This is a genomic window from Sphingopyxis sp. Q841 (assembly GCF_052384365.1).
GTDB lineage: Bacteria > Pseudomonadota > Alphaproteobacteria > Sphingomonadales > Sphingomonadaceae > Sphingopyxis > Sphingopyxis terrae_A.
On the sequence record NZ_JBQSUM010000001.1, the window covers coordinates 729,296 to 784,343 of the forward strand.

Annotated in this window: 58 protein-coding genes (2 of these 58 cut by a window edge); 41 read left to right on the top strand and 17 right to left on the bottom strand. The window is 66.2% G+C overall.

Annotated elements, in window-relative coordinates; all coding sequences use genetic code 11:
• On the bottom strand, positions 1-173 hold the 5' end (the start) of the coding sequence (locus tag ACT17R_RS03605; RefSeq protein ID WP_186402650.1) for an NUDIX hydrolase. 619 nt of this gene lie to the left of the window's left edge; 173 of the gene's 792 nt are visible here — the first part of the coding sequence; it begins with the start codon at positions 171-173; its stop codon lies beyond the left edge, outside the window.
• Positions 174-265: 92 nt separating this feature from the next.
• On the opposite strand from ACT17R_RS03605, the gene ACT17R_RS03610 reads away from it, so the two are divergent.
• Positions 266-928 carry a DUF4126 domain-containing protein gene (locus ACT17R_RS03610; protein WP_260834078.1) on the top strand — a complete coding sequence of 221 codons (663 nt, stop codon included), beginning with the start codon at positions 266-268 and terminating at the stop codon, positions 926-928.
• A gap of 3 nt (positions 929-931) precedes the next feature.
• On the opposite strand, the gene ACT17R_RS03615 is transcribed toward ACT17R_RS03610, so the two are convergent.
• Entirely contained in the window at positions 932-2,155 is a 1,224-nt protein-coding gene (locus ACT17R_RS03615; RefSeq protein ID WP_444809003.1) for an NAD(P)/FAD-dependent oxidoreductase, read from the bottom strand.
• 133 nt (positions 2,156-2,288) lie between these two features.
• On the opposite strand from ACT17R_RS03615, the gene ACT17R_RS03620 reads away from it, so the two are divergent.
• Entirely contained in the window at positions 2,289-4,100 is a 1,812-nt protein-coding gene (locus ACT17R_RS03620; RefSeq protein ID WP_186402648.1) for a diguanylate cyclase, read from the top strand.
• A 39-nt stretch (positions 4,101-4,139) separates the two neighbouring features.
• On the opposite strand, the gene ACT17R_RS03625 is transcribed toward ACT17R_RS03620, so the two are convergent.
• The 5 genes from ACT17R_RS03625 to ACT17R_RS03645 all read right to left on the bottom strand — a co-directional run bounded on the left by ACT17R_RS03625 (position 4,140) and on the right by ACT17R_RS03645 (position 7,808).
• Positions 4,140-4,766: an SCO family protein gene (locus ACT17R_RS03625; protein WP_444809004.1), complete on the bottom strand. Its 627-nt coding sequence runs from the start codon at positions 4,764-4,766 to the stop codon at positions 4,140-4,142.
• Positions 4,753-5,238 carry a copper chaperone PCu(A)C gene (locus tag ACT17R_RS03630; RefSeq protein ID WP_186402646.1) on the bottom strand — a complete coding sequence of 162 codons (486 nt, stop codon included), beginning with the start codon at positions 5,236-5,238 and terminating at the stop codon, positions 4,753-4,755. The genes ACT17R_RS03625 and ACT17R_RS03630 overlap by 14 nt, the downstream gene beginning before the upstream one ends.
• Before the next feature lie 170 nt (positions 5,239-5,408).
• Complete coding sequence (locus ACT17R_RS03635) at positions 5,409-5,924, bottom strand: DUF2244 domain-containing protein (RefSeq protein WP_444809005.1); 516 nt, start codon at positions 5,922-5,924, stop codon at positions 5,409-5,411.
• A 65-nt stretch (positions 5,925-5,989) separates the two neighbouring features.
• A complete protein-coding gene (locus tag ACT17R_RS03640) occupies positions 5,990-6,400 on the bottom strand; it encodes a DUF2946 family protein (RefSeq protein WP_082819792.1) in 411 nt (136 codons plus the stop codon).
• A gap of 79 nt (positions 6,401-6,479) precedes the next feature.
• On the bottom strand, positions 6,480-7,808 hold the full coding sequence (locus ACT17R_RS03645; RefSeq protein ID WP_003040213.1) for an MFS transporter: 1,329 nt from the start codon (positions 7,806-7,808) through the stop codon (positions 6,480-6,482).
• 188 nt (positions 7,809-7,996) lie between these two features.
• Between ACT17R_RS03645 and cyoA the strand changes: the two genes are divergently transcribed.
• The 13 genes from cyoA (at position 7,997) to ACT17R_RS03710 (ending at position 20,028) form a co-directional block, all read left to right on the top strand.
• Entirely contained in the window at positions 7,997-9,181 is a 1,185-nt protein-coding gene (gene cyoA, locus ACT17R_RS03650; RefSeq protein WP_444809006.1) for a ubiquinol oxidase subunit II, read from the top strand.
• A gap of 20 nt (positions 9,182-9,201) precedes the next feature.
• Positions 9,202-11,211, top strand: a complete 2,010-nt coding sequence (cyoB, locus tag ACT17R_RS03655) for a cytochrome o ubiquinol oxidase subunit I (protein WP_062900601.1) — start codon at positions 9,202-9,204, stop codon at positions 11,209-11,211.
• 3 nt (positions 11,212-11,214) lie between these two features.
• Positions 11,215-11,844, top strand: coding sequence for a cytochrome o ubiquinol oxidase subunit III (gene cyoC, locus ACT17R_RS03660; RefSeq protein ID WP_444809007.1), 630 nt, complete (start codon positions 11,215-11,217; stop codon positions 11,842-11,844).
• Positions 11,841-12,221 carry a cytochrome o ubiquinol oxidase subunit IV gene (cyoD, locus tag ACT17R_RS03665; RefSeq protein ID WP_062900603.1) on the top strand — a complete coding sequence of 127 codons (381 nt, stop codon included), beginning with the start codon at positions 11,841-11,843 and terminating at the stop codon, positions 12,219-12,221. The genes cyoC and cyoD overlap by 4 nt, the downstream gene beginning before the upstream one ends.
• A complete protein-coding gene (locus ACT17R_RS03670; RefSeq protein ID WP_444809008.1) occupies positions 12,218-12,943 on the top strand; it encodes an SURF1 family protein in 726 nt (241 codons plus the stop codon). The genes cyoD and ACT17R_RS03670 overlap by 4 nt, the downstream gene beginning before the upstream one ends.
• Positions 12,940-14,247, top strand: a complete 1,308-nt coding sequence (locus ACT17R_RS03675) for an ATP-binding protein (protein ID WP_444809009.1) — start codon at positions 12,940-12,942, stop codon at positions 14,245-14,247. Before ACT17R_RS03670 ends, ACT17R_RS03675 begins: the two co-directional genes overlap by 4 nt.
• Positions 14,244-14,774 carry a response regulator transcription factor gene (locus ACT17R_RS03680; RefSeq protein WP_186402639.1) on the top strand — a complete coding sequence of 177 codons (531 nt, stop codon included), beginning with the start codon at positions 14,244-14,246 and terminating at the stop codon, positions 14,772-14,774. Before ACT17R_RS03675 ends, ACT17R_RS03680 begins: the two co-directional genes overlap by 4 nt.
• A 116-nt stretch (positions 14,775-14,890) precedes the next feature.
• The gene (locus tag ACT17R_RS03685) at positions 14,891-15,442 is read left to right on the top strand and encodes a thermostable hemolysin (RefSeq protein WP_186402638.1); all 552 of its coding nucleotides are present in this window, start codon (positions 14,891-14,893) and stop codon (positions 15,440-15,442) included.
• 1 nt (position 15,443) lies between these two features.
• Positions 15,444-17,498, top strand: a complete 2,055-nt coding sequence (locus ACT17R_RS03690; protein ID WP_186402637.1) for an AMP-binding protein — start codon at positions 15,444-15,446, stop codon at positions 17,496-17,498.
• Entirely contained in the window at positions 17,485-18,240 is a 756-nt protein-coding gene (locus ACT17R_RS03695; protein WP_062900608.1) for an SDR family NAD(P)-dependent oxidoreductase, read from the top strand. Before ACT17R_RS03690 ends, ACT17R_RS03695 begins: the two co-directional genes overlap by 14 nt.
• A 22-nt stretch (positions 18,241-18,262) precedes the next feature.
• Complete coding sequence (locus tag ACT17R_RS03700; protein ID WP_186402636.1) at positions 18,263-18,907, top strand: tetratricopeptide repeat protein; 645 nt, start codon at positions 18,263-18,265, stop codon at positions 18,905-18,907.
• Position 18,908: 1 nt separating this feature from the next.
• Entirely contained in the window at positions 18,909-19,529 is a 621-nt protein-coding gene (locus tag ACT17R_RS03705; protein ID WP_444809010.1) for a class I SAM-dependent methyltransferase, read from the top strand.
• Between the two features lie 46 nt (positions 19,530-19,575).
• Entirely contained in the window at positions 19,576-20,028 is a 453-nt protein-coding gene (locus ACT17R_RS03710) for an ion channel (protein WP_186402635.1), read from the top strand.
• 4 nt (positions 20,029-20,032) lie between these two features.
• Here ACT17R_RS03710 and ACT17R_RS03715 read toward each other — a convergent pair whose 3' ends face one another.
• A complete protein-coding gene (locus ACT17R_RS03715; RefSeq protein ID WP_186402634.1) occupies positions 20,033-20,941 on the bottom strand; it encodes a hydroxymethylglutaryl-CoA lyase in 909 nt (302 codons plus the stop codon).
• 137 nt (positions 20,942-21,078) lie between these two features.
• On the opposite strand from ACT17R_RS03715, the gene ACT17R_RS03720 reads away from it, so the two are divergent.
• The 7 genes from ACT17R_RS03720 to ACT17R_RS03750 all read left to right on the top strand — a co-directional run bounded on the left by ACT17R_RS03720 (position 21,079) and on the right by ACT17R_RS03750 (position 28,313).
• Positions 21,079-22,245: a CaiB/BaiF CoA transferase family protein gene (locus ACT17R_RS03720; protein WP_444809011.1), complete on the top strand. Its 1,167-nt coding sequence runs from the start codon at positions 21,079-21,081 to the stop codon at positions 22,243-22,245.
• Positions 22,246-22,407: 162 nt separating this feature from the next.
• On the top strand, positions 22,408-24,561 hold the full coding sequence (locus tag ACT17R_RS03725) for a prolyl oligopeptidase family serine peptidase (protein ID WP_260834066.1): 2,154 nt from the start codon (positions 22,408-22,410) through the stop codon (positions 24,559-24,561).
• The gene (locus tag ACT17R_RS03730; protein ID WP_260834065.1) at positions 24,558-25,109 is read left to right on the top strand and encodes a GAF domain-containing protein; all 552 of its coding nucleotides are present in this window, start codon (positions 24,558-24,560) and stop codon (positions 25,107-25,109) included. The genes ACT17R_RS03725 and ACT17R_RS03730 overlap by 4 nt, the downstream gene beginning before the upstream one ends.
• Before the next feature lie 126 nt (positions 25,110-25,235).
• Positions 25,236-26,078, top strand: coding sequence for a glycine zipper domain-containing protein (locus ACT17R_RS03735; RefSeq protein ID WP_062900612.1), 843 nt, complete (start codon positions 25,236-25,238; stop codon positions 26,076-26,078).
• A 178-nt stretch (positions 26,079-26,256) separates the two neighbouring features.
• Entirely contained in the window at positions 26,257-26,808 is a 552-nt protein-coding gene (locus ACT17R_RS03740; protein ID WP_062900613.1) for a hypothetical protein, read from the top strand.
• A 200-nt stretch (positions 26,809-27,008) separates the two neighbouring features.
• A complete protein-coding gene (locus ACT17R_RS03745; protein WP_062900614.1) occupies positions 27,009-27,548 on the top strand; it encodes a hypothetical protein in 540 nt (179 codons plus the stop codon).
• Between the two features lie 327 nt (positions 27,549-27,875).
• Entirely contained in the window at positions 27,876-28,313 is a 438-nt protein-coding gene (locus tag ACT17R_RS03750) for a PilZ domain-containing protein (RefSeq protein ID WP_062900615.1), read from the top strand.
• Between the two features lie 88 nt (positions 28,314-28,401).
• Here ACT17R_RS03750 and ctrA read toward each other — a convergent pair whose 3' ends face one another.
• Both ctrA and ACT17R_RS03760 read right to left on the bottom strand, forming a co-directional pair.
• Positions 28,402-29,109 (bottom strand): response regulator transcription factor CtrA, encoded by a 708-nt coding sequence (gene ctrA / locus ACT17R_RS03755; protein ID WP_003040277.1) that lies wholly within the window; start codon positions 29,107-29,109, stop codon positions 28,402-28,404.
• A gap of 136 nt (positions 29,110-29,245) precedes the next feature.
• Complete coding sequence (locus ACT17R_RS03760; RefSeq protein ID WP_003040280.1) at positions 29,246-30,172, bottom strand: LysR family transcriptional regulator; 927 nt, start codon at positions 30,170-30,172, stop codon at positions 29,246-29,248.
• A gap of 124 nt (positions 30,173-30,296) precedes the next feature.
• Here ACT17R_RS03760 and ACT17R_RS03765 point away from each other — a divergent pair, with 124 nt between their 5' ends.
• From ACT17R_RS03765 to ACT17R_RS03795, 7 genes are all read left to right on the top strand, one after another.
• Positions 30,297-30,995 carry a pirin family protein gene (locus ACT17R_RS03765; protein ID WP_062900616.1) on the top strand — a complete coding sequence of 233 codons (699 nt, stop codon included), beginning with the start codon at positions 30,297-30,299 and terminating at the stop codon, positions 30,993-30,995.
• An 87-nt stretch (positions 30,996-31,082) separates the two neighbouring features.
• The gene (gene wrbA / locus ACT17R_RS03770; protein WP_058812593.1) at positions 31,083-31,685 is read left to right on the top strand and encodes an NAD(P)H:quinone oxidoreductase; all 603 of its coding nucleotides are present in this window, start codon (positions 31,083-31,085) and stop codon (positions 31,683-31,685) included.
• 5 nt (positions 31,686-31,690) lie between these two features.
• A complete protein-coding gene (locus tag ACT17R_RS03775; protein ID WP_062900618.1) occupies positions 31,691-32,515 on the top strand; it encodes a DODA-type extradiol aromatic ring-opening family dioxygenase in 825 nt (274 codons plus the stop codon).
• Between the two features lie 7 nt (positions 32,516-32,522).
• Positions 32,523-33,206, top strand: coding sequence for an RluA family pseudouridine synthase (locus ACT17R_RS03780; RefSeq protein WP_062900619.1), 684 nt, complete (start codon positions 32,523-32,525; stop codon positions 33,204-33,206).
• Positions 33,199-33,600: an alternative ribosome rescue aminoacyl-tRNA hydrolase ArfB gene (gene arfB / locus ACT17R_RS03785; RefSeq protein WP_003040293.1), complete on the top strand. Its 402-nt coding sequence runs from the start codon at positions 33,199-33,201 to the stop codon at positions 33,598-33,600. Before ACT17R_RS03780 ends, arfB begins: the two co-directional genes overlap by 8 nt.
• A 12-nt stretch (positions 33,601-33,612) precedes the next feature.
• A complete protein-coding gene (locus tag ACT17R_RS03790) occupies positions 33,613-34,200 on the top strand; it encodes an SOS response-associated peptidase family protein (RefSeq protein WP_062900620.1) in 588 nt (195 codons plus the stop codon).
• Between the two features lie 88 nt (positions 34,201-34,288).
• Complete coding sequence (locus ACT17R_RS03795; protein ID WP_062900621.1) at positions 34,289-34,612, top strand: PilZ domain-containing protein; 324 nt, start codon at positions 34,289-34,291, stop codon at positions 34,610-34,612.
• Here the strand turns inward: ACT17R_RS03795 and ACT17R_RS03800 are convergent.
• Entirely contained in the window at positions 34,609-35,034 is a 426-nt protein-coding gene (locus tag ACT17R_RS03800) for an EVE domain-containing protein (protein ID WP_003040303.1), read from the bottom strand. The two genes, ACT17R_RS03795 and ACT17R_RS03800, sit on opposite strands and share 4 nt — an antisense overlap.
• A 153-nt stretch (positions 35,035-35,187) precedes the next feature.
• Between ACT17R_RS03800 and ACT17R_RS03805 the strand changes: the two genes are divergently transcribed.
• On the top strand, positions 35,188-36,117 hold the full coding sequence (locus ACT17R_RS03805; protein WP_186402629.1) for an isopenicillin N synthase family dioxygenase: 930 nt from the start codon (positions 35,188-35,190) through the stop codon (positions 36,115-36,117).
• Between the two features lie 42 nt (positions 36,118-36,159).
• Here the strand turns inward: ACT17R_RS03805 and ACT17R_RS03810 are convergent, their stop codons facing one another.
• Both ACT17R_RS03810 and ACT17R_RS03815 read right to left on the bottom strand, forming a co-directional pair.
• Positions 36,160-39,057, bottom strand: coding sequence for a M16 family metallopeptidase (locus tag ACT17R_RS03810; RefSeq protein ID WP_444809012.1), 2,898 nt, complete (start codon positions 39,055-39,057; stop codon positions 36,160-36,162).
• A gap of 43 nt (positions 39,058-39,100) precedes the next feature.
• The gene (locus ACT17R_RS03815; RefSeq protein ID WP_234178556.1) at positions 39,101-40,246 is read right to left on the bottom strand and encodes a GGDEF domain-containing protein; all 1,146 of its coding nucleotides are present in this window, start codon (positions 40,244-40,246) and stop codon (positions 39,101-39,103) included.
• Positions 40,247-40,401: 155 nt separating this feature from the next.
• Here ACT17R_RS03815 and ACT17R_RS03820 point away from each other — a divergent pair, with 155 nt between their 5' ends.
• Positions 40,402-42,396: a lipoxygenase family protein gene (locus ACT17R_RS03820; RefSeq protein WP_217372637.1), complete on the top strand. Its 1,995-nt coding sequence runs from the start codon at positions 40,402-40,404 to the stop codon at positions 42,394-42,396.
• Positions 42,397-42,553: 157 nt separating this feature from the next.
• Here ACT17R_RS03820 and purC read toward each other — a convergent pair whose 3' ends face one another.
• Positions 42,554-43,333, bottom strand: a complete 780-nt coding sequence (gene purC, locus ACT17R_RS03825) for a phosphoribosylaminoimidazolesuccinocarboxamide synthase (RefSeq protein ID WP_003040316.1) — start codon at positions 43,331-43,333, stop codon at positions 42,554-42,556.
• Positions 43,334-43,672: 339 nt separating this feature from the next.
• Here purC and ACT17R_RS03830 point away from each other — a divergent pair, with 339 nt between their 5' ends.
• From ACT17R_RS03830 to ACT17R_RS03840, 3 genes are all read left to right on the top strand, one after another.
• The gene (locus tag ACT17R_RS03830) at positions 43,673-44,596 is read left to right on the top strand and encodes a crotonase/enoyl-CoA hydratase family protein (RefSeq protein ID WP_444809013.1); all 924 of its coding nucleotides are present in this window, start codon (positions 43,673-43,675) and stop codon (positions 44,594-44,596) included.
• A 285-nt stretch (positions 44,597-44,881) separates the two neighbouring features.
• On the top strand, positions 44,882-45,280 hold the full coding sequence (locus ACT17R_RS03835; protein ID WP_444809014.1) for a DUF3597 domain-containing protein: 399 nt from the start codon (positions 44,882-44,884) through the stop codon (positions 45,278-45,280).
• Positions 45,281-45,409: 129 nt separating this feature from the next.
• The gene (locus tag ACT17R_RS03840; RefSeq protein ID WP_444809015.1) at positions 45,410-47,266 is read left to right on the top strand and encodes a DUF885 domain-containing protein; all 1,857 of its coding nucleotides are present in this window, start codon (positions 45,410-45,412) and stop codon (positions 47,264-47,266) included.
• Positions 47,267-47,336: 70 nt separating this feature from the next.
• Here ACT17R_RS03840 and ACT17R_RS03845 read toward each other — a convergent pair whose 3' ends face one another.
• From ACT17R_RS03845 to ACT17R_RS03855, 3 genes are read right to left on the bottom strand one after another with little or no spacing between them, the layout of a single operon-like run.
• Entirely contained in the window at positions 47,337-47,693 is a 357-nt protein-coding gene (locus ACT17R_RS03845; protein WP_444809016.1) for a hypothetical protein, read from the bottom strand.
• A gap of 37 nt (positions 47,694-47,730) precedes the next feature.
• A complete protein-coding gene (locus ACT17R_RS03850) occupies positions 47,731-48,183 on the bottom strand; it encodes a hypothetical protein (RefSeq protein ID WP_444809017.1) in 453 nt (150 codons plus the stop codon).
• A gap of 48 nt (positions 48,184-48,231) precedes the next feature.
• Positions 48,232-49,833 carry a phosphoenolpyruvate carboxykinase gene (locus ACT17R_RS03855; protein WP_062900630.1) on the bottom strand — a complete coding sequence of 534 codons (1,602 nt, stop codon included), beginning with the start codon at positions 49,831-49,833 and terminating at the stop codon, positions 48,232-48,234.
• Between the two features lie 246 nt (positions 49,834-50,079).
• Between ACT17R_RS03855 and ACT17R_RS03860 the strand changes: the two genes are divergently transcribed.
• The 7 genes in view from ACT17R_RS03860 to ACT17R_RS03890 are tightly spaced (at most 59 nt apart) and all read left to right on the top strand, a layout consistent with a single transcriptional unit that may run on beyond the window.
• Complete coding sequence (locus ACT17R_RS03860; protein ID WP_062900631.1) at positions 50,080-50,790, top strand: response regulator transcription factor; 711 nt, start codon at positions 50,080-50,082, stop codon at positions 50,788-50,790.
• Positions 50,780-52,372 (top strand): sensor histidine kinase, encoded by a 1,593-nt coding sequence (locus ACT17R_RS03865; RefSeq protein ID WP_409372276.1) that lies wholly within the window; start codon positions 50,780-50,782, stop codon positions 52,370-52,372. Before ACT17R_RS03860 ends, ACT17R_RS03865 begins: the two co-directional genes overlap by 11 nt.
• 59 nt (positions 52,373-52,431) lie before the next feature.
• The gene (locus ACT17R_RS03870) at positions 52,432-52,878 is read left to right on the top strand and encodes an HPr kinase/phosphorylase (RefSeq protein WP_444809018.1); all 447 of its coding nucleotides are present in this window, start codon (positions 52,432-52,434) and stop codon (positions 52,876-52,878) included.
• Complete coding sequence (gene rapZ / locus ACT17R_RS03875; RefSeq protein ID WP_186402622.1) at positions 52,875-53,813, top strand: RNase adapter RapZ; 939 nt, start codon at positions 52,875-52,877, stop codon at positions 53,811-53,813. Before ACT17R_RS03870 ends, rapZ begins: the two co-directional genes overlap by 4 nt.
• Before the next feature lie 38 nt (positions 53,814-53,851).
• Entirely contained in the window at positions 53,852-54,256 is a 405-nt protein-coding gene (locus ACT17R_RS03880; RefSeq protein ID WP_062902970.1) for a PTS sugar transporter subunit IIA, read from the top strand.
• Positions 54,253-54,531: an HPr family phosphocarrier protein gene (locus ACT17R_RS03885; RefSeq protein ID WP_003040349.1), complete on the top strand. Its 279-nt coding sequence runs from the start codon at positions 54,253-54,255 to the stop codon at positions 54,529-54,531. The genes ACT17R_RS03880 and ACT17R_RS03885 overlap by 4 nt, the downstream gene beginning before the upstream one ends.
• A gap of 4 nt (positions 54,532-54,535) precedes the next feature.
• Positions 54,536-55,048, top strand: the 5' portion of a protein-coding gene (locus ACT17R_RS03890; RefSeq protein WP_062900634.1) for a TrmH family RNA methyltransferase. It continues 318 nt past the right edge of the window; 513 of the gene's 831 nt are visible here — the first part of the coding sequence; its start codon is at positions 54,536-54,538; the stop codon falls past the right edge of the window.

Sequence of the window (55,048 nt, forward strand, 5' to 3'; positions counted from 1 at the left end):
CGACCGCCGGGAAAGACCACCGCCCCCGCCGCGAACGCCATGTTGCTCGCGCGTTTGACCATCAATATCTCGTCGGGATCATCGTTGCCGGAGGGCCGCATGATGACGAGCGTGGCGGCCGGGATGGCCCCGTCGGGTAGCTTGGGCGATTGCGGTGGCGCGGGATCGGTCATGAAAATTCGATAACTAGGCTTTGCGCGCTTGTCATCTGCCATTGCCGCCAGCGACGACGGCCCCATTGCCGCGGCATTCAAGAGGGTGCAAGATGCCGCATCTTGGCGCGGCCGGAGGCAAGGCAATGGGATTGGCCGAAATATTGGGGGTCGCGGGCAGCATCAGCCTGTTGTCGGGCTGGCGCCTCTACCTCACGATCCTGGCGACCGGCGTCGCGATGCATTTCGGCTGGCTGCCGCTGCCCGAACATTTGCAGGCGCTGCAGATATTGGCGAACCCCTGGGTTATGGGCGTCGCCGCAGTCGGTACGCTCGCCGAGTTTCTGGCCGACAAGATCGCGTGGGTCGACAGCATCTGGGACAGCGTACACGGTATTGTCCGCCCGCTCGGCGGCGCGTTGCTGACGCTCGCGCTCGTCGACAGCGCCGATCCGGCGTGGCAGGTGATCGCTTTCATCCTCGGCGGCGGCGGCGCGCTCATCAGTCACAGCGCCAAGGCAACGACCCGCGCGGTGGTCAACATCAGCCCCGAACCCTATAGCAATGCCGCGGTATCAACCGGCGAAGACGTCGCGACGACGGGACTTCTCGCGCTGGTAATCGCCTTTCCCGCGGTCGCCATCGTCATTACCCTATTGCTGCTGATCGCCGCTGTCCTCGTCATCATTGCGCTGCGAAAATTGCTCCGCAGCGTCAGAGGCGGGCTCAAACGCGCGCTCGGCGACCCCGCAGACGCCCCACCGCCCATCGTCTGAGCGTCAGGCGGTGAGCAATTCCTTGAGGGGCGTTTCGCCATCGGCGAGCTGCTCGGGGGTTGCGGTGGTGCCGGCGGTGACGAGCATGCGGCCCTGGACATAGTCTTTGGTGGCATTGACGCAGTCGAGCGCGATGACCTTGCCGGCCTTCAGGTAGACGACCGAGAAGCTGCGGCTGGCGGGATCGCCGCGCAGCACCGCCTGGTCGTGGTCCGTCGAGAGGCCGACAGTCTGGAGCTTGAGGTCATATTGGTTCGACCAGAACCAGGGGATCGCATGATAGGGCGCTTCGGCGCCGCAGATGCCCTTTGCCACGACATTCGCCTGATCATTGGCATTCTGAACCGATTCGAGCCGGATCACCGCGCCTTCGGCAAAGTCGTTCGCATGCGCCGCGCAGTCGCCGATCGCATAGATGTCGGGCAGGCTCGTCCGGCACAGCGGATCGACCAGCACGCCGTTGCCGCCCTCGGCCCCCGCCGCGAGCAGCGGTTCGACCGCCGGCACGATGCCGATGCCGACGATGACGAGATCGGCAGGAATGACCGCACCGTCCGCCAGCCGCACGCCGGTGACATGCGTGTCGCCCTCGATCGCCGCGACCTGGGCGCCGAGCCGCAGGTCGACGCCATGATCGCGGTGCTCCTTCTCGAAGAAGCGCGACAGATCCTCGCCCGCGACCCGCGCAAGCACGCGGTCCAAGGCCTCCAGCAGCACGACCTTCTTGCCCGCCTTGGTCAGCACCGCCGCCGCCTCGAGCCCGATATAGCCGCCGCCGATCACCACGATCTGCTGCGCGGTCTCCGCCGCCGCCTTCATCGCGTCGGCATCGGCGCGCGTGCGCACCCCCTGCACCCCCGGCAGGTCGCCGCCGGGGATCGGCAGCATCCGCGGATGGCCGCCGGTTGCCCAGACGAGCTTGCCATAGCCGATGGTCTCGCCGCCGTCGGTGGTGACGCGGTGCGCGGCCGGATCGACCGCCACGACGCGCTTGCCGAGCAGCATCGTCACGTCGCGCTCGTCCCAATATTTGGCGGGGCGCAGCTGGATGCGCTCGAACTCTTTCTCGCCCGCGAAATATTCCTTCGACAAGGGCGGCCGCTCATAGGGAAGCTCCGCCTCTTCCCCCACGATCGCAATGCTCCCGGCAAACTTCTGCGTCCGCAGCATGATTGCCGCCTGCGCGCCCCCGTGGCCCCCGCCAACTATCAACACGTCGAAGTTCATGGTCCGCCCATCTCCCGGATCGCTGCTCGCGCTGCGCGCCCCGTGACACGCACGGCGCGCCTGTGCAAGCGCGGGCTCACCCGATCATCGCATTAACATTTCACAATGGAAGCGATCCTATTAGGGGGGCAGCATGCGTTTGGCGACAATCACCAACTGGGCCTATGCCGCGACGGTCGTGCTGACGATCGCGTCGAGCGCGACGATGCTGCTGGCCTCGAACGCGACCGACCGCGAACGGGCGGCGGTCGAGCAGCGATACCGGCTCGATCAGGCGACCGCGACGCTGGAGGAAGATGCCTTCCTGCTGAGCGACCGGGCGCGACAATATGTGAACACCGGCGATCCGACCTATCTTGTCGGCTATCGTTCCGAAGAGGCGGCGCTCAAATCTGTCGAGGAGCGCATTTCGCATATCGGCGACGCCGGGGCATCGACCGGCGAGATCGAAGCGCTGGCCGATGCGGTGCGGCTGGCCGATCTGCTTCACGACGAACAGCGCGCGGCGGTCGCCGCGCACGAAGGCGGCGACGAAGCGAAAGCACGGCAACTGCTGTTCGGCGCCGAATATGAACGCCAGCTCGACCGCGCCGAACTCGAACTCAAGCGCTTTCGCGACCGGCTAGATGCGCGGGTCCAGTCGCAGGTCAATTCCGCGACCGAGGTGGCGCGGCTGTGGAAGGGCATTTCGGAGATCACGCTGGCGCTGACCGCGTTGCTGGTGCTGTGCGTGCTCTATTTCGTCTTCAAGCAAAGGGTATTGCGCCCGGTCGTCAAGCTGAGCGACGTGGTCAACCGGCTGGCGGCGCAGGACTTCGCCGCCGAGCCGCCCGCCTTCGACCAGGTCGACGAGATCGGCGACATGGCGCAGGCGATCCGCATTTTCCGCGAAAACGGGTTGGAACGGCAAAGGCTGGAAAGCGAACGCGACGCCGACCGCGCGATGCGCGACCTGTTGTCGCGGATGACGCAGCGGTTGCAGGGTTGCGACACGATGGACGACCTGAAAGACGTCGTGCAGCGCTTCGTCCCCGAAATCACGCCGGGGCTTGCCGGGCGCCTCTATCTGCTCGACCGCCAGCGCAACATGGTAGTCGAGGCGTGCGGCTGGCAAAACCCCGGCCATTCGCGCGCCGAATTTTCGGCGCTCGCCTGCTGGGCGCTGCGCCGCGGGCTGCCGCACCGTCCCGCGGGCGACAATGTCGATGTGCCATGCGACCATGTCGACCGCAGCGATGCCGCGGCGCCCGTCGACACGCTGTGCCTGCCGCTTACCGCGCAGCGCGAGACGCTGGGCCTCCTTTATTTCGAAGCGCCGGCGGGCAACCCCGGCGCGCTGTCCGGCCCCGAAATCTATCTCGATATGCTGGCGGAGAATATCGGGCTGGCGATCGCCAATCTGCAATTGCGCGAAACGCTGCGCGAAATGGCGCTCGCCGACCCGCTGACCGGCCTGTCGAACCGCCGTCAGCTCGACCAGCTGCTCGGCATCCAGATCGCGCAAGCCGAACGGCTGGGACAGGATCTGGGCTGCCTGATGATCGACGTCGATCATTTCAAGCGCTTCAACGACGTCCACGGCCACGACGCGGGCGACATGGTGCTGCGCGAAGTCGGCAAGGTGCTGGCGGGCGTGACGCGCGATGCCGGTCTGGCGTTCCGTTATGGCGGCGAGGAGTTCATGCTGCTGCTCCCCGGCCTGTCGGTCGAAGCGGCGGCCGAGCGCGCCGAGGAAATCCGTACCCGCGTCGCCGCGCTGGCGCTGGGATCGGAGGCCGGGAATATGGGGCCGGTTACGGTTTCGATCGGCGTTGCGATCACCCCGCTGCACTGCCCGCCCGACCGGCTGGTCCGCACCGCCGACGCCGCCTTGCTGCGCGCGAAGGCGATGGGCCGCGACCGGGTCGAGGTGGCGCAGCAGCGCGATTCCTTCGCCGCGGTCTGACGGGCCGCGCCGCAAGGACGCGGCCCGCCGAACCCAGGATCAGGCAATGATGCGCTTCAGCTTTTCGAGCGCCGTCTTGTCATTCTCGTGATAGTCGATGGTGGTGACGAAGCGGCCGTCCTTGTCCATCAGATAGATGGCGGCGGTGTGATCGACCGTATAGTCGCCGCCCTCGATCGGTACCTTGCGGACATAGACGCCATATTCCTTCTGGATTTGGGCAAGCTGGGCATCGGTTCCGGTCGCCCCGATGATCGGCGTCTTGAACAGCGCGACATAGCTGCCGATGTCGGCGGGTCGATCGTGCTGCGGATCGACCGATACGAAGACGATATCGAACTTCATCCCGTCGGGATCGAGCTGCTCGCGAAGCTGCGCCATGCGCGCGAGGCTGGTCGGGCAGACGTCGGGGCAGCGGGTGAAACCGAAGAAGATCGCGAAGGGCCGGCCCTTCAGCGTCCGGTCGGTGAGCGTCGAGCCATTGGCCGCGGTGAGCGTGAACGGGCCGCCGATCGCGGCGCCGGCGGAGGCGGCCGACGTGCTCTTGCTGCCGTCCCCGCCGCCAACCGCCAATATGACGCCGAAGACCGCGGCGACCGCGACGAGCACCCACAGGATGCGGCGAACGACGACCATCGGCGGGGTGCCGCCCTCAATGTCCGCCATGACCGCCCTCCATCGGTGCGGTCGATGCGATCGGTTGCACCTTGAAGCGCACCGCGACCTTCCCCTGCCGCGCGAAGACCAGCGTCGCGGGGATCATGTCGCCCTGCTTGAACGGCTTTTTGAGCCCCATGAACATGATGTGATAGCCGCCGGGCTTGAGTTCGAGCGTGCCACCCGCCGGGATGGCGAGGCCGCCGGTGACCTGGCGCATCCGCATCACCCCGTCCTCGACCTTCATCATGTGGATCTGGACGTCGGCGGCGGCGGGCGAAGTCACCGAGAGGAGCCGGTCCTCCGATTTACCCTTGTTCGTTATGGTCAGAAAGCCGCCGCCGGCCTTTTGCCCCGGCGCGGTTTCGCGCGACCAGGGGTGGCCGATGGCGAGCGCGCCGGCGGTGACGCCGTGCGCGAGCAGCGGCGGCGCGGCGACCAGCGCCGTTGCCGCGAACATGATGCGGATTGAAGATTTCATCGAACGATCTCCTGTTGGAAAAATAATGTCGGCGCGGGATGCGCGGCGGCCCAGTTTTGAGCGGCCGCCGATCCGACCTGCATCAGCAGGCACAGACCGACGGCCGCCCAGCAGCGGCGGCGAAACCGGCGCAATGCGGCAATGCGGCGAGGCGGAGATGGGGCCATGTCCTACCTCATGTGGTTGCTTGCCGCGAGCGCACGGGTGAGGATCGGGGCGATCTCGCGCCGCTCGTCGAGGTTCAGGCAATGCCCGACCTCGAAGCGCTGCATTCGGTGGTGGAAGACGAGTCGGCAGTCGGTCGGCCCGCGCCGCTCCAGCTCGAAGCGAAGCCAATAGGACGGCAGGTCGATGGCCGCCCTGCTGCGCCCGCGCCAGACGAACCGGCCATCCGACAGTTCGAGCCATTCCTCGGGCGGCGGATTGCGCTGGTGCCATTCGAGCGCCAGCACCAGCGCCGCCATCGTCGACAACGCGAACAGCGGCACGAGCCAGCGCCCCTGCAGCGCTGGCAGGATCGCCATCGCCATGAACAGCAGGATCAGAACGGTAAAGGTCTCGCGCCCGTGCTCCGTCAGGCGCGACCGGTTCTCGCGCATGCGCAGGCGGATGCCATCGGGCGCATCGAACGCGGACGCTTCATCGTCCGCATGCCGCCCCTCGGGACAGCGCATTATTTCGTACATGGACAATCTCCGGCAGGACCGCGCGATCAAGGCGCGCGGCTGTCCGACACAGCGGGTTCAGCGTGTCAGGCGTGCGCCGGAGGGCCGCGCAGCGGCGGGCGGAGACGGGAAAGACGACGCAGCGGCGGCACCGGAAGCGGCGCGAAACCGAGCGCGAACAGAAACGCGATCGCCGCAAGCAAAAACGCCGGATCGGCGGCGGCGACGGCGCCATGTGCGAGCGCGGTAAAGGCGCATTCGCCCTTGCCGCCATGCTTGGCGGGCACATCTTCGCTGCCCTTTTCGAAGGGAATCACGATCTGCTGCGCGAGCGCCTGACCGCCGGGGTCGGAACACAGGACGACGTCGATCGTCCGCGATGCATCATGGCCGGGCATATAGCCCGCGGGAACCAGCGCTTTCGAAAGCAACGCCAGCGCGACCAGCCACATGGCCAGCCCGCGATGACGTGCAATCCAGGCGCGTACCCCCGTCATTGGTCCCCTTTACGCTGGCGCGCGACGCTTGTCACCGGCCGCGCGTACCGCGGCGGCCGGACAAATTGTCTCAGGCCGATCAGCCGATGGTGCGCGCCAGTTCGCGGTTGAGCCACAGGGCGACGAGCGTGCCGACCGCGCCCGACAACAGATAGCCGCCGGCGGCGATCAGGCCGAAGCTGCTCGACAGCCAGAGCGCGACCATCGGCGCGAAGCCCGCGCCGAACAGCCAGGCAAGGTCCGAGGTGAAGGCCGATCCGGTGTAGCGGTGCCGCGGCAGAAATTCGGACGAGAGCGCACCCGACGACTGGCCGAACGACAGCCCGAGCAGCGCGAAGCCCAGGATCATGAACACCGCCTCGCCCGCTTCGCCCGCGTCGAGGAGTTGCGGCGCGAAGCCGCTGAACGCGGCGATGGCAGCGGCGGTCGCGCCCAGCACGGTGCGGCGGCCGAAGCTGTCGGCGAGCCGGCCCGACGCGATGATCGCGAGCACGCCGACGAACGCGGCCACCGCCTCGATCATCAGGAAGCGCGCCGGTGTTTCCTCGGTGAACAGGAACACCCACGACAGCGGGAAAACCGTAACCATATGGAAGAGCGCAAAGCTGGCGAGCGGCGCGAAGGCGCCGGTCAGGATGACCTTCCATTCCGACCGTACCGTTTCGGTGAGCGGCGCGGGTTCGAGCGACTTGTCCTCGAACAGTGCGGCATATTCGGGCGTGACGACGATGCGTAGCCGAGCGAAAAGCGCGACGACGTTGATCGCGAAGGCGACGAAGAAGGGATAGCGCCAGCCCCAGTCGAGGAAATCCTGCGCGGGCAGCGCCGAGATCAGGAACATGAAGAGCAGGCTTGCGACGATCAGGCCGAGCGGGGCGCCGAGCTGCGGAATCATCGCATACCAGCCGCGCTTGCCCGCCGGCGCGTTGATCGCGAGGAGCGAGGCAAGCCCGTCCCACGACCCGCCGAGCGCCACGCCCTGGCCCATGCGGAACAGCGCGAGGAGCAGCGCGGCGCCGATACCGATGGATTCATAGCCGGGCAGGAAGGCGATCGCTGCCGTCGACCCGCCGAGCAGGAACAGCGCGGTCGTCAGCTTTGCGCCGCGGCCATAAGCGCGGTCGATCGCGGTGAAGATCACCGTGCCGACGGGGCGCGCGACGAAGGCGAGCGCGAAGATCGCGAAGGACCAGAGCGTCCCCTGCAGCGGATCGAGCTGCGGAAAGATCAGCTTCGGGAACACCAGCACCGATGCGATCGCATAGACGAAGAAGTCGAAAAATTCCGACGTGCGCCCGATGACCACGCCGATGGCGATCTCTCCCGGCGCGATCGGATGGCCGTCATCGTGAAGCGCGCGGGCGTCCCGTTCGGCCTGGGTGGTGGTGGGCGCGGTATCGGCAGACATGGATAGGCGGTCCTGCATCGGGCGCCGCCGCCGGCATGCGCGACGGGCATGCACGGAGGGATGGCGCGAGTCGGGTTATAGGGCGCGGCGCCCCTTCATGAAAATGCCCCTGCGTCATTGATCACGATCAAGGGATTGGACAAAATGTCCTATGTGCGGTGCAGCAAAGCGGGCCTAGGCGCGCCGCCATGCCAGAAAAGCTCTCCCGTCCGTCCACCCGATTCCGGTTGCTGCCGCTGCTCGCGGTGTTTCCGCTGCTCGCCGGTTGCAACATGGTCGTGCTCGATCCTGCGGGCGACGTCGCCCAGCAGCAGGGCAATCTGATCCTGGTTTCGACCGTGCTAATGCTGCTCATCATCGTGCCGGTGATGGCGCTGACGATCTTTTTCGCCTGGCGCTATCGCGCCGCGAACAAGGCCGCGACCTACAAGCCCGACTGGGACCATTCGACGCAGCTTGAGCTGGTGATCTGGGCAGCGCCGCTGCTCATCATCATCTGTCTGGGGGCGGTGACATGGGTCGCGACCCATTTGCTCGATCCCTATCGCCCGCTGGCGCGCACCGCGCCGGGTCAGCCGGTCGCGGCGGCGACACAGCCGATCGACGTGCAGGTTGTCGCGCTCGACTGGAAATGGCTGTTCATCTACCCCGAACAGGGCATTGCGACGGTAAACGAGCTGGCGCTGCCCGCGCATCATCCGGTGCGGTTCCGCATTTCGGCATCGTCGGTGATGAACAGCTTTTACATCCCCGCGCTTGCCGGCCAGATTTATGCGATGCCGGGCATGGAGACGAAGCTCCACGGCGTCTTCAACCAGACCGGCGACTTCACGGGCTTTTCGGCCAATTATTCGGGCGCCGGCTTTTCGAACATGCGCTTCGCGGTGAAGAGCCTCGACGATGCTGGTTTCGCCGCCTGGGTCGCCGCCACAAAGGCCGAGGGCAAGACGCTCGACCGCAACGCCTATCTCGCGCTCGAAAAGCCCAGCGAAAGGGCGCCCGTACAGCGCTTCGCGGCGGTCGAACCGCAGCTATTCGACGCCGTGGTCAACATGTGCGTCGAAGCCGGCAAGATGTGCATGCACGACATGATGTCGATCGACGCCGCGGGCGGTGCCGGCATTGTGGGCATCCACAATGTTCGCAGCCTGGCCTATGACAAGTTCGCCGCGCGCGGCTCCGAGCCCGGATATTGGGGCAAGCGCTATGTCGCCGCGCTGTGCAGTGCGCCGCTGATGGCGAAGGCCGAAGCCCCCGACGCCGCGCCGGCGAGCCAGGCGCCGCTGACGGGCGCCGGCCTGCCCAGCCCCGGCAAGCGCGCCGCACCCGCGCAGACCGCGCTCAACGCCGCCTCGCCCCGCCCGCTTTCCTGATTTTTGTCGCCGAGATCGCCATGACCCCGCACCCCGCCCCCGAAACCGGCCCTTTCCTCGGCCGCCTGTCGCTCGACGCGATTCCGATCCACGAACCGATCCTGATCTTCACTTTCGCCGCGGTGGTGATCGGCGGGATCGCGGTGCTCGGCCTGATCACCAAATTTCGCCTCTGGGGCTATTTGTGGAAAGAGTGGTTCACCACCGTCGACCACAAGCGCATCGGGATCATGTACATGATCCTGGGGCTGATCATGTTCCTGCGCGGCTTTGCCGACGCGATCATGATGCGGTTGCAGCAGGCGATGGCGTTCGGCGGGTCCGAAGGCTATCTGAACGCCCACCATTATGACCAGATCTTCACCGCGCACGGGGTGATCATGATCTTCTTCGTGGCGATGCCCTTCATCACCGGCCTGATGAACTATATCGTCCCGCTGCAGATCGGCGCGCGCGACGTCAGCTTTCCCTTCCTCAACAATTTCAGCTTCTGGATGACGACCGCGGGCGCCGTGCTCGTCATGATCTCGCTGTTCGTCGGCGAGTTCGCGCAGACGGGCTGGCTGGCCTATCCGCCGCTGTCGGGCATCGCCTACAGCCCCAATGTCGGGGTCGATTATTATATCTGGGCGCTGCAGATCGCGGGGGTCGGCACCACGTTGTCGGGGATCAACCTGATCGTCACCATCCTGAAGCTGCGTGCGCCCGGCATGGGCCTGATGAAGATGCCGGTCTTCACCTGGACCAGCCTGTGCGCGAACATCCTGATCGTCGCGTCCTTTCCCGTGCTGACCGCGGTGCTCGCGCTGCTGACGCTCGACCGCTATCTCGGCACCAACTTCTTCACCAACGACTTCGGCGGATCGCCGATGATGTATGTGAACCTGATCTGGATCTGGGGGCACCCCGAAGTCTATATCCTGATCCTGCCGCTATTCGGCGTGTTCAGCGAAGTGACCTCGACCTTTTCGGGCAAGAAGCTCTTCGGCTATACCTCGATGGTCTATGCGACGATCGTCATCACGATCCTGAGCTACCTCGTCTGGCTGCACCATTTCTTCACCATGGGATCGGGCGCGAGCGTCAACAGCTTCTTCGGGATCACGACGATGGTGATCTCCATCCCGACGGGCGCCAAGCTCTTCAACTGGCTGTTCACCATGTACCGCGGCCGCATCCGTTTCGACCTGCCGATGATGTGGACGGTGGCCTTCATGCTGACCTTCGTGGTCGGCGGGATGACCGGCGTGCTGCTCGCGGTTCCGCCCGCCGACTTCGTGCTGCACAACTCGCTGTTCCTGATCGCGCATTTCCACAATGTCATCATCGGCGGCGTCCTGTTCGGCCTGTTCGCGGCGATCAACTATTGGTGGCCCAAGGCCTTCGGCTTCAAGCTTAACGTCTTCTGGGGCAAGATCAGCTTCTGGTGCTGGGTCGTCGGCTTCTGGCTTGCCTTCATGCCGCTCTATATACTCGGCCTGATGGGGGTGACCCGCCGGATGCGCGTGTTCGACGATCCCAGCCTGCAAATCTGGTTCGTGATCGCCGCCATCGGCGCCGCCGTCATCGCGGCGGGGATCGCCGCCATGCTCGTCCAGTTTGCGGTCAGCATCTGGAAGCGCGACGAACTGCGTGACGAAAGCGGCGATCCGTGGGGTGGCCGGACGCTCGAATGGGCCACCAGTTCGCCGCCGCCCGACTATAATTTCGCTTTCACGCCGGTGATCCACTCGCTCGACGCATGGCACGACATGAAGACGCGCGGTGCCGAGCGACCGGTCGGCGGCTTCCGCGACATCCATATGCCGAGCAACACCGGCGCCGGGATCATCCTTGCGGGGATCAGCCTGGTGATGGGTTTCGCGCTTGTCTGGCATATCTGGTGGCTCGCCGCGCTAGGCTTCGTCGGCCTGGTCGGCGGTGCGATCACCCACACCTTCAACTACAAGCGCGACTTCCATATCCCCGCCGCGACAGTGGCCGAGGTCGAGGATGCGCGCACCCGCCAGCTTGCGGCGGCCGGAGCCTGATCGATGAGCAGCACCACCCTCCCCGCCGCGGGCGAAGCGCCCGCCTTCTACGAACTCGACGAGCATCCCCATCCCGAAGGGCACAGCACGATGCTGGGCTTCTGGATCTATCTGATGAGCGACTGCCTCATCTTCGCGATCCTGTTCGCCTGCTATGCGGTGCTCGGCGGCAATTATGCCGCGGGGCCGGCACCCAAGGATCTGTTCGATCTGAAGCTGATCGCGCTCAACACCGCGATGCTGCTCCTTTCGTCGATCACCTATGGCTTCGCCGTGCTCCAGATGCAGCAGGGCAAGGTGAAGGGGACTCAGTTCTGGCTGGCGATCACCGGTCTGTTCGGCCTCGCCTTCCTGAGTATCGAGCTATACGAATTCCACCATCTGATCGAACTTGGCGCGACGCCGCAGCGCAGCGCCTTTCTGTCGGCCTTCTTCACGCTGGTCGGGACCCACGGGCTGCACGTGACCTTCGGGATCATCTGGCTGGTGACCCTGATGATCCAGCTCGGCAAGCATGGGCTGATCGCCGCGAACAAGCGTCGCGTCATGTGCCTGTCGATGTTCTGGCACTTCCTCGACGTCGTGTGGATCGGCGTCTTCACGATCGTCTATCTGATGGGAATGCTGCGATGAGCGCGAACCACGACCACCACGCCGCCGACCACGCGCATCACGAGATCGAGATGCCGCACGCGTCGATGCGCGATTATGCGATCGGTTTCGTCCTGTCGGTGATCCTGACCGCCATCCCCTTCTGGATGGTGATGACGATGCCGCTGTCGACCGGTGTGACCGCGGCGATCATCATGGGCTTCGCGGTGGTTCAGATCGTCGTCCACATGGTGTATTTCCTGCACATGACGCCGAAGGCGGAGGGCGGCTGGTCGATGACCTCGCTGCTGTTCACGATCATCGTCGTCGTGATCATGCTGGCGGGGTCGCTATGGGTGATGCACCACCTCAACACCAATATGATGCCGATGCCGCACGACATGAGCCAGTTGCCGTGACCCGGCCGCGCCGCGCGGCCTTTGCCGCGGCGGCGCTGGTCGTGGCGGCGCTGCTCGCGGCGCTGGGCGTCTGGCAGCTCGAACGGCGCGAGTGGAAACATGCGCTGGTCGCGGCGGTCGATGTGCGCATCCACGCCGCCCCCGTTCCCGCGCCACCACTGGCCGCATGGCGCGGCATCGACGCGGCCCACGACGCCTATCGCCGCGTCACCGCGACGGGCCGCTTTCGCCACGACCGCGAGACGCTGGTTCAGGCGGTCACCGATCGCGGTGCCGGCTATTGGGTGATGACGCCGCTCGAAACGCCCGGCTTCACGCTGCTCGTCAATCGCGGCTTCGTGCCGCGCGAGCGCCGCGATCCGGCAACGCGCGCCGCGGGCAATACCGCCGGACCTACGACGGTAACCGGACTGCTGCGGGTGACCGAGCACGGCGGCGGCTTCCTGCGCGCCAATGATCCCCACGCGAACCGCTGGTATTCGCGCGACGTCGCCGCGATCGCAGCGGCGCGCGGTCTCGGCCGCACCGCGCCCTATTTCGTCGATGCCGACGCTGCGCCGAACCCCGGCGGCCTGCCCGTGGGCGGGCTGACCGTCGTCAAATTCCCCGACAATCATCTGGTCTATGCGCTGACCTGGTTCGCGCTGATGCTGCTCGCGCTGTTTTTTACCTGGCGGCTGTGGCGTCCGGGCGCCGATGCGTCCAATATGCCGGACGAATGAGCGAAGCCACGGCCCCACCGATCGCGCTTCCGGCGGCCGACGCCGGCCAGCGGAACATGTCGCTGCTGATCCAGCTGCGCTGGATCGCGGTCGGCGGCCAGCTCGCGACGATCGAGGTCGTCAACGGGCTGATGGGCATCAAACTGCCGCTTGCGCCGCTGCTCGGCGCGATCATCGTCCTCATCGCGATCAATCTCGCCAGCCTCGCGCGGCTACGCGGCGGCCATTCGGTCGCCAACCGCGAGCTGACGGCGGTGCTGCTGTTCGATGTCGCGGCGCTGGGGTGGCAGCTTCACCATAGCGGCGGCCTCACCAACCCCTTCGCCTCGCTGTTTCTGCTTCAGGTGGTGATGGGCGCGATCCTGCTCACGCCGCGTTCGTCCTGGGCCGTGGTGGCGGGCGCGATCGTTGCGATGGTCGCGCTGCGCATCGATCCGACGCCGCTCGTCCTGCCGCAACCCTATGCCGCCGATCCGCTGGCGCTCTATCTCAAGGGCAGCCTCGTCTGCTTCCTGTTGATCGCGGTGCTGCTCGTCGCCTTCGTCACGCGGATGAGCCGCAACCTGCGCGAACGCGATGCGGCGCTGGCCACCGCCAGCCAGCGCGCGGCGGAGGAGGATCATATCGTTCGCATGGGCCTGCTCGCCTCGGGCGCCGCACACGAACTCGGGACGCCGCTGTCGACGCTTTCGGTGCTGATCGGCGACTGGCGCGCGGCGCCGCGGTTGGCGGACGACACCGAATTGCAGGAGGATCTGGCCGATATGGACGCGGCGGTCGGCCGCTGCAAATCGATCGTCAGCGGCATCCTGATGTCGGCGGGTGAAGCGCGCGGAATCGCACCGCAGCTAACGACTGCGCGCCGTTTCGTCACCGACATCGTCGACGACTGGCGCGCCGGGCGCCTCCCGGGTACGCTCGATTTCAGCGACCGGATCGGTCCCGATGTCGATATCGTCTCCGACCCCGCGCTGCGTCAGGTGATCGACAATGTCATCGACAATGCGGCCGAAGTCTCCCCCGACTGGATCGGCCTCACCGCACTGCGCGACGGCGAGATGCTGGTGATCGAGATCGCCGACCGCGGCCCCGGTTTCGACCCCGCGATGCTCGAGACGATCGGTCAGCCCTATCGGTCGACCAAGGGCCGCCCCGGCGGCGGGCTGGGCCTGTTCCTGCTGGTCAATGTCGTACGCAAGCTGGGCGGTCTGGTCAGCGCCGACAACCGCGATGCAGGGGGTGCGGTGGTGCGGATCACGCTGCCGATCGCGGCGATCGCGCGGGGCGAAGGGAGACGGGGATGAGCGAACGGCGCCTGCTGATCGTCGAAGACGACGAAGCCTTTGCGCGGACGCTGAAGCGATCGTTCGAACGGCGCGACTATGATGTGCGGGTGGCGCATGGGCCCGAGGGGCTGGATGAGCTGCTCGCCGGATTCCATCCAGATTTCGCGGTGGTCGACCTGAAGCTCGGCGCCGCATCGGGTTTGGGCTGCGTCCAGACGCTGAGCGCCTTCGACCCGGCGATGCGCATCGTCGTCCTGACGGGATTCGCCAGCATCGCCACCGCGGTCGAGGCGATCAAGCTCGGCGCCTCCTATTATCTCGCCAAGCCGTCGAACACCGACGATATCGAAGCCGCCTTCGGCCGCGCCGAAGGCAATGTCGACGCGCCCCTCGACGGGCGCCAGTCCTCGATCAAGACCGTCGAATGGGAGCATATCCACCAGACGCTCGTCGAAACCGGGTTCAATATTTCCGAAGCCGCCCGCCGCCTCGGCATGCACCGCCGCACGCTGGCGCGAAAGCTGGAAAAGCGGCAGGTTCGCTGAACGCGGGCACCTCCGGTTTGCCGCCGTTTCGGGGCGCCCCACCGGAAAATTTTCGCATTCCTTTGCGGGGTGCGTGTCATCGCGGCGTCTCATCCCTGTAACATAGGGAGATTGGCATGACGCCAGGCGACGACTTCGGAATGATCCGCCAACGGTATCGCGATTGCTTCGCTGCCGAACTGTCCCCCGGCTTTTCCGACTATATTCATCGTCCTGGTAGCGACGGATCGACCGCCGCGCTCGGCTATGCGCGCGCCGCCGATGCGCCACTATTTCTGGAAGCCTATCTCGATGCGCCCGTCGAAGAGCTGGCGGCAATCGCACTGGGCAGACCCGTTGCGCGCCGCCAGATCGTCGAGATCGGCAATCTGGCAGCCGTCAATCCGCTGGCGATGATCGCGCTTTGGGGCGCGGCGGCGAACGATCTCGCCGCGCTGGGCGATGTCGCGGTCGCGACGCTGACCGCCCCGCTGCGCGCCATGTTTCGCCGCATCGGCATCCCGATCGCCGCCATCACCCCTGCCCGCGGTGAGCGGCTGGGATCGGCGGCATCGGCGTGGGGACGCTATTACGATCAGGATCCGTGGGTCTGCGCCGGCATCATCGCCGGCGGGCAAGCCGCCATCAACAGCTTCCTCGAACGCCGCGCCGGGCGGCAGGCGGCCTGACATGACCATATTCGACATTCTGACCGCCCAGGCGGCCGCGCGCCCCGATGCCGTCGCCATCGATGCGCTCGACGGCCAGCCGCTGCCCTATGGCGCACTGCGCGATCGCGTCACGGCGCGTATCGCCGACCTCGCGCCGCGACTGCAACCGGGCGTCCCGATCGCGTTGCAGCGCGACCATGGCCGCGAAAGCGCCGAACTGGAACTCGCGCTCCTCGCCGCCGCCATTCCGGTGCTGTCGCTTCCCGGCTTCTTCACCGCCGACCAGTCGCGCCACGCCACCGGCTTGTGCGGGGCCGCTCCCGATCCGACGATCCGTTCCGCCGGGTCGGGCAAGCCCCGCCAGCCCGCGCCTGTGCCCCTCCCCGGTGGGACGGCGCGGATCAGCTTCACCTCGGGATCGACTGGCACGCCCAAGGGCATCTGCCTTTCGGCCGACCATATGCTCACCGTCGCCCACGCGATCGTCGCCGCGGTCGGGGCCGAGCACGCCGGACGGCATCTCGCGCTGTTGCCGCCGGGCATCCTGCTGGAAACGGTGGCGGGCTTTTTCCCGACGCTGATCGCGGGCGGCACCTATGTCTGTCCGCCGCAGGCAGAGGTCGGGATGGCCGACCCCTTTCGCCCCGATTTCGCCAAAGCGGTCCGCCTGATTGCCGAACAGCGCATCACCTCGCTGATCCTGGTTCCCGAATATCTCGATGGCATCGTTCGCGTCATGGAGGCGGCGGATATCCGCCTGCCGCTGTTGACGCTGGTCGCGGTCGGCGGTGCGCGCACCCCTGTCCCCTTGGTGGAGCGCGCCCGCCGGCTCGGCCTGCCCGTCCGGCAAGGCTATGGCCTGACCGAATGCGCATCGGTCGTGTCCCTGCAGGACGCGGGCGATGACGATCCGACGTCGGTCGGGCGGCCGCTTTCGCATATGCAGGCGCGTGTCGCCGACGATGGCGAGATCGTGCTCGATGGCCCGATCTGCCTCGGCGCGGTCGGCGGCGCGGCACCGTATGCGCCGCTCCACACCGGCGACATCGGCACGATCGACGCCGCGGGACGGCTGCACATCGACGGGCGAAAGTCGAACCTGATCATCACCAGTTTCGGCCGCAATATCTCGCCCGAATGGGTCGAGGCTGCGCTCACTCGGCAACCGGCGATCGCGCAGGCAATGGTGTGGGGCGACGGCCGACCGGCGCCCGAAGCGCTGATCGTGCCGGCCCATGCCGACGCCGATCTGGATGCCGCGGTCGCCGCCGCCAATGCCCTGCTGCCGGCCTATGCCCGCGTCGGCAGCTGGCGCGAAGCCGCGCACTTCACACCGATGAACGGGCAGCTCACCGGCAACGGCCGCCTGCGCCGCGCCGCGATTGCCGCCGCCTATCTGGACGGCACGCCCGACTTTTTCACCGAACTCGAGGCGCAAACGGTGCGCGAGCGCCTGCGCTTCCTGACCATTCCGCAATTGCAGGCGGGACTGACGGGCACGATCACGCGCGACGTGTACCTCGCCTATCTGGCGCAAGCCTATCACCATGTCAGCCACACCGTCCCGCTGATGCAGGCGGCGCGCGCGCGGCTCGGCGGACGCCCTGCGATCGTGGCCGCGCTCGACGATTATATCGCCGAGGAAACCGGCCACGAAGAATGGATATTGTCCGACATCGCGGTTGCCGGCGGCGACGCCGCGGCGGTGCGCGCCAGCGCACCTGCGCCCGCAACGGCCGCAATGGTCGATCACGCCTATCGCCGGATTGCGACGGGCAATGCCATGGCCTTTTTCGGCATGGTCTATGTCCTTGAAAGCGTCAGCGTAGCGCTGGCGACGCGCGGCGCCTCGGCGGTCGCGAAGAATCTGGGACTGCCGCCGCAGGCCTTCACCTATCTGACCTCGCACGGGGCGCTCGATCAGGATCATATGGCCTTTTTCGCAGAGCTCGTGAACGGACTCGACGATCCCGCCGACCGCGCGGCGATCCTGGGGATGGCGCGCGAGATGTTCGCGCTTTTCGGCGGGGTTTTCGCGAGCATCGAAATGGAACCGGCGCGTGCGGCGGCTTGACGGACAGCGAGTCGCCATCACCGGCGCCGCTGGCGGCCTCGGCGCCCCCGTCGCCATTCTGCTTGCGCAGGCTGGTGCCCATACGATCGGTATCGACCGCAGCGAAAGCACCGCGTGCCACGACAGCATCGTCACCGATCTTTCCGACGACGATGCGCTCGCCGCGCTGGCCGAACGGCTGGCGGGCGACACCCCCGATATATTGATCAACATCGCCGGGGTCATGCGATTCGGCCTGCACGAAAGCCAGCCCGTCGAGGCGCTGGCGCTGTGTTACCGGATCAATCTGCTCGTTCCCGCGGTGCTCGCCCGGGCGGTCGCGGCGCCCATGCGGCAGCGCGGGAGCGGGCAGATTGTCAATATCGGATCCGTGCTTGGCGCTATCCCCTACCCCTGGTTCGCCGCCTATTCGAGCAGCAAGGCCGGGCTCGCCGCGTTCAGCCAGGGATTGCGGCGCGAATTGGGCGGCAGCGGCGTCAGCGTGACGCACGTCAATCCGCGCGCCGCGCGCACCGCCTTCAACAATGCCGAGGTCAACCGCTTCCTCGAAATTACCGGAATGAAGGCCGATGCCCCCGAATGGGTCGCGCAGCGGATCGTCGCCGCGATCCTTGCCCGGCACCCCACGCTCAGCATCGGCGCGATGGAGCGCGTCTATGCCGCGCTCAATGCCATTTCGCCGCGGCTGATCGACACCGGCCTCGCGCCGCAGATCCGGCGCGCCCGCGCAGAATTTTCGTGAAGCACGACAAAGGAGTAGCCCGATGAAACTGCAGATGACGCGCGCCGCGGCGGTCGCGGCGATGGTGCTCGCGGCCGTGCCGGCCGTGGTGATGGCCGGTGCCGCCGAAGATGTGAAGTCGATCAACGACGGCTGGGCGCACATCGTATACGAGGTGCACGGATCGAGCACCCAGACCAAGGCACTCGACGCGCTCGCCAAGCAGGCCGCCGTGCTGGTCGCCCGCTATCCCGGCCGCGCCGAACCTTTACTGTGGCAGGGCATCGTCACCAGCGAGCAGGCGAACCGCGCCAACATCTTTCACAAGCTGGGCCTTGCGACGCGCGCGCGCGACATCATCGCCCGCGCCTATGCGCTCGATCCGCATGCCGCCAAGGGCGGCGCGGCGATGAGCCTGGGCGTCCTCTATTACAAGGTGCCGGGATCGCCGATCGGCTTCGGCGACACCGACAAGGCGCGCAAGCTGCTGAAGGAAGCGCTCGCGCAGGATCCGGGCGGGCTCGACGCCAATTATTTCTACGGCGACTTCCTGCTCGATCAGGGCGACAAGGCTGGCGCCCGCGCCTTTCTGCAAAAGGCTTTGCGCGCGCCGCACGATGGCACGCGGCCCGTGTGGGATGCCGGACGCCGCCGCGAGGTGCAGGCGCTGCTCGCCAAGACGCGCTGACATGGCAGCCCGCATGGCCGCCGCCTTCGCGGGACAGCTCGCGCGCCCGCGCGGTATCGCAGGGCGGCTGCTCGGCCGGGCAATGGATCTGGCGAACCGCCGGCCGACGCGGCTCGCGATCGACCTGCTGGCGCCGCGCGCGGGCGAACGCGTCATCGACATCGGGTGCGGGACCGGCGCCGCGCTTGCGGCGGTGCGGCGCCGCGCCGACGTGGACGCTGCGGGGATAGACCCGTCGCCCGTCATGGCCGCGATGGCCGCGACCCGGCTGGGAGAGGGCGCCGATATACGCTGCGCCGAGCTTGCCGCGATGCCCTTTCCGCCGACCTCGTTCGACGCCGCGCTGCTGCTTAACATGCTTTATTTCTGCGATCCCGACGGCCGCGACCTTGCGCCTCTCCACCGGATATTGCGGCCCGGTGGCCGCGCGGTCGCCTATGTCACGCACCGCGACACGATGCGCGACTGGTCTTTCACACGCGTCGGCTTGCACCGGCTTTATGACGAGGCGGCGCTGGAGCGCATCTTCATGGGCGCGGGCTTCGCGCACAATCGCATCACGATCGCGCGCGTCGCAATCACCCCTTCGATTACGGGGTTGCTCGCGCGGGCCGTGCGCTAGGGTCAAAGCCGCTTGCGCGCGGAAGGCAATCTGGGTGAATAGGCGCATGACGCTTATCCATCAGCTCATGCTCGCCACGCTCGTCGTCGGGACGACGGTCATCGTGCACCTTGTGGGGCTGGCGATCCTGCTCGCGGTCCTGCGCCGCTATCGCCGCGCCGAGCGCCGTATCCTGATCGTCCTGCTGAACGGTGCCGCGATTCTGGTCGCCGCTTTCGGTCTGTTCGCACTGCACTCGGTCGAGATATGGATATGGGCGGGGGTGTTCCAGTGGCTCGGCGCCTTCGCCGATTTCGAGCATGCGCTCTACTTTTCAACCTCGACCTATGTGACGATCGGATATGGCGATATCGTCCTGCCGCCCGGTCTCCGCATCCTGGGCGCGATCGAGGGGGCGAGCGGCATCATCCTGATCGGCTGGTCGACCGCCTTCTTCTTCTCGATCGTCGATCGCATGAAACTGCTCGAACGCCATTTCGACGCCGACCATCCCCGCTGAGCGCTCAGGACGCCGGAAAGGCGGGCGCCTTGCTGACCATCGCGGGCAGCGGACGCCCCATCACCCCGGTGAACCATGCCGCCGCCTCGACGAGGTCCAAGAGCGCGAGACCGGTCGCGATGCCGCTGCGTTCGAGCATATAGACGACATCCTCGGTCGCCACATTGCCCGCCGCGCCCGGCGCGAAGGGACAGCCGCCGAGCCCGCCGAGCGAGGCATCGACGATCGTCGCCCCTGCGGCGACCGCCGCCCAGACATTGGCAAGCCCCGACCCGCGCGTGTTGTGAAAATGCACGCGCACCGGCAGCGGCCCAACCGCTTCGCGCACGCGCGCGACCGTTTCGGCGACCTGTGCAGGCACCGCGACGCCGATGGTGTCGGCGAGCGCAATCTCGCGCGGCTGCGCATCGGCGACGCGCTTTGCCATGTCGATGACGCGCCCCATCGGAATCTCGCCCGCAAAAGGACAGCCGAAGGCGGTGGCGATGGTGATCTGTGCGCTCCGTCCCGCGGCATGGGCGAGCTCGACTATTTCGATCGCCGCCGCGAGCGATTCGTCGGAGCTTTGCCCCTGGTTGCGGATGCCGAAGGCGTCGCTGGTGACGCAGACCGCGCCCAGCTCGTCGATCCGCCCCGTCGCCAGCGCACGCTTGGCGCCGCGACGGTTCAGCACCAGCCCGATATAGATAACATCGTCGCGATCGGGCAGCATCGCGACCAGCTGCTCGGCATCGGCCAGCTGCGGAACGCGGCTGGGATTGACGAAGCTCGTCACCTCTATCCGCCGCGCGCCATAGGCGATGGCGCGGCGGATCAGCTCGGCCTTGTCGGCCGTCGAAACGACGGTCTTCTCATTCTGCAGCCCGTCGCGCGGTCCGACTTCGACCATTTCGATGCGGGTTTTGATGGCCATTTTCGCGCCTCGGTTCAAATGCTGTTAAAGCGGGGTTGAAAATTACATAGTATTCTAAGTATAAAGAGTCCATGGGCTGCGTTCGACGGGTCGCCGGCTAGGGCGACTTAGAGGATCGGAGCCGCGAAAGGAACGACATGACAGACAGCAACAGCGGCGGGGGAGCGCTGGACGGCCTTCGGGTGGTCGAAATGGGCCAATTGATCGCGGGCCCGTTCTGCGGCCAGCTTCTCGGCGACATGGGCGCCGAAATCGTCAAGCTGGAGCCGCCCGAAACGGGCGACCAGATGCGCCATTGGGGCCAGGGCGACCGGCCGAGCTGGTGGCGCGTCATCGCGCGCAACAAATATTCGGTCGCCGTCGACCTACGCAGTGCGGAAGGCCAGCAGCTCGCCCGCGACCTCATCGCCAAAGCCGACATATTGATCGAGAATTTTCGCCCCGGCACGCTCGAAAAATGGAACCTCGACCCCGCAGAGCTGCGCAAGACCAATCCGGGCCTGATCGTCGTGCGCGTATCGGGCTATGGCCAGACCGGCCCCTATTCGGCGCGCGCCGGATTCGGCGGCATCGGCGAAGCGATGGGCGGCTGGCGTGGTATCGTCGGCTATCCCGACCTGCCGCCCGCGCGCATGGGCGTGTCGATCGGCGACACCCTGGCCGCGACCTATGGCTGCCTCGGCGCGCTCGCGGCGCTGCATCACCGCAACAAGACCGGCGAGGGCCAGATCGTCGACTCGGCGCTTTACGAGGCGGTGTTGCAGGTGATGGAATCGACCGTCGCCGATTATTCGGCGAGCGGCACCAAGCGGCGGCGCACCGGGTCGACCCTGCCCGGCATCGCGCCGTCGAACGTCTATCCCTGCAAGGACGGCGAATATCTGATCGGCGCCAATCAGGACGCCGTTTTCGCGCGGCTTGCCGCGGCGATGGGCCGCCCCGAACTTGCGAGCGACGAGCGCTATGCGACCCACCGCGCGCGCGGTGCGCGGCAGGAGGAACTCGATGCGCTGATCGGCGAATGGACGCGCACGATGACGATCGCCGAACTGGAGGCGAAGATGATCGAGGCGAGCGTCCCCGCCGGCCGCGTCTATGATGCCGAGGATATGCTCGCCGACCCCCATTTCGCGGCGCGCGAGGCGCTCGTCACCGTTCCCGACGCCGAATTGGGCGAGGTGACGATGCAGGGTGTCTTCCCCAAATTGTCGGACACGCCGGGCAGCGTGCGGCGCCCCGCCCCGCTCACTGTCGGTCAGGACAGTGCCGACGTTCTCGAGCGGTGGCTCGGCCGCCCGGCCTAGGGTCGGAACGGGCAGCAGAAGAGACGCGCGGGCGCCTTTACGCCCCGAATGCTGGTGTCATGGCCGCGCCGCGATCTTCCTTGCAAATCCCCTTGCCCGTCAAAAAGCGATGCTTACAGTGGCGCGCACGATTATTACCCGAACAATGAGGATCGCCTTGCCATGCCCCGTAGCAAATTTCGCGCGCCGCTCGCGCTGGTCGCCCTGTTCATGACGCCAGCGGCGGCACAGGCGGCCGAAGATGCCGCGGCGGCGGCGTCTGCGCCCGCGCTGGCCTATCCGGCGACCGAGCGCGGCGACACCGTCGAACCGCAATTCGGCGTCGATGTCGCCGACCCCTATCGCTGGCTGGAAGACGATGTTCGCGTCAATCCGAAGGTCGCAGCCTGGGTCGCCGAGCAAAACAAGGTGACCGACGCCTATCTGGCGACGCTGCCCGGCCGCGATGCGTTCAAGGCGCGAATGACCGAGCTTTACAATTACGAGCGCTTCGGCCTGCCGCGCAAGGCGGGGTCGCGCTATTTCTACACGCGCAACGACGGGTTGCAGCCGCAATCGGTGCTGACGGTGCGCGAGGGCCTGACCGGCGAAGGCCGCGTGCTGATCGATCCCAATGCATGGGCCAGGGACGGCGCGACCGCGCTCGCCGAATGGACGCCGTCTGAAGACGGCAAATATCTGCTCTATTCCGTGCAGGATGGCGGCACCGACTGGCGTATCGTGCGCGTGATGGACGTCGCGACGGGCAAGGATACCGCCGACGAGATCCGCTGGGTCAAATTCTCGTCGCTCGATTGGGCGAAGGACGGCAGCGGCTTTTACTATTCGCGCTTCCCCGAACCCAAGGAAGGCGAGGCCTTTCAGTCGCTCAACGAAAATCACGCGGTCTATTTCCACAAGCTCGGCACGCCGCAGAGCGCCGACGTGCTGATCCATGCGACGCCCGACCAGCCCGAACTCAATCACGGCGCGCTCGTCACCGATGATGGCCAATATGTCCTCGTCGTTTCGTCCAAAGGGACCGACGAACGCTTCGGCCTGACACTGCATCCGGTGAAGGGCGGCAAGGCGATCACGCTGGTCGACGATTATGCGAACAATTGGGAATATGTGACCAACCAGGGCACGCGCTTCACCTTCCTCACCAACAAGGATGCGCCGCGTCAGCGCCTTGTTTCGCTCGACATTCGCAAGCCCGCGGCGCTCACCCAGATCGTCGGCGAACAGGAGGGGACGCTGGTCGGCGCGTCGCGCGTCGGCGACCGCATCATCCTGTCCTACCTCGGCGATGCCAAGTCGGAGGCCCGGATGGTCGCGCTCGACGGCAAGCCGGTGGCGAACATCAATCTCGGCGAGATCGGCACCGCGAGCGGTTTCGGCGGCAAGCCCGGTGATCCTGAAACCTTCTACGCCTTCTCCAGCTTTGCGCAGCCCACGACCATCTATCGCCTTGATACGGTAAGCGGGAAGAGTGAGATTTTCGAGGCGCCGAAACTGACCTTCGATCCCAAGGATTTCACGGTCGAACAGCGTTTCTACACGTCGAAGGACGGCACCAAGGTGCCGATGTTTCTGGTGATGAAAAAGGGGCTCGACCGGTCGAAGGGATCGCCGACTTTGCTCTATGGCTATGGCGGTTTCAACGTGTCGCTGACCCCCGGCTTTTCGCCCACGCGGCTCGCCTGGGCCGACAAGGGCGGGGTCGTCGCGATCGCGAACCTGCGCGGCGGCGGCGAATATGGCAAGGCGTGGCACGACGCCGGTCGGCTCGCCAACAAGCAGAATGTCTTCGACGATTTCATCGCGGCCGGCGAATATCTGATTGCCGAAGAAATCACCGGCCAGGGCGAACTGGCGATCGAGGGCGGGTCGAACGGCGGCCTGCTGGTCGGCGCCGTCACCAACCAGCGCCCCGACCTGTTCGCGGCCGCGCTGCCCGCTGTGGGCGTGATGGACATGCTGCGCTTCGATCGCTTCACCGCGGGCCGCTACTGGACCGACGATTATGGCTATCCGTCGAAAGAGGCCGATTTCCGCAATCTGCTGAGCTATTCGCCCTATCATAATATCAAGGGCGGCCGCACCTATCCGGCGATCCTGGTGACGACCGCCGACACCGACGATCGCGTCGTACCGGGTCACAGCTTCAAATATACCGCCGAGCTGCAGCACGAGGATATCGGCTCCAAGCCGCACCTGATCCGCATCGAGACGCGCGCCGGCCATGGCTCGGGCAAGCCGACAGACAAGATCATCGCCGAGGCGGCGGACAAATATGCCTTCGCTGCCAAATGGACCGGCCTCGACGTTGAATGATCGCGCGGCGGCGGCGGACGATAGCGTTCGCCGCCGCCCACCAGCCGAAAGCCATCGCCTTGTCCTACGCCCTCTCCTTCACCGCCACCGATCCTGCCGCGCTGTGGGCGGAGGCGGCCGACGCCGCCGCCGGTCTCGTCGCGGGTGAGCCCGATGCGATCGCCAATATGGCCAATGTCGCGGCGCTGATCTGGCAGGCTGTTCCCGATCTCAATTGGGCGGGCTTCTACCGCTTCGACGGCACCGAACTGGTGCTCGGCCCGTTCCAGGGCAAGGCGGCGTGCATCCGCATCCCGCTCGACAAGGGGGTGTGCGGCGCCGCGGCGCGGCTGCGCAAGACGCAGCGGGTCGAGGATGTCCACGCCTTTCCCGGGCATATCGCCTGCGATGCGGCCAGCCGCAGCGAGCTGGTGGTGCCGATCGTCGCCGAAGGCCGCCTGATCGGCGTGCTCGACCTCGACAGCCCCTCGCCCGCGCGCTTCACGGCCGACGATCAGGCGGGCGCCGAAGCGCTGATCGTCCGCATCGCCGCCGCGCTCGCGGGTTAAAGCTGCGTCAAAATGGGACGCGATCCGCACGGTTAACGGATTCGCGGAAAAGCGCCGATTTTGCTAACAGACTGTTAACCAAGCCATTGCCCCCACGGGCGATTCCGCTGGAACAGGGAGTTTAGCATGCGCACCGTTTTGTTGTTGGGGGCTGCCGCCGCATCGTTGCTGCTGGCCGGCCATGCGACCAGCGCCGAGGTCACCAAGACCCAGACCACCGTCGTCACGACCACCGACGAAGCGGCCCCGCGGCTCGACTATGAGGCGCCTTCCGCGCCCGATGTGCGCGTCTACACCGGCTATCCCGACCGGATGCCGAGCGAAGTCGAATATCGCCACATCGACGGCTACCAGTCCGAAGGCCGCTGGACGGGTACGTGGAACGGCACCTACGAAGATCGCGACGGCCGCCGTTACGAGGGCAGCTATGAAGGCAGCGTCGAGGGGCGCACCGGCGCCGACTATCCGCCGCCGCCCTATTATCAAGGCGGTTTCGATCCGCGCGAGGACATGGAAATGGGCCGTCGTTGCGGCCATGGCGGCGCGGCGACCGGTGCGGTCGTGGGCGGGATCGTCGGCGGTGTCGTCGGCAATCGCGTTGCCGGTCATGGCGACCGTACCGCCGGCACGCTGATCGGCGGCGGCGTCGGGGCGCTCGCCGGCGCAGCGGTCGGCAGCGAGGCGGACAAGAAAAAGTGCGACGAATGGTGGGCGCGGCGCGGCGGTGCCCATGGCGGCTATTATCCCGGCCATCCCGGCTATCCGGGCGGCTATGCCTATAGTTACGGCTATGGTTATGGCTATTACACGCCGGGCGTCGTCGTCACGACGATCATCAACGGCCCGCCGGTCGTCACCGAACGCGTCGTGACCACGACCAAGACCTATTATGAAAATGTGCCGGTGCGGAAACGCTATGTGGCCAAGCGGAAACCGAAACCCAAAGCCAAGCCGCGCTGCGTCTGCTGACGTGCCCTGAACTGGTCTGGTCGCCAGACTTGGCTTAGTGAGGCCCGCCGATCCGTCGAGGAACGGCGGGCCTTTCCTTTCGCCGCCCTTTCGCCACGGTTCAGCGGCGTGAAAGCATGGTGCGCCTAGATCATCGGGCGACGGCGGACGCCCCTGTCCGCGTTCTGGAGTGACTGAAATGCGCAAGATGACCGGCTTCACCGCAGCGGCGGCGGTTCTGGTTACGACGGTCGGGCTCAGCGCGACCCCCGCCGAAGCACGCGGACGCCACGGCGGCTGGCACAATCGCCACGACGACGGGATCGGCGCCGGCGAGATCATCGGCGGTATCCTGATCCTGGGCACGATCGCGGCGGTTGCCAGCGCGGCGAGCAAGCAAAGTCGCGAGACGCGCAACCGCGACTTTCGTTACGACCCGCCCTATCGCGACGATCGCGCGCAGGACGCCCCCGATTATCAGCGCCGCGACGATCGCGGTCCGGACGGATATGGCACCGGCGACGCCTATCGCGGCGGAGAGATCGAGCAGCGCGCGGCCGATGCCTGCGGCTGGGCGGCCGAGGGCGAAATGGGCGACGATGCCCGCGTCGAAAGCATCACCGACACGCGGCCCGCGAACGGCGGCGACGGCTGGTACGTCACCGGAAACATATCGCGCCCGGGCGGCGAGCTGCACAGTTTCGGGTGCAGCTATCGCGGCGGGCGCGTGGTCGACGTCAGCATCAACTGACCCCATTGCCATTGGATTTTCGGCCCTTCGCCAGCGATGGCGGAGGGCTTTTCTCTGCCCGCCTCCGTCAAGCTGAACCCACGCCGAACCAAGGCTGAACCGCAGATAAGCGCCGGGTTCAGCACCGCGTCACGGCGCCTTCGCTATCAAGGGGCATCGCAGGCAGCACGGGTGCCGCCTGCAGAATAGGAGACCGAACCATGGCGAAGAAGCCCATGAACTGGACCAAGGCCGCAATCGGGGCGGCCACCGCCGGCGCGATGTTGAGCGCCACCCCCGCGCTCGCGCGCGACCGGTACGATCACCGCGACCGCGACGGGATCGGTGCGGGCGAAATCATCGCCGGCGCCGTCGTCCTCGGCGGCCTCGCCGCCATCCTGTCGGCCGATAACGATCGTTACGACCGCTATGACCGCAACGATCGTCGCTATCGCGACCGGTACAATGATCCGCGATACGGCTATGGTTATGATTATGGCCGCTATGGCAACAGTCGCGCAGCGGTCGGCCAGTGCGTCCGTGCCGTCGAGCGCGGCACCAGCCGCTATGGCCGCACCGACGTGACGCAGGTCACGAGCATCGATCGCAAGCGCGACGGCTATCGCGTCAAGGGCCGCGTCGTCGTCAACGAAGGCTGGCGCGGACGCTGGGGCCGCGGCGGTTCCTATGATCGCGGCAAGTTCAGCTGCGACGTGCGGTATGGCCGCGTCGTCGACGTCGATTATTCGGGTCTGCGGTAACGCGGAGCCCCTTCTCCCGGCCCGCCCGCGCCTCGGCGTGCGGCGGGCCGCCTTGCACAAGAGCGTTGCCGGGCGCGGTTAACGCGGCGGTGGGCCGGAGGCGAGCGGCCCGGCCCACGCTCGGCAGGTCGCCAGAATATTCCCGCGTCAATTCAGATGCTTCGTGTCCGAAGCATATCGGTGGCGCCCGCACTCGGTCCGTCGCAAAAGTCGCGAAATCCGAAAAGACGCTATACGAAAATTTACCTTCTTTCGTTATGCGCGGAGATGGGACCACAATAACCGCCTGACGTGGGTGACAGGCGGCAGAAGCTTATTGGGTCGCCCATGCCGAATTTCGAGGCCGATACCGCCTCAACGGCTTCAGCCGAAAAGCGCCAACCGCGCCAGTCGCGACTGGTGAAGGCGTCGCTTGCGTGCGACCGCCTCGGGCGCTTCGATGTGACCCTGCGCAATATTTCCGAAACCGGCGTTGGCGGGCAGTCGCCGCATGTGCTGCAGGTTGGCGAGCGGCTGACCGTCTATCTTCCGGGTCATCAGCCGATGGAGGGCGTGGTCCGCTGGGTCAGCGACAAACGCTTCGGCCTGCAGACCGAACGGACGATCGAGCCGGCACGGCTGCGCGCGGCGCACGCCGATCAGCTCGTCGCCGCCGACAGCAAGGCCGAATTCCAGATCATGGCGCCGACGCAGATGTCGACCTGGCGCCCGGGACTGCGGCAGGTTTCGTCGCTGCCGGGTCATTACGGCAAACCGAAGATCTGACCCGCGCATCGCCGCGCCACAAAGGAAAACCGGCGCAGATCGCTCCGCGCCGGGTCCCCCGTTGATTGATTTTCGTCGGTAAAGCGCGTCAGGCGACCCGGCGCACTTCATTCCCTTCTTCGTCGATATCGCGCAGCACATAGCCGCGACCCCAGACCGTCTCGATATAATTTTCGCCGCCGCACGCGAGCGCGAGCTTCTTGCGCAGCTTGCAGATGAAGACGTCGATAATCTTCAATTCGGGCTCGTCCATGCCGCCATAAAGGTGGTTCAGGAACATTTCCTTGGTCAGCGTCGTGCCTTTGCGGAGCGAAAGCAGCTCCAGCATCTGATATTCCTTGCCGGTCAGATGGACGCGGACGCCATCGACTTCGACCGTCTTGGTGTCGAGATTGACCGCCAGCTTGCCCGTCTTGATGACGCTCTGGCTATGGCCCTTCGAGCGGCGGACGACGGCGTGGATGCGCGCGACCAGCTCGTCGCGATGAAAGGGCTTGGTGACATAATCGTCGGCGCCGAAGCCGAACGAGCGCACCTTGGAATCCATTTCCGAAATGCCCGAAAGGATCAGCACCGGCGTCTGCACCTTTGCGGTACGGAGCTTTTTCAGCACGTCATAGCCGTGCATGTCGGGCAGATTCAGGTCGAGCAGAATGATGTCGTAATCATAGAGTTTGCCAAGGTCCAAGCCTTCCTCACCCAGATCGGTGGTATAGACGTTGAAGCCTTCGGTCGTGAGCATCGTGTCGATCGCCTTCGCGGTCGTCGGCTCGTCCTCGATCAGCAGTACGCGCATTAGGCACCCCTTGACTGTTTCCCACGATGGACCCGCAACCCGTCCGCGGCTCCCTCGCAGTGCCACCAACGCCCCCGTTGCAGGGCTGGCGGAACATTAACCATGAAACTTGTGAAGGGAAAAGGTTAATTTTGATTTAACCCGCAGAAATCCACGAGTCGCGGCCCGCGCAGCTGCGTTTCAGCGTATCGGCGAGATAGTCGGACAAGGCCCGCACCCGCGCCGGGCGGAGGCGCGACGGCGGCGACAACAGGTGCAGATAGGCCTGCGGCAGCGACCAGTCGGTCAGGATCGGAACGAGCCTGCCGGCGCGCAGTTCGGCGTCGATGATGAAGTGCGGCAGCACCGCGATGCCGCCCCCCGCGACCAGCATCGGCACGATCACATCGCCATTGTTCGTGAACAGCGGGCCTGCCGGAACGATCGTCGCTTCCTCGCCTTCGCGGTGGAAACGCAGCGGCCGCGCCTTTTCGCGGTGGCCGTAGCCGGCGAGCCGATGCCCCGCGAGTTCGAGCGGGTGGCGCGGCGTGCCGTGACGATCGAGATAGGCCGGGCTGGCGATCACCGACGTCGGGATCGGCGCGATAGTGCGCGCGAGCAGGCTGCTGTCGTCGAGGCTGGCGACGCGCAGCGCGAGATCGAAACCTTCGGCGATCAGATCGTGGCGCGCATCGCTGAGCGTCAGTTCGATCTCGACCGCCGGATGCTCGGCCATGAAGGCCGCGAGCGGCGCGCCGAGCACCTTGATCCCGAAACTCATCGGCGCCGCGAGTCGGATCGGCCCTGCGAGGTCGAAGCGGTCGCCATGCGCCGCCTCGGTCGCGGCGGTCGCGGCGGCGACCATTGCCCGCGCCTCTTCGAGCAGCCCGGCGCCCGCCGTCGACACGGTCACCGACCGCGAACTGCGATGGAGCAAGGTGATCCCGAGCGATGCTTCGAGCCGGCTGACCGCCTTCGACACGCTGGCCTTCGACAGGCCGAGCGCGCTCGCCGCGGCGGTGAAGCCGCCACTGTCGGCCACCGCCACGAAGCAGGCCCAGCCTTCATAATCGGGAAGCGCCACAACATCCTCCAATTGGAAACGATAGGTTTCGATCTACGCTATTTCAGAAACAAATGCATCGCCTATCTTGGCCTCAACACGCCGCCCCCGATGTCCGGGATGGCGGCCAGAAAGGAGATGCCCGATGATCGACATTCGCAAGTTCGACACGCTGGGCCACGCCAATCACGGCTGGCTCGACGCCCGCCACCATTTTTCCTTCGCCGGCTATCACGATCCCGACCGCATGGGCTGGGGTGCGCTGCGCGTCTGGAACGACGATGCCATCGCGGCGCAGGCCGGCTTCCCGCCGCACCCGCACCGCGATATGGAAATCATCACCTATGTCCGCACCGGTGCGATCAGCCACCGCGACAGCATGGGCAACAGCGGCCGCACCGCGGCCGGCGATGTCCAGGTGATGAGCGCCGGCACCGGGGTGACGCACAGCGAATTCAACCTCGAGGACGAGGAAACCACGCTGTTCCAGATCTGGATCATCCCCGATCGCGATGGCGGCAATCCCGGCTGGGGCCAGCGCGAATTTCCGCAGGCCGACCGTTCGGGACGCTTCGTGACGTTGGCCAGCGGGATCGAGGGTGACGACGACGCGCTGCCGATCCGCGCCGATGCCCGGGTCGCGGCCGCGACCGTGACCGCGGGTAGCCGCGTCGCCTATGATCTGGGCGCTGGCCGCAACGCCTATCTGGTCGCCGCCAAGGGCCGAATCCGCATCAACGGACAGGATGCCGATCCGCGCGACGGCATCGCGATCCGCGATGTCGGAACGATCGAGGTCGAAGCGCTCGACGATGCCGAACTGGTGCTGGTCGACAGCCTCTGATCCCACCCCCTCGGGCCGCCGCCTGCCATCCCCCTCCCTTGCGGCGGCGGCCCACCCCTTCCCCTCCCGACTGAAAGGAAACCGAAGATGGCAAAGATTTTGGTGCTCTATTATTCGAGCTATGGACATATCGAGCAGATGGCCGACGCCGTCGCCGAAGGCGCGCGCGCCGCGGGCGCCGAGGTCGATATTCGCCGCGTCGCCGAAACCGCGCCCGAGGCGGTGGTGAAGGCCGCCGGCTTCAAGACCGACACCGCGCATCCGCTGCTCGGTGATCCCAAGCAGCTTGCCGACTATGACGCGATCGTCGTCGGTTCGCCGACCCGCTTCGGCCGCATGGCCAGCCAGATGGCGAGCTTCTGGGACACCGCCGGCGGCGTCTGGGCGCAGGGTCTGCTTACCGGCAAGGTCGGCGCGGCCTTCACCTCGACCGCGTCGCAGCATGGCGGACAGGAAACCACGCTGTTCAGCATCCTGACCAACCTCCTCCACTTCGGCATGACGATCGTCGGACTGGACTATGGTTATGCCGGGCAGATGGGCGTCGATGAAGTCAAGGGCGGTGCCCCCTATGGTGCGACGACGCTCGCCGATGGCGACGGATCGCGCCAGCCGAGCGAAGCCGATCTCGGCGGTGCCCGCTATCTGGGCGAACGCGTCGCGAAAACCGCGGCGAAGCTCGCGGCCTGACCCCGATGCGCCGTCTGCCGAGCCTCTTCCTCTCCCACGGCTCGCCGATGATGGCGCTCGAGCCCAGCCCGGCGCGGGACTTCCTCGCCGGGCTGGGCGCCCGCTTGCCGCGGCCGCGCGCGATCCTAGTCGTCTCGGCGCATCACGATGCACGGTTCGAGGGCGGCCAGGCGACGGTCACCGCCTCGCCCGCGCCGCCGACGATCCATGATTTCGGCAATTTCCCCCAAGCGCTGTTCGACATGCGCTATCCCGCACCGGGCGATCCGGCGCTTGCGCAGCGGGTCGTGGACCTGCTCGCCGCTCATCGCCTCGCCGTCGCCGCCGATCCCGACCGCGGGCTCGATCATGGGGCCTGGGTGCCCCTGTCGCTGGTCTATCCCAAGGCCGATATTCCGGTGGTCCAGCTTTCGATCGCCTCGCATGCGCCGCCCGAATGGCATTATGCGCTGGGCCGTGCACTCGCGCCGCTTCGCGATGAGGGCGTATTGCTGATCGGTTCGGGCAGCATCACGCACAATCTTCGCGCACTTTTTTCGGCGCGCCTGCCGATCGACGCACCCGCGCCCGCATGGGTCACCGGCTTCACCGACTGGGTGGCCGGACATATGGCGGCGGACGCCGTCGACGAGGTGCTGCACGCTGTAGAACGCGCGCCGCATGGCCGCGACAACCATCCGACGATGGATCATATCCTGCCCTTGTTCGTCGCGATGGGTGCGGGTACGGCAGCGGACGGCCTGCACGCCGCACGGCTCCATGCCAGCACGACCTATGGCCTGCTGGCGATGGACGTTTACGCTTTCGGCGAAGGGGCGGCCCGCCTATAGGCGGGAGATGCTTCTTTCCGACCATATTCTCTTCCTCGATGGCGAGGCGCTTGTCGTCGACAAGCCCGAAGGCCTGCCCGTCGATCCGCCGCGCGACGGCAGCCTCAGCCTCGAAAACCATCTCGACGGCCTGCGCTTTGGCTTCAAGCGCTGGCCGCTCGCCGTTCACCGGCTCGACCGTGACACCTCGGGTTGCCTGCTGCTCGCGCGCAATCCCAAGGCGCACGGCCGTTTCACCCGCGCTTTCGAGGGGCGCGAGGTCGAAAAACAATATCTCGCGATCATCGACGGCGTGCCTGATGGCGATGGCGGCACCATCGACCTGCCCCTCGCGAAGACGTCGACCGCGGAGACCGGCTGGCGCATGGTTGTCGATCCGAATGGCAAGCCATCGGTATCGCACTGGGAAAAGCTTGCCGTCGTCGACGGGCGGGCGCTGCTGCGTTTCCGTCCCGAAACCGGCCGCACCCATCAGCTTCGCGTCCATGCGCTCGAGGGGCTGGGTCTGCCGATCGCCGGCGATCCCGTGTACGGCAACGGCCGCGGCAAGGACCGCACCCTGCTCCACGCCGAGCGGTTGGTGGTAAAACGTGACGTCAAGCCGTCAATAATTGCCGAAGCCCCCTTCCCCGCGCGCTTCGCCGCGCTCGGCTTTTCGCCACCCGAAGGCGCCGCCCCGACCCGTGGCTGACATTCCCGAAGCCGCGATTTCGGAAAAATTCCTCGCCGGCACCGGGCCGGGCGGCCAGAATGTCAACAAGGTCGCGACCGCGTGCCAGCTTCGCGTCGATGTGTTCGCTCTCGGCCTCCCGCCCGACGCCTACCGCCGGCTCAAGACGCTCGCGGGAAGCCGGATGACGGCGGCGGGAGAACTCGTGATTCTCGCGCGCAGCTATCGCACCCAGGAAGCCAACCGCGCCGATGCGCGCGCGCGGCTGAACGAGCTCGTCGATGCGGCGCTGGTCCGGCCTGAAAAGCGGATCAAGACAAAGCCGAGCAAGGCGGCCAGGGCGCGCCGCGTCGACGGCAAAAAGGCGCGCAGCGCGGTCAAATCGATGCGCGGACGCGTGCGATCGACCGACTAGGGCCGGGCGCGCATGCACCTCTATCGCCTCGACGTGACCGCCGAAATCGCCGCGCAGGCGATCGGTGCCGATTCAGGGCGCGATCCCTGGGCCCGCGGCTATGTCACCCCCGGACGCCCGGCGCCGGTGGTCGTCGGCGACGGAAGCGCGCAGAGCCGCCCGTGGCTGCGCCCCAAGCTGTGGGGCGTCCCGCCGCCGCCGCGCGGCGACCAGCCGGTGACGACGGTGCGCAACCTTTCGAGCCCCTTCTGGATCGGCACGCTGCGTCATCCCGAACTGCGCTGCCTGATCCCCGCGACCCGTTTCGCCCTGTGGTCGGGGACGGCCGGCGCGCGGCAACAGCTGTGGGCCGCGCCCGCCGACCAGCCGGTCTTCGCCTTTGCCGGCATCCATCGCCAGGGCGAGGATTGGCCGAGCTTCGCGATCCTGACCGTCGAACCGAACCGCCTGCTTAGCCATCACGGCGCGCAAGCGATGCCGGTCATCCTCCGCCCCGGCGATTATGCGCGCTGGCTGACCGCCGACTGGCGCGACGCGGCCAGCCTCGTCCGTCCCTTTCCGGGGCAGGAGATGACGCTGGCCGAAGACCCCATGGTATAGGCGATTTTCACCAATTCCGTCGACTTTGCGTTCACCAGCGCGGCGCTAAAAATGCGAATCGATAATCCGACCAGTGGGATTGAATACAGTGGCCAACGCCTGCACGACCGACACCGAAGAGCTTTCGCCGCAAGCGCGCCGCGCCGAACGCGCCACCGTCCGCGGGCGCGCGCGCTATCGCGAAGCGGGCTTCAACCCATTCGACGTCGAACTGTTCGACCTGTCGTCGACGGGCTTTCGCATGATCACCTTTTCGCGGCCGCAGATCGGCAAGCAGATATGGGTCAACCTGCCGGGCCTGCAGCCGCTCGAAGCGGTGATCCGGCGCGCCGACGGCAACAGCTTCGGCTGCGAATTCGTCTACCCGCTCCACCCCTCGGTGGCGGCGCACATGCAGTCGAAACTGCGCTAAGCTTCCGGCTTCTCCGACTTTTCCAATATATGCTTCCACTCGTCGGGCGTCACGCGCCCGACCGACAGGCGCGACAGGCGGATAAGGTCCATGTCGGCAAGCTTGGGGTCGGCCTTGATCGCCGCCAGCGTCACCGGATGCGCGAGCGGGCGCACGGGCGCGACGCGCACGATGACCCACGGCGATCCTTCCTCGGCGGTCGGATCGGGCGCGCTTTCCTCGGTAATGCGCATGATCCCCACGCATTCCTTGCCGATATTGCTGTGATAGAACAGCGCCTCGTCGCCGACCTTCATCGCCATCATGTTCAGCTTGGCGCTGTGGTTGCGCACGCCGTCCCACATCCCCGTGCCGTCCTTGACCAGGTCGTCCCAGCCATAGACGTCGGGTTCGGATTTCATCAGCCAATATTGCTTGCCCATGGCGCGGGCCTAGCCCAGCGCGCGCCGACGCGAAAGCATCCTTTTCCTCTTTCGCAACCGCGCCGACCCGCCTAAATCCTGATTCATGTCAAAGACGCGCCCCGGCGGGACCGGCATGGCGCGCCACAGCACCAACAAATGGACACACCCCTTATGACCGCAGCCGTTCCCGTTATTTCCATGTCGCTGCCCGACGATCGCTTCGCCCAGGATTTCGGCGGATCGTTCGAACGCTTCGGGTTCGCGATGATTACCGACCACGGCATCGACCCGGCGCTGATCGACGATGCCTGGGCGAAGGCGAAGGAATTTTTCGCGCTGCCCGAGGCGGTGAAGCGGGCCTATCATATCGCGGGCGGCGGCGGCGCGCGCGGCTACACCCCTTTCGGCACCGAAATCGCGAAGGGTGCGAAGGAAGTCGACCTCAAGGAATTCTGGCACGTGGGCCGCGACCTCCCCGCCGGCCACCCGCTCGCCGCGCAACAGCCGAACAATGTCTGGCCGGCCGAAGTCGCGGGCTTTCGCGAAACCTATGACCGGCTGTTCGCCGAATTCGACCGCATCGGCGGCAAGCTGCTCTCCGGGATCGCGCGCTACCTTGGCCTCGCACCCGATTTCTTCGACGACACGGTGAAGGACGGCAACAGCGTGATGCGCCTGCTGCATTACCCGCCCGTCGAAGGCCCGGCGAAGGGCATCCGCGCCGAGGCGCACGAAGATATCAATACGATTACCCTGCTGCTCGGTGCCGAAGAAGCGGGCCTCGAAATCCTCGACAAGGATGGGAGTTGGCTTCCGGTATCGCCGCCTGCGGGCGCTATGGCGGTCAATGTCGGCGACATGTTGCAACGGCTGACCAACAACCGCCTGCCCTCGACCACGCACCGCGTGCGCAATCCCGACTCCGGCCGCGCCAGCGTTGCGCGCTATTCGATGCCCTTCTTCCTGCACTTCCGTTCGGACTATCCGATCGTGACGCTGGATAATTGCATCGATGCCGAGCATCCGAACCTGTATCCGACGCCGATCACCGCCGACGAATATCTGCAGGAACGGCTCCGCGAAATCGGGCTCAAGAAATAGAACCGGGCCGCGGCCGCCCCGTCGGGCCGGCCGCGCGTCCCGCTATTTTCCGGCCTTGTCGCTGATCGCCCGGATCACCAGCGCCTTGTCGTCGACAAGATAGCGCTTGGCGAGCGCTTCAAGCTCGGCCGGCGTCGCAGCCTCGACTGCCGCGATGCCGTTGCGGCTGCGGTCGAGCCGGTCGGCGCGGCTCGTCGCCTCGGCGACATAGGCCAGCCAATAGGCATTTTCGCGCCGCGCCTTGGTCATCGCCTCGACCAGCGGCTTGCGCGCGCGGTCGAGCGTGTCGGCATCGACGGGTTTGTCGCGCAATTCCTTGGCGATCGCGAAGATCGCGGCGCGCGTCGTCGCCAGATCCTTGTAGTCGACATTGCTTGCGGCGACGAGCCAGCCATAGCCCGGATATTCGTCCGACAGGCTGGCTCCCGCCGACGGGCTGTAGGTTTCGCCCAGCTTTTCGCGCAGTTCGTCGGTGAGCATGAGCTGCATCACGCGCGACAGCAGGTTGAGGCGCATCGCCTCGGTCAGGTCGCTGTCGTCGCGCGCCGGCCAATAGACGCGCAGTTCGGCCTGGTCGGCCGGCCCCTTGTGGATCAGCGTGCGCTCGCTGTGGTCGACCGGATAGTCGCGCTTGCGCGCGTCGCTGTGCGGATCGAACGCCGCGCGGCGTTCGGGCAGAGCGCCGAAGGTTGCCGCGATCGCATCAATCGCCGCCTGTTCGTCGATATCGCCGACGACGCCGATCTCGATCGCGCCATGATCGAAACTGTCGGCGACCGCCGCTTTCAATTTGCTCCAGTCGAGTGCCATCATCGTCGCAAGCGGCGGCGTTTCCTCGCGCGGGTCACCGTTGGCAAGGATGCCGCCGCTGTCGCGCGCCATCACCGCGCCCGGCGTCGCATCGTTGGCGGCATATTGCTGCGGCAGATAGCGACGGATCAGCGCGAGCCCGTCGGCGCGGTAGCCGGGGTGCGTCAGATAAGCCGCCATCAGTTCGGCCTGCGCCGCGAAATCGTCGGGCGAGGTGACCGCTTTGCCCCCAAAGGCATCGGTATCGACGCCGAAGCTGGGGCTGACCGTCTTGCCCGCAAAAATGGTGCGCAGATCGTCGAGGCTATGCGCCTCGAGCCCGCCGAGGCTGATCGATCCCGCAAGCGCGACCTTGGTCGGGTCGTCGCGCGTCGCGAGCAGCGTCCCCCCGTCGACGCGCACCGACAGATAGACCTTGTCCTTCTGGAAATCGGTCTTCTTGATGTTGAGCATCACATTGTTGGCGAAGCGGATGCGCCGGATGCCGAGGTCGTCGATGCGATCATCGCTGACGACCGTGCCGGGCGTGCCGAAATTGTCATAGGCAAAGGCCGCGCTCCGTGCCTGCGCCGGGGGCGTCACCGCGACCGCGCGCGCCGTGTCGAGCGCGGCAAGGATCGCCTTGTCGCCGCCCTCGACGGGCGTCTTGGCAGTGACGCGCGCGAGCGGCGGGCTGAAGCCCTCCATCCGATTGCGGAAGGCCGCACTCACCGCATCGGCCGACAGCTGCGGCGCGACGGCATCGAACAGCGCCTGCGAGGTTTCGGGACGCACGACGACATAATCGCCGTCGGACGCGTCGACCAGCACATCGGCGAGCGCGTCGCTCCGCCGGGTCGTCACGCCGGCGACGGCATTCTTGAGCGCGGTGCGCCGATTGGCGATCTGTTCGTTGACCTCGGCCTGGGTGAAGCCGAACTGGACGGCGCGGCGCAGCTCGCGCTCGATCAGGCCGAGTGCCTCCGTCCACGCCCCTTCCTTGGCGATCGCCCCGACCGTAACCTGATCGAAGACCTTCCACCCGTCGGCTTCACTGAAATAGCCCGCGAGGATCGGAGAATTCTCGTCGAGCGCAATCTTGGCTAGCCGGCGGCTCAGGATCGCTTCGCCGATATCTTCGGCTAGCTTGCGCGCGCGCTTCGCCTTGGTGTCGGCTTGCTGCACCCAGGGTTTGAAGCTGGCGATCGTCACCGAATCCTGGATCGCCGGATCGACGAAAGATTCGGCGGCGGCGGGGCGCTTGAAATCGAGCGTGCCGATGTCGGGATCGGCACCAGCCGGTCCGCGGCCCTGCCAATCGGCGAAGCGCGCCTTGATCTTCGCCTCGACCGCGGCGGGATCGAAATCGCCGACCATCACCAGCGTCGCCCGTTCGGGCCGGTAATAGCGATCGTAAAGGTCGCGCAGGCGCGATGCGGGGGCGGTACGGATCACCTCTTCGGTACCGATCGGCATCCGGTTCGCGACCGTCATCCCCTTCATCTGGAAACCGAGCTGATCGACGATGTTGCGCAGCTGATAGGTATCCCGCGCGCGGCGCTCCGACAGGATGACACCGCGTTCGCGGTCGACCGCGGCGGGGTCGATCGTCAGTTCGCTCGCGGTTTCCCGCATCAGCATCAGCCCGGTGTCGATCAGATCGTCCGACGCGTTGGGCAGATCGAGCTGGTAGACCGTCTGATCGAAGCCGGTCGAGGCGTTGGTATCGGCCCCGAAGGCCAGCCCCTTCCTTTCGAGCAGCTTGATCATCTCACCCTCGGGCACATGGGTCGAGCCGTTGAACGCCATATGCTCGATGAAATGCGCCAGCCCGCGCTGATCCTCGGCTTCGGCAAAGCTGCCGACGTCGAAACGCATGCGCAGGACGACGCTGTCCTTCGGGGTGCTGTTCTTCAACAGCGCATATTTCATCCCGTTGGGAAGAACGCCGAAGACGATATTTGAATCGACGAGCACATCGCTGGCCGCGAAATTCCAGGCCTTGGCCGCGGCGGTCTGCGGATTGACCGGAACGACCTGCGCTGCGGCGGGGGCGGCGGCGGGTTTCGCGAGAACCGGCGATATGCTGACGGCGATAAGGGCAAGGGGCGAGAGCGCGGTCGAGATGCGCCAGAAAATGGTCCGCTTCATGGCGACCGGTCTGACCGCCCCATATGGGGCGGTCAAGCCCGCATCAGCTTGCGATGCCGATGCTTTCGACCGGCGACATGTCGGGTCGACCAGCCGCCTTTGCTGCATAGAGGGCGCGGTCGGCGGTGTCGAAAAGCCGGCGCGCGCTGCCACCGTCGCCGGGCCAGTTGGCGACGCCGACGCTCGCGCCGACGCGCAATGGCTGGCCGCCGATGCGGTAGGGCGCGACGAGCGCGGCGAGCAGATGATCGGCAAGCGCGGTGGCAAGCAGCGGTGAACGGCGCGGCACCAGAATGGCGAATTCGTCACCCCCCTGCCGCGCGACCAGCGCATGATCGCCGCACGCCCGGCGCAGCCGCGCCGCGACTTCGCACAGCAATTGATCGCCGGCGGCATGGCCGTGCCGGTCGTTCACCGGCTTGAAGCCGTCGAGATCGAGCAGCGCGATCGCGAATATCTCGCCATCCGCCGCGCGCGCGATTTCTTCCTCCAGCCTCAGGTCGAACGCACGCCGGTTGGGCAGCCCGGTCAGCGCGTCGCTATGCGCCAGATCGCGCATCTGCCGCTGCAATTCCAGCAGGTCGACAAGCTGGCCATGCTGCTGAAGGATCATGCGCACCAGGAACATCGTCGCGACGACCAGGCTGGTGCCCGCCGCAATCTCGGGCGCGTGGCCGGAGGTCAGCATCAGATAGGCGATCGGCACCATCCCGATGCCCAGATTGAGCAGCGCTGCAAAGCGCGTCGATGACAGGCAATAGGCGGTCGCCAGCGACCCCATCGCCATGATCATCGCATAATAGCTGTGATTTTCGGGCGGCGCGGCGAGCCAGTTGACCACCGTCCAGCTGCTGCACATCGCGCCCATCGTGCCCGACACCCACGCTGCCTCGACGATCACCCGCCGCGCGCGCCGCGGGCTCATGCGCCGGCCACGATAATGCATCTGCGCAGCGAAGCCGAGCAGGCACACCGCCGCCAGAACGACCGGAAAGCCGATCCGGATGATCGGATGGACGCTCGGCATGCCGCCATAGATGGCGGTCGGCGTCGTCGCCGCGAGCATCAGAAAAAGCATCGGGGTCAGCGTCTCGATACGATTGGCGCGCAGAATCGCGACATCGTCCCGGATATCCTCCGGCAATGGCGGAAAAAAGCGCCGCCGCATCCATGCTATAACCCCCGTCATTCCGGCTGGGTATCAAGCGGGAGTAAAGCATGCGTTAAACAAAGGAAGGATTGTTTTTCATCGCCCTAACCGGGCCGCCCCCTCCCTGCGGCATGCCAAAAATTAACCATGTTCTGCGATCCCTCGCGCCGCGTTCATGTCGCAGGAGCTTTCGCATGTCCTTCCCTTCGCCCGATTTCACCGCCCCCAGCCAGATCGACGGCGCAATCCTTCCGCCCGCCGCACCCAGTCTGCCGCAGCAGGACACGCCGGCGGAGCAGGCCGCGCGCGCCGCGCAGCTCGCTGCGACGCGGCAGGTCTATATGTGGACGACCGACGAGCCGTCGCTTCCCGGCGTTCCGCTCGCGACCGATGTGCCCAAACAGGATATGCCGACGATCGCCTGGTTCGCGATCCTGATCGGCGTCGGGCTGGCGATCGTGCGCAATGCACTCGCGGTGAAGCTGGACGGCGTCGACAAGGGCGAACTCGATACGCCGCGCAGCACCTATGAAGCCGCGCTGGCCGAATGCGACGCGATCGAGCTGTCGACCGCGCGCATCGCGGCGGGCCATGCGATGAAGGATGGCACGTCGCTCCTCGGCCATTTCGTCGACGAGGTCGAACATGTCGTGGCCGCGGTCGAGGCCGACACGCAGCTTGCGAAGCTGGAGGCGCATCGCCAGCGGATCGAAGCGCTGATCAAGGTCAGCGCGGCCGAAGTGGCGGGCCTCGGCAGCAGCGCGCCGCGCAGCCTCGACGCTTATCGCGCCCTGTTCCGGACGCTGCCCGTTCCCGGTGTCGCCTATGATTTTCAGGACGATGCCTGTTTCGCGCGGCTGCGCGTTCAGGGACCGAACAATATGCTGATCGCCGCGGCGGGCGACGCGCTCCCGACCAATTTCCCGCTCAGCCCCGCGCGCTATGCCGCGGTGGTCAATGGCGACACGCTGGACGCCGCGCTTGCCGAGCGCCGGCTGTTCCTGCTCGACTATGCCGAACTCGCAGTGCTGACGCCGGGCACCTACGGCAGCCTTGCCAAATATGTCTGGCAGCCGATTGCGCTGTTCGCGGTGCCGCCGGGCGGATCGGCACTCGTTCCGGTCGCGATCCAGTGCGGGCAGGATCCCGCGCTGCATCCGATCTTCACGCCCTCGGCCGCCGCCGATGCGCAATGGGGCTGGGAGATGGCGAAGCTGGTCGTTCAGGTCGCCGACGGCAATTATCACGAACTCTTCACGCATCTGGCGCGCACTCATCTGGTGATCGAGGCTTTCGCGGTCGCCACGCACCGCCATCTGGCCCAGGCGCATCCGCTATGGGCGCTGCTCGTTCCGCATTTCGAAGGGACGCTGTTCATCAACGATCAGGCCGCGACCTCGCTGATCGCCGCGAACGGGCCGATCGACCATATTTTCGCAGGCACCATCGCATCGAGCCAGGCCGCGGCGGCCGACGACCGGCTGGCCTTCGACTTTTACGGCAAGATGCTGCCGGCCGATCTGGCCGCACGCGGCGTCGGGACCGGATCGACGCTCGCCGACTATCCTTATCGCGACGACGCGCTGCTGGTGTGGAATGCGATCCGCGAATGGGCGCGCCAATATGTCTGGCTCTATTATACCGACGATAACGCGGTTGTCGGCGACACCGAACTCGCCGCCTGGGCCGACAGTCTGGCCGGCGAAGCGCGGATCAGCGGCTTCGGCCCGATCGCAACGCGCGACCAGCTTGCCGATGTCTGCACGATGGTGATGTTCACCGCGAGCGCGCAGCATGCCGCGGTGAATTTCCCGCAAAAGGACATCATGGCCTTTGCGCCCGCCGTCACCGGCGCGGCGTGGCAGGCGGCACCCGACCGCGAGCGCGGACAGGACAAGCCGGGCTGGCTCGCGATGATGCCACCGATGGCGCTGGCGCTCGAACAGCTCAACGTGCTCGAACTCCTGGGTTCGGTGCATTACCGCCCGCTCGGCGACTATCGCAGCAACAGCTTCCCCTACCCGCCCTGGTTCCAGGACCCGCGCGTCACCGCGCCCGAGGGGCCGCTCGCGTGGTTCAAGGGGGCGCTGGCCAATGTCGAAACCGCGATCGCCGCGCGGAACGCGCAGCGGCGGCAGCCCTATCCCTATCTGCAACCCAGCCTGATTCCGACGAGCATCAATATCTGAGGCAGCGTCAACGACAAAACTTCGTCATGGCGAGCCCGGCAAGGCCGGGTGAAGCAATGCAGGGCGGTTTACGCGCGCTGTGGATTGCCGCGTCGCCTTCGGCTTCTCGCTATGACGCCGCTGTAAACGCTCAGGCGCGTGCGGGGTCGGGGCGGCCTTAGCTGCCCTTCTTCTTGCGGTGCGTTTCGAGGTCGAGCACCGCATTGTCGCCGCCTTCGGGCATCAGGCCAAGTCGCCGCGCAACTTCCTGATAGGCTTCGACTTCGCCGCCGAGGTCGCGGCGGAAGCGATCCTTGTCGAGCTTTTCATTGGTGTTCATGTCCCACAGGCGGCAGCCGTCGGGGCTGATTTCGTCGGCCAGGATGATGCGGCTGTAATCGCCGTCGTAGAGCCGTCCGAATTCGAGCTTGAAGTCGACGAGGCGGATGCCGACCGCCGCGAACATGCCGCTCATGAAATCATTGATGCGGATCGCCATGTCCTGAATGTCGTGCAGTTCGTCCTGGCTGCACCAGTTGAAGCAGGCGATATGTTCTTCGGCGACCAGCGGATCGCCAAGCGCATCGTCCTTGTAGCAATATTCGATCAGCGTGCGCGGCAGCGGTGTGCCTTCCTCCAGCCCGAGGCGCTTCGACAGCGTGCCCGCCGCGACATTGCGCACGATCACCTCGATCGGCACGATCTCGACCTGACGGATCAGCTGTTCGCGCATGTTGAGGCGGCGGATGAAGTGCGTCGGCACGCCGATATTGCCCAGCAGCGTGAAGACATGCTCCGAAATCCGGTTGTTGAGCACGCCCTTGCCGTTGATCGTGCCGCGCTTTTGCGCGTTGAATGCAGTCGCATCATCCTTGAAATACTGGATCAGCGTGCCCGGTTCGGGGCCTTCGTAGAGGATCTTCGCTTTGCCTTCGTAGATCTGGCGGCGACGGGCCATGGCGGTCAACTTTCTGTCGGAACCAAATGAATGGCCCCGGCAAAGCGACTCAAATGTGAGCGCGACGCCGGGGCGGTCGGGGCGCCTATAGCGACAAAGCGAGGGCGCGTCATCCCCGGGTTGAAAGCGATCCTCCCTGTCGCGCAGCGATGGGGAGGCGGCAGCGGCGCAGCCGCTGACGGAGGGGCCTTTGCGCAACGCCGCTGCCCCGCCACCATCCTTCGGATGGCCCCTCCCCATCGCTGCGCGACAGAGAGGATCTTTCTTTACGTTTACGTAAAGTGCTTGCACTCGACGCCGTCGCTTGCAACGCTGCGGCCAAAGCCAAGGAGAGAGAAGATGAGTTTCGAACAGATTCGTCTCGACAAGCATGAGGGTATCGCGCTGCTGACCCTCTATCGCCCCGACCGCATGAATGCCTTCACCGGCGAGATGATGCAGGAAATCATTACCGCGCTCGACGAATGCGATGCCGACGACGGCGTCCGCGCGGTGATCTTCACCGGTCATGGCGAAAAGGCCTATTGCGCGGGCGCCGATCTGGGCGCGGGCGCCGCGACCTTCGATTATGACAAGCGCGCCGACAAGCAGGCGCTGCTGCCCGACGGCACCCCGGCCAGCCCGATCGGCGAAGACGGCACGATCAACTGGTCGCACCCGCTGATCCGCGATGGCGGCGGCCGCGTGTCGATGCGCATCTTCGAAGCGAAAAAGCCCGTCCTGGGTGCCATCAATGGCGCCGCGGTCGGCATCGGCGCGACGATGACGCTGTCGATGGATGCCCGGCTGGCGAGCGACAACGCCCGCTACGGCTTCGTCTTCGCGCGCCGCGGGATCGTTCCCGAAGCGGCATCGAGCTGGTTCCTGCCGCGACTGGTCGGCATCCAGACCGCGCTCGACTGGTGCTATTCGGGCCGGCTGGTCCCCGCCGCCGAAGCGCATGAAAAGGGGCTGGTCCAGTCGGTCCATACACAGGGCGAGCTGGTCGACGCTGCGATCGCCAAGGCGCGCGAGCTGACCGGCGACAGCGCTCCGGTATCGGTCGCGCTGACGCGGCACATGATGTGGCGGATGCTCGGCGCCCCGCACCCGATGAGCGCCCACCGCTGGGACAGCCGCGTGATCTTCGCCCGCGGCCGCAGCCCCGATGCAGCGGAAGGCGTGACCAGCTTCCTCGAAAAGCGCGCGCCCAACTTCACCGCCAGCGTCGCCAGCGACTATCCGGCGTTCGGGGAGTTCGAGGACTCACCGCCCTATAGCTGAGGCGACAGGCACGTCGGGTCAGGGCCGTTCGGGCTCTGACCCCGGCGTTCCGGCGCCAGCCCCAGCTCGCGTACCATCGATTCGATGCCGACGACCGGCTGCAAAACATCGGTCGGGTTTATGCAAATTCTCCCGCAGCGGCGCGGGATCGAACTCGGCCGATGGGGGTTGGTATAGCAGCGCGGGCACCGAGGGGGAGCGGTTCATTCTCCTGTCATCCACCCGCCGCATAAATGAGTCTGGCGCGCTTCGAGCGAAGCGCCGGGCCAAAGTGGGAGCATGAACATGAGCATTTTCAGCAAGATAAAAGACGCGATCTTCGGAAAGAAAGCCGAAGCCGCTACCCCCGCTCCGGCAGCACCGATAGCCCCCGCCGAGGTACCCGCTGGCCCGGCCGCGGCTGCGGCGCCCACTGCCCCGATCAGCGAAGTCGATGTCGAGGCGATCCTCGCCGCCGAAGCCGCCAAGGTGGCACAGCCGCTCAACTGGCGCACTTCGATCGTCGACCTGATGAAGCTGCTCGACATCGATTCGAGCCTCGCCAATCGCAAGGAGCTGGCGCAGGAACTGGGCTATACCGGCGAACTCAACGGCAGCGCCGAAATGAATATCTGGCTGCACAAGGCGGTCATGCGCGAACTTGCGGCGAACGGCGGCAAGGTTCCCGCCGACCTGACCGACTGACAAAGCGCCGATAATTTTCGACCGGGGCCGGGCGCACAGGGTGCGTTTCCGGCCCCTTTCGATTGACCCGGGGCAGCAGCGGCTCCAAATGACTTCTTCAGAAACAAGAATATCCAGGGGAGCCGCCGAATGCCCGAAGCCTTTGCCACGCCCGTTAGCCGCCGTCAGACGATCGCCACTCTGGGTGCCGGAGTCGCGGGGCTGGCCTTGGCTGCTCCGGCCCGCGCCTTCGCGTCCGCGGTCAGCGGCGACGGCGCGGCGGGCGCCGACGCGCTGCTGACCTCGATCGCCGACAATCTCCTCGCCCGTTCGCCCGAGGGTGCGACCTCGCTCGGCATCGATACCGGCGCGCGCGCCGCGATGCGGGCGCAGCTAAGCGATCGATCGGCGGCGGGGCAGCAGGCACTGGCGGCGACGCTGAAGGCCGATCTGGCGCGCGTTCGCGCCTTCGACACGGCGGGGCTCGACCATGCGACGCGGACCAGTCTCGCGGTTGTCGACAGCGCCTATGACGTCGCGCTCGCCGGCTTCGCGCAGCCCTATGGCGATGTCGCGGTGGGCGGTTGGCGCAACACGCCCTATGTCGTCATCCAGAATGTCGGCGCCTATCTCGACGTGCCGAAATTTCTCGACAGCGACCATCCGGTCAAGACGAGCGCCGACGCCGAGGCCTATCTTGCCCGCCTCGCCGCCTATCCCGCTGCACTCGACGGCGAAACCGAACGGCTCAAGGCTGCCGCCGCCCAAGGCCTCATCGCCCCGGCCTTCCTGATCGACAAGGCGGTCAAGCAGATGGAGGCGAGCCTGGCCGACGCCCGCGACGGCGGCGGACTGGTCGAGAGCCTCGCGTCCCGGACGCGCGAACAGAATATTGCGGGGAACTGGGGTCCGCGCGCCGAGACGATCACGCGCGAGACGGTGGTACCGGCGCTAGAACGCCAGCTTGCCGAACTCAAGGCGCAACGGCCAAAGGCGACGATGGACGCGGGCATGTGGGCGCGTCCGCACGGCGACGAATTCTATGCATGGGCGCTGCGCGCATCGACCACGACGCGGATGACCCCCGACGAGGTTCACAAAATGGGTCTGGAGCAGCTCGAAGAGTTGCACGGGCGGATGGACCCGATCCTTCAGAAGCTCGGCTATACGCAAGGGTCCGTCGGCGACCGGATGAACGCGCTGGCGAAAGACCCGCGCTTCAAATTCCCCGACAATGACCAGGGCCGGGCCGAGATCGTCGCCTATATCCAGAGCTGGCTGAACAAGATTCGCGCCCAGTTGCCGCGCGCCTTCCGCACGATGATGAAGGGCAATGTCGAGGTGAAGCGCCTGCCGCTCGCCGAAGAACCTGGCGCGCCCGCGGCCTATGGCGGTGCCGGATCGATCGACGGATCGATCCCCGGCCGCTTCTGGATCAACCTGCGCACGACCGATCTGCACAGCAAATATTCGCTCCCCGACCTCGCGATGCACGAGGCGATCCCGGGCCATGCCTGGCAGGGCGAATATGCCAACAAGATGCCGCTGATCCGCTCGATGCTCGCCTTCAACGCCTATTCCGAGGGCTGGGCGCTCTATGCCGAGCAGCTTGCCGACGAGCTGGGGCTTTACGACGATTTCGAGGTCGGACGGCTCGGCTATCTTCAGTCGATCGCCTTTCGCGCCTGCCGCCTCGTCGTCGATACGGGGATCCACGCGAAGCGCTGGACGCGCGAGGAGGGCGTGCGCTTCTTCGTCGAACGCAATGGATCGAACCCGCTGGAGGTCGCGAGCGAAGTCGATCGCTATTGCAGCTGGGTCGGGCAGGCCTGCGGCTACAAAGTCGGCCACAGCGAAATCGTCCGCCAGCGCGGCCGCGCACAGACCGCGCTCGGTGCGAAGTATGACCTGCGCGATTTCGACGATACCGTCGTGCTCGGCGGTAATGTGCCGCTCGACGTTCTCGCGAAAAATGTCGACGAATATATCGCGGAAACGAAGGGATAGTGCCCGGAAAAAGGCAAGGCGATCCTTCGCTGACGCTATCGCCGACGGTAGGCGGACCTGACGGGTTCGCCTATTTCTTCCCGAACAGCGAGCCTGCGATGCCGCCCAGGTCGTTGAGCGGGTTGCCGTCGCCATCGCGGTCGAGCGCACCGAGAATGCCGGCGCCGCCGTCCTGCTGGACCATCTGCGCAAAGCGACCGAGCGAGCCTTCTCCGCCAATCTGGCCGATGATCTCCTGCAACTTTTCGAGCGGCAGGCCGGTGGTCGCGGCAGCGCCTTCGGCGGTGTCACCCTGCATCGGGTGATGCTTGGCGAGCGCGGCAATCGCCGATTCGACATGCTCGGGCGACAGACCGACCTTGGCGGCAAGGTTGGCCACCGTGTCGTTTCCGGAAATCTGTCCGAGAATATTGTCCAAGATGCTCATGGCTGCGCTCCTTCGCTTCGAGTCGGAACCGACGCTATCACGGCGCAGGCAGCGGCGCGAGGTCCGGCGGGACGAACCCGCGCCGCGCCGGCACCGAAAAGAGCAGGCGGCGGCTGTAGAAGCGCAGCGGCCAGTCGCGCGCGCCCACGGGCGATCGCAGCAACGCATTGACGCGGCGGGTCAGGCCCGTCTCCGCCGTTTCAGCGAGGAACAGCCGCACCCCCGCGACATAGGCGCACGTGATGCTGTTGTGATAGCCCTGCGTATCGTCGTTCACGCCGCCCACGCTTTCGTTGAAGCGGCGGATGATCGGCGCAATTTCGGCATCGACGTCGATGTCGGGGCGCTCGCTCAGCAGCCAGAGGCACGCCGCCAGATGCGCCTCGTGCGTCCACGCCTCGCGCGGCAGGGTGCAGGCGAGCAGGCCCGCACCGATCGCGCGAATATCGGCATCACGCTCGAACAGGCGCGGGGTAAAGTCGGTGGCCATGGGTCCAGTCCTTCCGGGTGAATGAGCACCCGGAAGTTTCCGGGTCAATCAGGCCGCGACGGCGGCCTGCGGTGCGGCGTTACGGACGCCCTCGTCGACATGGTCCGCAAATTGCGCGAAATTGTCGATGAATTGCTGCACCAGCGTTTGCGCCGTGCGGTCATAAGCCGCCTTGTCGGCCCAGGCTTCGCGCGGATCGAGCAGGCCCGAATCGACGCCGGGCACCGCAACCGGAACCATGAAGCCGAAATTCGGATCCTTGCGGAATTCCGCATTGTTCAGGCTGCCGTCGAGCGCCGCGTTGAGCAGTGCGCGGGTCGCCTTGATCGGCATGCGGCTGATCCCGTCCATCGTCGCCATGCCGCCGGTCCAGCCGGTGTTGACGAGCCAGCATTCGACGCCGCCCTTGGCGATGCGCTCCTTGAGGAGATTGCCGTAGACCGACGGATGACGCGGCATGAAGGGCGCGCCGAAGCAGGTCGAGAAGGTCGCCTCGGGCTCGGTCACGCCGATTTCGGTGCCCGCAACGCGCGCGGTATAGCCCGACAGGAAGTGATACATCGCCTGATCGGGGGTAAGCTTCGCGATCGGCGGCAGCACGCCATAGGCATCTGCGGTGAGCATGATGATATTCTTGGGCACCGGGCCCATATTCTTTTCCGACGCATTCGGGATGAAGTCGATCGGATAGGAGCCGCGGCTGTTTTCGGCGAGGCTGTTGTCGTCGAGGTCGAGTTCGCGCGTCGCGGGGTCGATCACCACATTTTCGAGCACCGTGCCGAAACGCTTCGTCGTCGCGTAGATTTCGGGTTCGGCCTCCGCCGACAGGCGGATCATCTTGGCGTAGCAGCCGCCTTCGAAGTTGAAGACCGCGGTGTCCGACCAGCCATGTTCATCGTCGCCGATCAGCGTGCGCGAGGCGTCGGCCGACAGCGTCGTCTTGCCGGTGCCCGACAGGCCGAAGAAAACCGCCGTATCGCCGTCGGCGCCGATGTTCGCCGAGCAATGCATCGGCATCACACCCTGCACCGGGAGGAGATAGTTGAGGATGCCGAACACCGACTTTTTCATCTCGCCGGCATATTGCGTGCCGCCGATCAGGATCAGCTTTTCGGAGAAATTGACCGCGATCACCGTTTCAGTGCGCGAACCATGCTTCGCCGGATCGGCGCGGAAGCTCGGCAGGTCGATGATAGTGTATTCGGTCGCGAAGGACGCCAACTCCTCGGCCGTCGGACGGCAGAGCAGCGTGCGGATGAACTGGCTGTGCCAGGCGAATTCGGTGATGACCTGCACCCCGACGCGATATTCGGGCTGCGAGCCGCCGAACAGCTGCTGGCGATAGACGCGGTCGCGCGACGCGAGATGGGCAAAGAAATCGGCCTTGAGGGCAGCGAAATGATCGGGCGTCATCGGCACATTGGTCTTGCCCCACCAAATGGTGTCTGCCGTTTCGGCGTCCTGGACGATGAACTTGTCCTTGGCGCTGCGCCCGGTGTGCTTGCCGGTTGCGACGACGAGCGGGCCGTCCTTGGCGAGCAGGCCCTCGCCATTGCGTACGGCATCCTCGACGAGCTGCGCGGTGCCCCAGTTTTCGGCCACATTCGCTTTGGTTTCGACGGTGTCGGTGCCGATCACAACCTTGGTCATTTGCTTCGCCTTTCCTCTGCGCCGCGCGCACCTTTGCATAGGTATGCAGGACATGCCATGCGAAAGCGATGGGCCCGCATGAACATGGGGTGCCGACGTCACGCCGATTCCGAAATCCCGGCCGCGTTAGCGATAGCCGAGGCCGAGGTCAAAAGATTAAAAGGTGAATCGTGGGCGGGACGTGCGCAGTTGTCGCTGGCCGGCAGATCGGCTAGTCCGGCGCCGGGTCCGCCCAATGGAAAGAGCATGACGGCAACCATCGCGCTGGTCGACGACGACCGCAACATCCTGCAATCCTTGTCGATCGCGCTTCAGGCCGAAGGCTTCGTCACGCGCGTCTATTCGGACGGCGAAGCCGCGCTGAAGCCGCTCATCGACAATCCGCCCGATCTGGCCGTCTTCGACGTCAAGATGCCGCGCATGGACGGGCTCGAGCTCCTGCGCCGCCTGCGCGAGAAAAGCCAGCTTCCGGTGATCTTCCTGACCAGCAAGGACGACGAGATCGACGAGGCGCTGGGGCTCGCGATGGGTGCCGACGACTATATCTCCAAACCCTTTTCGCAGCGGCTGCTGATCGCCCGCATCCGCGCGATCCTGCGCCGCGTCGACCTCAACCGCAATGCGGCGGCGGCGGACGACGAGCCTGCGGCCGAACCGATCGTGCGGGGCCGGCTCGCGATGGACCCGGCCCGGCACAAGGTGAGCTGGGGCGGCAAGGATGTGACGCTGACCGTCACCGAATTCCTGATTCTGGAGACGCTCGCCAGCCGCCCGGGCATCGTGCGCAGCCGCAACCAGCTTCTCGACGCGGCCTATCAGGATGATGTCTATATCGACGATCGCACCATCGACAGCCACATCAAGCGCCTGCGCCGCAAGTTCCGCGAGGTCGATTCGGACTTCGACGCGATCGAGACGCTCTATGGCGCGGGGTATCGCTTCTCCGATGATGGCTGACGCGTCGATTGCCGAACAGGAAGAAGCGCCGCTCGTCTGGTCGGCGCGCTGGTCGCTCACGACGCGCATCCTGGCCGTCAACATCCTAGCGATCGCGCTGCTGGCGGGCGGATTCTTCTATCTCGATACCTATCGCACCCGTCTCGTCGATACGCGCATTTCCGAAATGCAGGACCAGCTCGGCCTGCTCGACAGCGCGCTCGAGGCGGCGCGCCCCGACCAGCGTGCGCGGCTGATCGGCGAATTTACGCGCACAACCGAATCGCGGCTGCGCTTCTATGCTGCCGATGGCCGCAAGCTGTCCGACAGTTTCGATCATGGGCCGCCGACCTATACGCTGCGCGATCCCGATTTGCAGGCGTGGCAGCGCGATGCGGCGCGCGCGATGGACCGCGGCATCGACTGGATCGTCGGCGCGCCGAGCTACCCCGAATATACCGAACCGGCGCACGACACGCTCGCTGCCTGGCCCGAGGCCGAAGCGACATTGCGCAGCGGCGAAGCGCAGGCGCGATTCCGCTATGCCCCCGAACGCACCCCGCTGCTCAGTGCCACCCGCGTCGTCGATCTGGAGACGCCCGAGGTGATGCTGATGACGCTCAACGCGCGCGACATCACACGCACGGTGCGAGCCGAGCGCTTCCGCCTCGCGATCGTCATCGCGATGGTCGTGATCGCATCGGTCCTACTGTCGCTGTTTCTGGCGCGCACGATCGTCCGCCCGCTGCGCCGGCTGGCACGCGCGGCCGTTCGCGTCCGGCTGGGCCGCGCGCGCGAGGTGGTCGTCCCCCGCCTTCCGAGCCGCCGCGACGAGATCGGCACGCTGGCGCGCGCGCTGAGCGACATGACGCAGGCGCTGCGCGAGCGCATCGACGCGGGGGAACATTTCGCCGCCGATGTGACGCACGAGCTCAAAAATCCCATCGCATCGGTGCGATCAGCGATCGAAGGGCTGGGGCGCGTCACGTCCGACGCGCAGCGCACTCAGTTGCTCGCCATCGCGGACGAGGATGTCCGCCGGCTCGACCGCCTCGTCACCGACATCAGCGACGCAAGCCGGATCGACGCGCAATTGTCGCGCGCGTCTTTTGAACCCGTCGATGTCGGGCTGATGATCGAATCGATGCTCGCCGCGCGCTGCGCCCGCAACAGCCAAAGCGAAGATCGACCTCGCATCGCCTTTGCGCGGCCGCGCAAGGGGACGACTGCGGTGATGGGCGACGGCCATCGGATCGAGCGGGCGATCGACAATGTCATCGACAATGCGATCAGCTTCTCGCCCGCTGGCGGCCTCGTCTGTATCGCCGCCACCCGCCTGGGCGACGAGGTCCATGTGCGGGTCGATGACGACGGGCCGGGGATCGAACCGTCGCAGCGTGAAGCAATTTTCCGCCGTTTCCACAGCGAACGGCCGTCGGGGGAAGCGTTCGGCAAGCATAGCGGGCTGGGCCTCGCCATCGCGCGAACGATCATCGAGGGGCATGGCGGCACCATCTCGGCGCGCGACCGCGACGACGGCCGGCCCGGCGCCAGCCTGCTGATCACCCTGCCCGCGCGCGAAGGCTCCGATCCCACGGGCTGAATTTGCCGCGGGCGCCTATCGCCTTGCAGCCCCGCTTCGTCGCCGGTAAGCCTGCACCCATGTTCCTGAGCAGGACCAGGGCCGAGATCCACAATATCCATGCGAGCTGCGTGGCAGCAGGCAATGGCGGCGTCCTGATTCTCGGCAATTCGGGCCAAGGCAAGTCGGACCTTGCACTCCGCCTGCTCGACCGGGGCGCGCGGCTTGTCGCCGACGACCGCTGCGACATCTGGTACGAGCGCGGACGCCTGTGGTGCCGCCCGCCCGAAAATCTGGCTGGAAAGCTGGAAGTGCGCGGCATCGGCATCATCGAGCGACCGTGGACCGCTCCGGTGCCGCTGGCTCTCGCGGTCCGGCTTACAGACCATTATGATCGCATGCCCGCGGTGAATCAGGTCGAAATGGTCGTCGGCCATCCCCTGCCCGCGCTGCTGCTTTCGGCCTTCGAAGTATCGGCCCCGATCAAGATATTGCTCGCGCTCGAACGACTGGCGCCGGCTGCATGAGCGATCCCGCCGCGCCGCGTCTGCTGCTCGTCACCGGCCTTTCGGGCGCCGGCAAGTCGACCGTGCTCAAGGTGCTGGAAGATCTGGGGTGGGAGGTTGTCGACAATCTGCCGCTCGCGCTGCTCGACGCACTGATCGACGCGCCGGTGCAGCGCAGCGCGGCGAACCGGCCGATCGCGGTGGGCATCGACAGTCGCAGCCGTGGTTTCAAGCCGGCGCTGCTCGTCAAACGCATGAAGGAACTGCGCGAAGCGGGCGGGCGCGACATGCAGACGCTGTTTCTCGATTGCGCAGGCGCCGAACTCGAACGGCGCTTTTCGGAGACGCGCCGCCGCCACCCGATGGCGGAGGACCGCCCCGCCGCGGACGGCATCGCGCGCGAACGCGAGATGATGGAGCCGCTCCGCCGCTGGGCCGAGCATGTCATCGACACGACCAACTATACGAGCAACGATCTGCAGCAGGAGGTGCGCCAGCGCTTCGGCGGCAGCGGCGACGATGCACCGGTGCTCAACATATTGAGCTTCGGCTTCGCGCGCGGGTTGCCGCGCCACGCCGATCTGGTGTTCGACATGCGCTATCTGCGCAATCCGCACTGGGACGCGGCGCTGCGCCCGCACACCGGGCTCGACCCCGACGTCGCCGCCTATATTCGCACCGATCCCGCTTATGAAGCGACGGTGACGCAGATCGAAACCCTGCTCCTCACCCTGCTGCCGCGCTACCGCGCCGAAGGGAAAAGCTATGTCACCATCGCCTTCGGCTGCACCGGCGGACGCCACCGTTCGGTCCATGTCGCCGATCGGGTTGCCCGAACGCTACGCGCCGCGGGCCATGAGCCCACGGTGACCCACCGCAACCTTGACTCGGCCCCGCAAGATGGGCTTGAGGGCAAGCCCCCGCCCGCATCTCCCGCACCCGGCGGACAAACATAAGGGTCTCGCTTTTCATGCCCACCGATAAAGCCCTGCCGCTGCTCGGAATGGTTCTCGTCACGCACGGCCGCCTCGCCGAGGAAATGGTGACGGCGATGGAACATGTGGTGGGACCGCAGCGCGCGGTGGCGACTGTGTGCATCGGCCCCAATGACAATATGGAAGTGCGCCGCGGCGAAATTGCCGAGGCGATCCAGCGCGTCGACGAAGGGCGCGGGGTCGTCATGCTGACCGACCTGTTCGGCGGCACGCCGTCGAACCTTGCCATCAGCCTGCTGGAAAGCGGACGAACCGAAGTCATTGCCGGCGTCAACCTGCCGATGCTCATCCGGCTGGAAAGCGCGCGCAAGACGATGGACCTGCGTGCCGCGGTGATCGCGGCCAAGGAAGCGGGCCAGAAATATATTTCCGTCGCATCGGAAATGTTGGGGGTGGGGCCATGAACCAGATCAGCGAAACCGTAGAAATCACCAACCAGCGCGGCCTGCACGCCCGCGCCAGCGCCAAGTTCGTTACCTTCGTCAGCCGCCTGCCCGAAACCGTGTCGGTCGAGGTCGAAAAGGGCGGGTCGCGCGTTTCGGGATCGTCGATCATGGGATTGATGATGCTCGGCGCGGCGAAGGGCGACAGCATCACCATCCACACCAGCGGCGACGGCGCCGAAGCCGCGATGCTCAAGCTCGTCGGGCTGGTCAAGGACAGCTTCGGCGAGGATTGATCCGATGGCCCCGACCGGCCAGCAAAACGCCCGCCGTTCCCGAATCGAAAGCCTGTCGAACCCGCTCGTAAAGCGGATGCGGCTGTTGCGCGAAAAGCGGCATCGCCGCGCCGAAGGGCTGTTCCTGGCCGAAGGGCTGCGCATCGCGACCGAAGCGCGCGAGGCGGGCATATTGCCGCGCTGGCTGTTTCTGGCCGACGAGGGCGCCGCGCATCCGCTCGCGCGGACGCTGATCGACGCGACGCTGGCGAGCGGCGGAGAGGTGATCGACACGACGCCGGCAATCCTCTCCAAATTGTCGGGCAAGGACAATCCGCAGACGATCGTCGGCATCTATGCCGAGCCGCGGACCGCGCTATCCGACCTCGACCGCGACGCGGCGCCGATCTGGCTGGTTGCCGAACGGCTGCGCGATCCCGGCAATCTGGGCACCATGCTGCGCACCGGCGACGCGGTCGGCGCCGGCGGGTTGATCCTGCTCGGCGAATCGACCGATCCCTATGGTGTCGAAGCCGTG

What these genes read in the sequence shown, in the direction of transcription:
- ACT17R_RS03725 (WP_260834066.1), top strand. Translation starts at nt 22,408, where the DNA reads ATGCCCCGTAGCAAATTTCGCGCGCCGCTCGCGCTGGTCGCCCTGTTC.
- ACT17R_RS03720 (WP_444809011.1), top strand. Translation starts at nt 21,079, where the DNA reads ATGACAGACAGCAACAGCGGCGGGGGAGCGCTGGACGGCCTTCGGGTG.
- ACT17R_RS03700 (WP_186402636.1), top strand. Translation starts at nt 18,263, where the DNA reads ATGAAACTGCAGATGACGCGCGCCGCGGCGGTCGCGGCGATGGTGCTC.
- ACT17R_RS03815 (WP_234178556.1), bottom strand. Translation starts at nt 40,246, where the DNA reads ATGACGGGGGTTATAGCATGGATGCGGCGGCGCTTTTTTCCGCCATTG.
- wrbA (WP_058812593.1), top strand. Translation starts at nt 31,083, where the DNA reads ATGGCAAAGATTTTGGTGCTCTATTATTCGAGCTATGGACATATCGAG.
- ACT17R_RS03710 (WP_186402635.1), top strand. Translation starts at nt 19,576, where the DNA reads ATGACGCTTATCCATCAGCTCATGCTCGCCACGCTCGTCGTCGGGACG.
- ACT17R_RS03715 (WP_186402634.1), bottom strand. Translation starts at nt 20,941, where the DNA reads ATGGCCATCAAAACCCGCATCGAAATGGTCGAAGTCGGACCGCGCGAC.
- ACT17R_RS03870 (WP_444809018.1), top strand. Translation starts at nt 52,432, where the DNA reads ATGTTCCTGAGCAGGACCAGGGCCGAGATCCACAATATCCATGCGAGC.
- ACT17R_RS03740 (WP_062900613.1), top strand. Translation starts at nt 26,257, where the DNA reads ATGCGCAAGATGACCGGCTTCACCGCAGCGGCGGCGGTTCTGGTTACG.
- ctrA (WP_003040277.1), bottom strand. Translation starts at nt 29,109, where the DNA reads ATGCGCGTACTGCTGATCGAGGACGAGCCGACGACCGCGAAGGCGATC.
- purC (WP_003040316.1), bottom strand. Translation starts at nt 43,333, where the DNA reads ATGGCCCGTCGCCGCCAGATCTACGAAGGCAAAGCGAAGATCCTCTAC.
- ACT17R_RS03775 (WP_062900618.1), top strand. Translation starts at nt 31,691, where the DNA reads ATGCGCCGTCTGCCGAGCCTCTTCCTCTCCCACGGCTCGCCGATGATG.
- ACT17R_RS03780 (WP_062900619.1), top strand. Translation starts at nt 32,523, where the DNA reads ATGCTTCTTTCCGACCATATTCTCTTCCTCGATGGCGAGGCGCTTGTC.
- ACT17R_RS03835 (WP_444809014.1), top strand. Translation starts at nt 44,882, where the DNA reads ATGAGCATTTTCAGCAAGATAAAAGACGCGATCTTCGGAAAGAAAGCC.
- ACT17R_RS03680 (WP_186402639.1), top strand. Translation starts at nt 14,244, where the DNA reads ATGAGCGAACGGCGCCTGCTGATCGTCGAAGACGACGAAGCCTTTGCG.
- ACT17R_RS03705 (WP_444809010.1), top strand. Translation starts at nt 18,909, where the DNA reads ATGGCAGCCCGCATGGCCGCCGCCTTCGCGGGACAGCTCGCGCGCCCG.
- cyoB (WP_062900601.1), top strand. Translation starts at nt 9,202, where the DNA reads ATGACCCCGCACCCCGCCCCCGAAACCGGCCCTTTCCTCGGCCGCCTG.
- ACT17R_RS03675 (WP_444809009.1), top strand. Translation starts at nt 12,940, where the DNA reads ATGAGCGAAGCCACGGCCCCACCGATCGCGCTTCCGGCGGCCGACGCC.
- ACT17R_RS03640 (WP_082819792.1), bottom strand. Translation starts at nt 6,400, where the DNA reads ATGACGGGGGTACGCGCCTGGATTGCACGTCATCGCGGGCTGGCCATG.
- ACT17R_RS03830 (WP_444809013.1), top strand. Translation starts at nt 43,673, where the DNA reads ATGAGTTTCGAACAGATTCGTCTCGACAAGCATGAGGGTATCGCGCTG.
- ACT17R_RS03855 (WP_062900630.1), bottom strand. Translation starts at nt 49,833, where the DNA reads ATGACCAAGGTTGTGATCGGCACCGACACCGTCGAAACCAAAGCGAAT.
- ACT17R_RS03865 (WP_409372276.1), top strand. Translation starts at nt 50,780, where the DNA reads ATGATGGCTGACGCGTCGATTGCCGAACAGGAAGAAGCGCCGCTCGTC.
- ACT17R_RS03845 (WP_444809016.1), bottom strand. Translation starts at nt 47,693, where the DNA reads ATGAGCATCTTGGACAATATTCTCGGACAGATTTCCGGAAACGACACG.
- ACT17R_RS03615 (WP_444809003.1), bottom strand. Translation starts at nt 2,155, where the DNA reads ATGAACTTCGACGTGTTGATAGTTGGCGGGGGCCACGGGGGCGCGCAG.
- cyoD (WP_062900603.1), top strand. Translation starts at nt 11,841, where the DNA reads ATGAGCGCGAACCACGACCACCACGCCGCCGACCACGCGCATCACGAG.
- ACT17R_RS03730 (WP_260834065.1), top strand. Translation starts at nt 24,558, where the DNA reads ATGATCGCGCGGCGGCGGCGGACGATAGCGTTCGCCGCCGCCCACCAG.
- ACT17R_RS03810 (WP_444809012.1), bottom strand. Translation starts at nt 39,057, where the DNA reads ATGAAGCGGACCATTTTCTGGCGCATCTCGACCGCGCTCTCGCCCCTT.
- ACT17R_RS03610 (WP_260834078.1), top strand. Translation starts at nt 266, where the DNA reads ATGCCGCATCTTGGCGCGGCCGGAGGCAAGGCAATGGGATTGGCCGAA.
- ACT17R_RS03800 (WP_003040303.1), bottom strand. Translation starts at nt 35,034, where the DNA reads ATGGGCAAGCAATATTGGCTGATGAAATCCGAACCCGACGTCTATGGC.
- cyoA (WP_444809006.1), top strand. Translation starts at nt 7,997, where the DNA reads ATGCCAGAAAAGCTCTCCCGTCCGTCCACCCGATTCCGGTTGCTGCCG.
- ACT17R_RS03805 (WP_186402629.1), top strand. Translation starts at nt 35,188, where the DNA reads ATGACCGCAGCCGTTCCCGTTATTTCCATGTCGCTGCCCGACGATCGC.
- ACT17R_RS03745 (WP_062900614.1), top strand. Translation starts at nt 27,009, where the DNA reads ATGGCGAAGAAGCCCATGAACTGGACCAAGGCCGCAATCGGGGCGGCC.
- rapZ (WP_186402622.1), top strand. Translation starts at nt 52,875, where the DNA reads ATGAGCGATCCCGCCGCGCCGCGTCTGCTGCTCGTCACCGGCCTTTCG.
- ACT17R_RS03840 (WP_444809015.1), top strand. Translation starts at nt 45,410, where the DNA reads ATGCCCGAAGCCTTTGCCACGCCCGTTAGCCGCCGTCAGACGATCGCC.
- cyoC (WP_444809007.1), top strand. Translation starts at nt 11,215, where the DNA reads ATGAGCAGCACCACCCTCCCCGCCGCGGGCGAAGCGCCCGCCTTCTAC.
- ACT17R_RS03750 (WP_062900615.1), top strand. Translation starts at nt 27,876, where the DNA reads ATGCCGAATTTCGAGGCCGATACCGCCTCAACGGCTTCAGCCGAAAAG.
- ACT17R_RS03735 (WP_062900612.1), top strand. Translation starts at nt 25,236, where the DNA reads ATGCGCACCGTTTTGTTGTTGGGGGCTGCCGCCGCATCGTTGCTGCTG.
- ACT17R_RS03820 (WP_217372637.1), top strand. Translation starts at nt 40,402, where the DNA reads ATGTCCTTCCCTTCGCCCGATTTCACCGCCCCCAGCCAGATCGACGGC.
- ACT17R_RS03625 (WP_444809004.1), bottom strand. Translation starts at nt 4,766, where the DNA reads ATGGCGGACATTGAGGGCGGCACCCCGCCGATGGTCGTCGTTCGCCGC.
- ACT17R_RS03765 (WP_062900616.1), top strand. Translation starts at nt 30,297, where the DNA reads ATGATCGACATTCGCAAGTTCGACACGCTGGGCCACGCCAATCACGGC.
- ACT17R_RS03690 (WP_186402637.1), top strand. Translation starts at nt 15,444, where the DNA reads ATGACCATATTCGACATTCTGACCGCCCAGGCGGCCGCGCGCCCCGAT.
- ACT17R_RS03635 (WP_444809005.1), bottom strand. Translation starts at nt 5,924, where the DNA reads ATGTACGAAATAATGCGCTGTCCCGAGGGGCGGCATGCGGACGATGAA.
- ACT17R_RS03860 (WP_062900631.1), top strand. Translation starts at nt 50,080, where the DNA reads ATGACGGCAACCATCGCGCTGGTCGACGACGACCGCAACATCCTGCAA.
- ACT17R_RS03850 (WP_444809017.1), bottom strand. Translation starts at nt 48,183, where the DNA reads ATGGCCACCGACTTTACCCCGCGCCTGTTCGAGCGTGATGCCGATATT.
- ACT17R_RS03685 (WP_186402638.1), top strand. Translation starts at nt 14,891, where the DNA reads ATGACGCCAGGCGACGACTTCGGAATGATCCGCCAACGGTATCGCGAT.
- ACT17R_RS03620 (WP_186402648.1), top strand. Translation starts at nt 2,289, where the DNA reads ATGCGTTTGGCGACAATCACCAACTGGGCCTATGCCGCGACGGTCGTG.
- ACT17R_RS03885 (WP_003040349.1), top strand. Translation starts at nt 54,253, where the DNA reads ATGAACCAGATCAGCGAAACCGTAGAAATCACCAACCAGCGCGGCCTG.
- ACT17R_RS03630 (WP_186402646.1), bottom strand. Translation starts at nt 5,238, where the DNA reads ATGAAATCTTCAATCCGCATCATGTTCGCGGCAACGGCGCTGGTCGCC.
- ACT17R_RS03645 (WP_003040213.1), bottom strand. Translation starts at nt 7,808, where the DNA reads ATGTCTGCCGATACCGCGCCCACCACCACCCAGGCCGAACGGGACGCC.
- ACT17R_RS03790 (WP_062900620.1), top strand. Translation starts at nt 33,613, where the DNA reads ATGCACCTCTATCGCCTCGACGTGACCGCCGAAATCGCCGCGCAGGCG.